The sequence below is a fragment of the Congregibacter sp. genome, assembly GCF_047617445.1.
Lineage (GTDB): Bacteria > Pseudomonadota > Gammaproteobacteria > Pseudomonadales > Halieaceae > Congregibacter.
In genome coordinates this window covers 1-56833 of sequence record NZ_JBLGBE010000007.1, presented here as the reverse complement: position 1 = coordinate 56833, position 56833 = coordinate 1, and the positions used below count along the sequence as shown (strand labels likewise).

The following is a 56833-nucleotide window of genomic DNA, read 5'->3' as shown; positions in this document are numbered from 1 at the left end:
CAAAAATGGTAGTTTACGCCATCAGTTTCACCGGGCCGAATAGGCCGGGTGGTGTGCGAGACGGATACTTGCAGACTCGGTTCGGCGTCTACCAGCGCTCTGACCAGGCTGGTTTTGCCGGCGCCGGAGGGGGCGGAAATAGTAAACAGTGTGCCTGATTGTTGTTGCATGCTGATGTCGGTCCCCAGGTTGGGTCTGGCTGCGGCAGGACGCAGATTACGGTAGCGCGGGAGTTTTTGCGACTGAATTACGCCGCGCTTACTCGATGTTTTGAACTTGTTCGCGCATTTGCTCGATGAGAACTTTCAGTTCAACGGCACTTTGCGTAGTACTGCTCGTTGTCGCTTTAGACGATAGCGTATTGGCCTCGCGGTTTAGCTCCTGCATCAGAAAGTCCAGACGTCGCCCGCAGGGACCGCCCTTATCCAGGATTCTTGTGGTCTCTTTGATATGGGCTTCCAGGCGATCAAGCTCCTCGTCTACATCGGCTTTGTGCAGGAGCATTACCAGTTCCTGCTCGATGCGGCCTGCGTCTAGAGGTTGCTCGAGTTCTTCGAGGCGCCGACGCAGCCTTTCTTCCTGACGGGTTCGTAGCGCAGGGAGGGCCTGTCGGAGTGTTGCCACCTCATCACCAATCCCCTTCAGGCGGCGACGCAGAAACTCTTCTAGATGTGCGCCTTCTCGCGCTCGAGTCTCCTGAAGAGTTTGCAGTGCAGATTCAAAGAGCTGCCAGGCCGCGCTTTGCACACTCGATTCCTCGAGTTCTTCGCTGTGGCACACACCGGGAAATTGCAGCAGCGCCAAAGCATCCGGTGAGCTTGCATCGCTGCATTGCGCACGCACGCCAGCAAGTGCAGTCAGTAGCGCCGCGAGACGCTCCTGGTTGACCTCCAGGGTGTCTTTAGTCGCGCTGTCGACCACGCGAATCTGGCAATCCACCTTGCCTCGCTTTAATGCTTTGGCAAGCCCATCACGAAGCTTGGGCTCCAAGGCCCGAAGACTGTCCGGGAGCTTGAAGTGGTAGTCGAGATAGCGATGATTGACGCTTCGCAGCTCTACTACCAGCGTGGTGGGTGCTGAGGCGGCCTCGCGAGCGAAAGCCGTCATGCTGTGCAGAGTCATCAAGCGGATCCTTAGTAAAAATTGAGCGTATTGGCGGCCTGACTTACCTCAGCCCGCGCCTTGTCAGCGTATACTGCGCGCTTTGATGTAAACAAGGAACTTCCCTAATGCCAAGACCCAGTGGCCGGGCCACCGACCAACTGCGCGACATTTCCATCGAGCGCCAATTTACCTGTCATGCCGAGGGTTCGGTTCTGGTGAGCTTCGGTAACACCCGTGTGATTTGTACTGCGAGTGTTGAAGACAGTGTTCCCCGGTTTTTGCGTGGCAAAAATTCGGGTTGGATTACTGCAGAATATGGAATGCTGCCCCGCTCTACCGGCTCGCGCATGGGTCGCGAGGCTGCTCGAGGCAAGCAAGGTGGTCGCACGCAGGAGATTCAGCGGCTTATCGGTCGCTCTCTTCGAGCCGCCGTGGATTTGTCCAAGCTGGGTGAGCACACGATAACCCTTGATTGCGACGTGATTCAGGCAGATGGCGGCACTCGTACCGCGTCTATTACCGGCGCCTTTGTAGCCCTGGTTGATGCTATTAATGGCCTTCAGCGCGACAAAAAGATCAGCACCGACCCGCTGCGTCACTTCGTTGCATCCGTGTCCGTGGGTGTGTATCGAGGAGAGGCGGTACTTGACCTTGATTATCTGGAAGACTCCAACGCTGACACGGATCTGAACGTTGTCATGGCTGAACAGGGAGAGTTTATCGAAGTGCAGGGAACCGCCGAAGCGGCGCCCTTCTCGCGCACCGAACTTGATCAGATGCTGGATCTGGCAAGCGGTGGCATTTCTACGCTCATCGAGCGTCAGCGCGAGGCGCTGGCCACAGGTTGAGTCTCTGATTCGACGTCGGGTTAGTCTTAGATGTCGATATCGTAATCTATGATCACGGGCGCATGGCGAGAAAAGCTATCGCCCGTGTAGATAGCGGCATGCTCCACACTGTATTGCAGCTCTTCAGAGATGATTTGCAGATCGACACGCCAACCGTCTTCACCGCGTTCTTCAGGCCAATAGCTGTAGGCATCGCTGTCGGTACATACCTGCCGAAACGCATCGCGATAGCCGTTATTGAGTAACTCGTCTATCCACTGACGTTCTTCCGGAAGAAATCCAGAGCGATTGCTGTTTTCCGCACTGTTCTGCATGTCCGCGGCGGTGTGGGCCACGTGCCAGTTTCCGCAGATCACAAATTTGCGGCGTTTATTGCGGACCTTTTCAAGGTGAGCGCCTAGCAACGAGAAAAACGCGTTCTTGTTGGCCTGCTCATCAGTTGCGCCATCATTGGCCACAGGCGCAAGAAGACAGCCAATGGAAAGTTCGCCGTAATCCGCCTGAATATAGCGCCCCTGCATATCAAAATCGGCGAAGCCCAGACCGGTCATAATAGCTTTGGGCAGCGTACGGCAATAGATCGCAACGCCGTTATCCTTGCCGTTAACGTCGTCAAAAAAGTAAGCGTTGTAGTCGCTGGGGAAGAAGATGTCATCTTTTAAGTCGTATTCAGAACAGCGGATATCCTGAATACAGATGAAATCGGCGTCCTGGCGGGAGAGCCAGTCATAAAAACCCCGTTTGGCGGCTTCATGCAACCCATCTGCGCTGAAGCTGATGATTCTCATCGCGAACCCCTAATGTTTCGAGGCGCTATGATACAGAAACGACCGATGACAGAATACACTGTCAGAGTAACTTTCCCCTTTATTGTCTGGACTCTTCATGCAAGCCTACCAACGCGATTTTATTGACCTGGCAAGACGTTGCGACGTTTTGCGTTTTGGTGATTTCACACTGAAATCTGGTCGTCAGAGCCCCTATTTCTTTAACGCAGGTGCATTTGATAGCGGGGGCGCCCTTGCTGCCCTAGGCCGCTATTACGCGCAATGCATCGTGGATTCCGGTATCGCCTTCGACGTGCTGTTGGGTCCGGCTTACAAGGGTATTCCTCTGGCAACCACTACCGCTGTGGCGTTGGCGGACCAGCATGGGCGCGATGTCCCTTTTGCCTACAATCGAAAAGAAGCCAAGAGTCATGGTGAGGGTGGGATTTTGGTGGGCGCAGCACTTCGAGGACGGGTCCTGGTGATCGATGATGTGATTACTGCCGGTACGGCGGTCGCGGAGGTTATCGATATGATCACTGTCGCGGGTGCGGAACTTGCGGGAGTAGTTATAGGTCTTAATCGTCAGGAACGCGGTCAGGGAGAGCTCTCTGCCATTCAGGAAATCGAACAGCGTTGGAAGGTGCCGGTGTACAGCATTATCGCCATGCAGGACCTCATTGCGTATTTGGAAGACGATACGACAAGCGGTAGCAACGTTGCTGCGGGGGCGTTGTCTGCCCTGAGAGCGTACCGTGAGCATTATGGTGTCTGACTTGTGGTGCATCTCCTGCAAGCATATATTAGCGAAATGAAGCTTTTTCGCAGCATATACCCCATCGCTGGGCCGATCCCCGTGGGTGCTTTGGCAATTGCCGTCGCTCTGGCAGCGGTGGTCACTCTGGCGGCCCCCCAGGCGTCGGCGCAAAGTCGTCAGATGTATCGATACACGAATGCTGAGGGCCACGCGGTGGTCGGTTATCAGGTGCCGCCAGAGTATGTAGCTAACGGCTACGATATCCTCAGCGCCATGGGTGCATTGGTGGCCGTTGTCCCAAGAACCCTGGACGCGGGAGAGCGTGATGGGCTCAATAGCGAAGCTCGCCTTGAGCGCGAAGCAGTCGAAGATCGCGAGCGACTACGCCGTTGGGACGAGTCACTGCTACTGCGCTACAGCACTATTGAAGACATAGAAGCTGCCCGGGACAGGGAGCTTAGAGACCTGCGTATTCGCGTCAGTATTTTAAAAGGCAAATTGCGCTCATTGAAGCAGCAGGTAGAGAACTATCAAGCCTTGGCGGCCGACCAGGAGCGCCAAGGTAATGCTGTGAGTGTTGAGCATCTTTCTGCGATTGATGATCTTCAGGCTGACATCGCGGCTACGGAACGAGCCGTGAGTGACCGTCAGATGGAGATTGCGACGGTAGAAGCTAATTATCAAAAAGACATTGAACGCTTTACCACGCTCTTGGACGTCGTCAAAATGCGCAAGTCGATGTCGGCCGGAGAGGGCTAAAGACTTCCGCCAGCGCTGGTACTCTTGATGCCAGAGGACAATCCAGTGTCTGATTCTTGTGGGCTAGTCTCCTGCTGTTGTTGGCTCACCTTAGACTGTTTTCGGCTCAAAGAAGGTACTTCCCGAAAAAAGCCCTCCATCACATAACTGAATTGCTGTTCCCAGCCCGCACTTGGGCTGCGTTTGAACTCGCTGCGCACGAATTGGGTAATCCGTCCTTCGGCGCAGGCAAGCAGCAGGTTAGCCGCCTCTGGTAGCGGCAGCATTGGACGCAAACTCTCGCGTAATTCAGCTTCTCGTAGCACCTGACGAATTTGTGTTTCTACGCGATCAAGTACTTGATTTACTCGATGGCGCAGGCGCTGGGTTTCTCCCGTTAATGCCTCTCCTGTCAGCACCCGACTGATGCCGGGGTTACGCTCGGCGAAGGTAATCAGTAGGTACAGGATGTGATTGCAGCGGGCTGAGACACCCTCCTCGTCCTGCAAAATTAGCGCAATACGCTGAAACAGCGTGTCCTCGATGAACTCGATGAGTTCCTCGAACATTTTGGCTTTACTGGGGAAGTGTCGATACAGCGCTGCTTCTGAGACTCCGACTTTGGCCGCCAGACGCGCTGTGGTAATGCGGTCGCCAGGGTTGTCTTCCAGCATTTGCGCCAGGGCCTCAAGTATCTGCTGACGACGCTGGACATTTCTCGGCATAGGGCGCTCATAAATTGGCTAGAACAGGCATCGTAGCGATTGCCCCGCATCGGGGCAACACACTACCGAAAAAGGGATGTGTTTATGGGCTTAATCTTCTCCGCGACGAGTGATCTTTGTTCCCATACCCTCATCTGTGAATATCTCCAATAGCACCGCGTGTGGGACGCGGCCGTCGACAATGTGCGCCGAGGCAACGCCGGACTTCACGGCATCCAATGCGCAGCCAATTTTTGGCAGCATTCCACCGTAGACCGTGCCATCGGCAATCAACTCATCCACTCTCGCGGTCGATAATCCTGTGAGTACAGAGCCAGACGCGTCCAGCAGGCCCGCTACGTTGGTCAGGAGCATCAGTTTTTCTGCCTGCATGACCTGAGCAATTTTACCGGCTACCAGGTCCGCGTTAATGTTGTATGTGTTCCCCTCATCATCCGCCCCTATGGGTGCGATAACAGGGATGAAATTACTATCGAGGATGACATCGAGAATCTCCCGATCGATCTGACGTACTTCGCCGACCTGACCGATATCAATGATCTCCGCAGCGTCTAAGCCCGGAGAGTGGCGGGTGACCTGCATTCGTTGGGCACGTATTAGCCGGCCATCTTTTCCAGAGACACCGATGGCCTTACCGCCATTGCGGCTGATTGAGGAGACAATTGCTTTGTTGACGCTGCCTCCCAGGACCATTTCGACAACGTCCATGGTCTGAGAATCGGTAACCCGCATGCCGTCGACAAATTCACTTTTGATACTGAGTTTCTTAAGCAGCTCGCCAATCTGTGGCCCTCCGCCGTGCACGATGACTGGGTTCATTCCCACCAGTTTCATGAGCACGATGTCCCGGGCGAAGCTCTCTTGCAGCGCCGGGTCAACCATAGCGTTCCCACCGAATTTCACAACGATGGTGCGACCGGTGAAGCGTTGAATGTAGGGTAGGGCTTCGGTGAGAACGCGGGCAGCGTTCATGGCGGAGTCCGGTGTGAGCGACATGTTGTGTCCTTGAGTGGAGGCGTCCTGAGGGCGCTTCTAGAAGGGTATTGTTAAATCCGGTGCGACTGCGGCCAGCTGTTCCCGAAACAACCCCCGAATTCTTTCGAGTCCCGCTTCATCACCTGCTTCGAAACGTGCCGTGAGCGCCGGACCGGTGTTGGAGGCACGGAGTAAGCCCCAGCCATCCTGAAAATCCACCCGAAGACCATCGAGGTTGTTGGGTTTGCCATCAGCGAAGCGGGCCGATTCAATAAACTTCTGCATCAGCGAGAACTTTTCATTGTCCGATACCGGAATCAAAATTTCTGGTGTGCTCATGGCAACCGGCAGATCGGCAATCAAGTCATCGAGATTCTGATCCTGAGATGACAGTATTTCGGCCAAACGGCCCGTGGCGTACATGCCGTCGTCGAATCCATACCAGCGTTCGCCAAAGAAAACATGTCCCGAAAACTCCCCACCCAGCAAGGCCCCGGTTTCTACCATCTTCTCTTTCATCAATGCGTGGCCGGTCTTCCATAGTACGGGACGACCTCCAAGCCCTGTAATCAGCTGGGCCAGATTGCGGCTGCATTTCACGTCGTAGACGACGTCTGCGCCAGGGTTTCGGGTGACAACGTCTCGAGCAAAAATCATCATGAGCGTGTCGCTGCGGATGATCTTGCCGGTGCCGGTGACTACCACCAGACGGTCGCCATCGCCATCGTAGGCTACGCCAAAATCGGCGTCGTTAGAGATTACCTCGCGCACCAACGCGCTTAGGTTGTCTTCGTTGCCGGTATCCGGGGAGCGGTTAGGGAAGCGTCCGTCTACTTCGCAAAAAAGCGGGATGACTTCGCAGCCAAGCTCCTCAAGAAGTGCGGGCGCAATGTGACCTGTAGCGCCATTTCCGGCGTCGACCACAATCTTGAGAGGTACAGCGATAGCGATATCGCTCACGACTTCGTCCAGGTACTCACTCACTACATCACGCTGAATCAGGTGCCCAGTGCCCTTACTAAATCGACCGGTCTGAGCGATATTGCGAATCTTTTCGATGGTACCTTCGGCGACCGTCTGCCCTTTCAGCACGATCTTCATGCCGTTGTACTCGGCAGGGTTATGACTGCCAGTAATCATGACGCCAGACTTTGCTTCCAATAGCGAGGTTGCAAAGTACAGCAGTGGCGTAGGTACCAGACCGATATCGATAACGTCTCTGCCGGCCTGCAATATGGCTTTTTCCAGTACGCCTTTGATACGACTGCTGCTGGCTCGACCGTCATAACCAATACACAGCGTTTGTTCACCGAGTTCGCCGGCGATTGTGGCAATGGCACTGCCAATGCGAAAGACCGTTTCATCATCGAGATCGGTATCCGCGATTCCGCGGATGTCATAAGCGCGGAAGATATTTGGCGGCAGACCGTGAGTAGACGGACCGTCTACGGAGGTCATTGCGGTATTGCTGGATGCGGCCGTATGAGTGTCCACAGCAGGAACGATATTTCTGGTATTGCCCATGCGGGCCCGACGCAAGGTCAGCTTCCGGAGGTTTTTGGCCAGAGGCACCAATTCCGGGATGTGCACGTCCAGCGCAGTACGATGCTCAGCACCATCAACGATGCGCGCGATTTCTCCCTCTAGCGCCTTACTGCCGCGCTGCAGCGCAAGGAAAAACCCGGCTAAGCAGCAGGCAACAAGTAAGGTCAGAATGCCGTAAGGCGGACTGACACGATTGCTCGCTTCGTCTATGAGTGCTGCCGATGGTGCAAAAAGAACGCGCCAGGGTGTGTCTTCGACGTCCGCATGCCTGGCTTCCACATCGGCACCCGAGCCCTGATGGGCAATGCGTATATCGCGATCAACGCCTTCACTGTAGACCCGTTGCTCAAGAACGAACTCACCGACCATGCCTTTTGGATAGCTCAACATCGCTTCAAGAGTGCTCGTATCGACGGTTAACAGCACAACAGCCCGCCGGGAAGGCATGCGTGGGTGCGTGGTCACTTGTGCAAGAGATGCCAGCCACTGGCCTTCGAACTGATAGGCCTCGGGTTCTGCTGGCTCGTTGTTACTGACGCGTCTGACCAGGTCAACTTCGATGTGGTTGCGCAGCCCCTGGAAGCCCCCCGCTAGATCCGCCGTCCCCATATCGCTCAAGGGTAGTAAGCGAAGGCTTACAGCCTCAGGGAAATAATCCAGCATGGCTTGTTCGACGAGACGTATGTCCGCCGGGTTTTGTTCGGCAATGGCCTGTAGTGCCAGGGGCGAGCGAACGGCTGACTCAACCCTTGCGCGAAGTGCTGCGATGCTGTCGCCGATATAGCGGGCTTGTTGTGCTGCATAGTTATCGGAAACTTGTTCGATGAGTGCGGATTTTTGTGCCGGGGCGTGTAGCAATGCCAGATACGCTGTGGACAGGAGCAGCGGTACCAGAACTACAGCAAAGCCTGTTAACAATGAGGCACGGAGCATGTTGCCTTGCGCATTAACCCCGTGGGTGCTGCGCTGCTCCTCCATCGAGGCTTTGCCCGGTTGCGGTTTCTTTTTCCCGGGAAGTGTAAGCTTCATCTACGAGGTCCCTAGCGTCTGCCGAGCAGGGCGCATTTATTGTGTGCCGTTATCATAGACTCTCGGGCGCCGAACTGGAATCGGGGCCTGGTATCAATGACACCGACCTAAGCCCGCCTAAGATGCGCGATCTTCGAAATAATGATACCCGCAAGAACGTCCTTAGAGCACTGCTCGACATTGAGCTCTCCGTTACCCTCAGCCTCTCGCCAAAGTAACAAAGCCGCGTTGTTTTCACTGTTGAAGCCAATGCTGCTGTCGCTGACATCGTTGGCGACAATCATGTTCAGGCCCTTACGCTCAAGCTTGCCTAGCGCATGCTCTCGTAGGTTCTCTGTCTCAGCCGCAAAGCCTACGCTAAAGGGTTTAGCTATGTGGCTGGTAACACTGGCGAGAATGTCCGGATTGCGGGTGAGTTGTAAGGACATTTCTTGGCTGGATTTTTTGATCTTTTGCTCACAAGCGCTCAGGGGTCGGTAATCGGCTACGGCGGCGCAGCCGATAAAAATGTCGCAGTCTTCTAGCAGCGTCATACAGACGTCCAGCATCTCCTGCGCGGTGCCCACTGAGTGGCAATTCACACGGTCGGGTACGGCAAGGGCTACCGGTCCGGAAACAAGCTGAACACTGGCGCCGGCATCAATCGCAGCTCGGGCAAGGGCGTAACCCATCTTGCCGGAGGAGTGATTGGAGATGTATCGCACAGGGTCCAGTGGTTCCCGTGTTGGCCCTGCGGTGATCACCACGCGCTGGCCTGCCAATGCGCCACTTTTAAACAATGATGCAGCACTTTCCGCAATGGCAACGGGGTCCAGCATTCGCCCGGGTCCGATATCACCGCAGGCCTGCTCGCCACTGTCCGGCCCCGCAAAATGCATGCCCCGTTCAACCAGGGTCGCGAGGTTGGCCTGTGTTGCCAGATCTTTCCACATTTGTTGGTTCATCGCCGGTGCCAGCAACATCGGTGCTGACGTAGCAAGGGCAACCGTGGTCAATAGATCATCCGCCCGCCCTGCGGCAAGGCGAGCCATGCAATCCGCCGTGGCCGGCGCAATCAGCATAAGGTCTGCCCAGCGAGCGAGTTCAATATGCCCCATCCCTCGCTCGGCCTCCTCATCGAGAAGGCTGTGATGCACCGTGTTGCCCGAGAGTGCTTGGAGGGTCAGGGGCGTGATGAACTCCTGGGCGCCGCGCGTCATGATTACCCGCACTTCGGCCCCCGAATCCTGGAGTTTGCGCACAAGTTCAGCGGATTTGTACGCGGCGATTCCGCCGCAAACCGCCAGAAGTACCCGGCGATTGTTTAGATGTCCCATTAGCTTGCATACCTTGGGAAAATAAAACCCATAGGACGATAACATTTGCGCCTGTGGATGGCACGGGCTGCGCAGTGACCAGGCGCTCAAGGAGTAGTTGGCCATGTCATATTGTGAGGCAGTGCGTGACGAGTCAGCGCGGACCAAGTTGCTGGATCGGGGTCCTGATGCACTCTCCGATGCAGAGCTGTTAGCGCTGCTTCTACCCCGGGGCAACGCAGGAAAATGCCCGACTCAGCATGCTGCCTTGCTACTGAGACGCTCGGATGGTCTTGCCGGCTTGTTCACTGCTAATCAACAGCAGCTCCTGGCTGAACCAGGGCTAGGGCCGGCTACTGTGTCGCGTTTGTTGGCGGCCTTGGAGCTTGCAAGGCGTTGCGCAAAACAACCGTTAACCCAGCGAGATGTGATGACAAGTCCCGAGCGGACCCGTTTATTTTTGCAGCATCATTTGGGCACCCGGGCCCGAGAGGTCTTTTGCTGTTTGTTTCTAGATTCCCAGCATCGACTGCTCTACTGCGATGATGTTTTTTTGGGTACTTTAGATGGCGCAGCTGTGTACCCAAGAGAGGTAGTGGTCCGCGCACTGCAGTATCGTGCGGCAGCGGTAATTCTTGCGCATAATCATCCCTCTGGACTCACTCAGCCATCCAGCGCTGACCGCAGGATTACTCAGCGTTTGCGCGATGCCTTAGCCTTGGTAGATGTACCCGTGCTGGACCACGTGATTGTCGGTAGAGGGAGCTGTTATTCGTTTGCAGAAGCCGGTTTGATTTAGCGGCAGATCACCTCATTGCTTAATTTTCTGCTCCACCTTTGCTTGCCCGCAGGGGGTGCTTCTGGTATAAAGTCGCGCTCCGCGAGCTGGGGAGCCACTCCCAAAACGCGTAACTTATTGAAATTTAGTGCTTTTGCCTGAGCAAGCAACCATACAATGGTGCTTAGCCGCTTGGGTCCAGCGAGGAAATCATGGCCAGAGTCTGTCAGGTCACCGGTAAGCGACCGGTAACCGGTAACAACGTATCCCACGCCAAGAACCGCACACGTCGCAGGTTCTTGCCTAATTTGCACCAGCATCGTTTCTGGGTTGAGTCCGAAAAGCGCTTTGTGCGTTTGCGCGTCTCTAGCAAAGGTATGCGCATCATCGACAAAAAAGGTATCGATACCGTTCTTGGCGAATTGCGCGCACGTGGCGAAAAAGTCTGAGTACGCAACGCGTCTCACTGTAAAAGATTAGAAGAGGTAGCATCATGAGAGAAAAAGTTCGCATGAACTCCAGCGCGGGTACCGGGCATTTTTACACCACGGACAAGAACAAGCGCACGACTCCAGACAAGCTGGAGATGAAAAAATACGACCCCGTGGTTCGTAAGCACGTGATGTATAAGGAAGGCAAAATCAAGTAAGGTTTTGTTCTTCTGCTGGTGTCTGGGAATCAGGCGCAGCATCTATAGAAACCCTGGCAATTGCCGGGGTTTTTTGTACCTAAAGCTTTTTATACCTAAACGTAAGTCAGGGAGTCGCGCTCATGCCTGAACTACCTGAGGTCGAGACGACCCGTCGCGGTCTCCGTGCTCACAGTGAGGGTCGCCGGGTTGTCGCAGTGACGCTCCGGGATACTCGTTTGCGCTGGCCCGTGCCTTCGTCATTGCCAGAGACTCTTCGAGACCAGTCAATTTTGCGGCTTGAGCGTCGCGCTAAATACCTGTTGTTTTGCATGGATCGCGGCACATTATTGGTGCACCTGGGCATGTCTGGCTCCCTGCGGATACTCCTGGAGCCTCAGGCGACCGCTAAGCACGATCACATTGATATTGAGCTCGATAGCGGCGCCGTGCTGCGATACAACGATCCTCGACGCTTTGGGAGTTTCCAGTGGTTTGCTACCGGTGAGCCCCTCGTACCTTTGGCCAAACTGGGCCCTGAGCCCCTGTCCGAGGACTTCGACGGCAGCCGACTCTTTGATCTCTCCAGAGGGCGTAAACTCGCGATTAAGCCCTTCATCATGGATGGGGCCACCGTCGTAGGTGTCGGTAATATTTACGCTAGCGAAGCGCTGTACCTCGCGGGGATACGTCCAGATCGTGCTGCGAAGCGTGTGTCTCGAGCCCGCTACGAGCTTCTTACAGGCCATATAAAGCAAGTGCTTACTAACGCCATAGAGCAAGGCGGAACTACGCTGCGCGACTTCGTGGGGGGTGATGGGAAGCCCGGTTACTTCGCCCAACAGCTGTATGTTTATGGCCGCTCGGGAAAGCCCTGCAAGGCCTGTGGGACGGTTCTTCGGGACAAAGTTATTGGACAGCGCGCGAGTGTTTATTGCGTAGCCTGTCAGCGCTGATCTGCGTACACTTGGAGCGAGCTCAGCCAGCCCCTATTGCGGAGGAAACAACGTGTTAGCTCAAATATTGCAAGTAAAACGTCAGATTGGCCTGGTCCTTGTCGCCCTAATGTTGGCGCCATCGGTGTTTGCCCAGAGTTCTATCGATGAAAAACCTAATGCTTTCGCCATGGCCGGGGATCTCGTTGTTGCGCGCCCCATCGGTCTTGTTATGACGGCTGTGGGCGGTGCTGCTTTTATTGTCTCTTTGCCGTTCACCGCATTGGCGGGTTCTGTATCTGAGTCAGCCGAAAGCTTGGTACTGGGCCCAGGAAGGGAAACTTTCGTACGGTGTTTAGGTTGTCGGGTTTCTGGCTATAGCTACAAGGATGTCGAACGTCGGCGCGCTCGCAAAGCGGAAGAAACCGAGCAGGCAGCTGCCGAACTAGAGCAATAAGCTCTGCTGCGCAACGCTTGCGCGGCTCATCGAGTCCCTGGGAGCTAGCTCGGAAATTTTCGAGCTAGCGCGTCACTGACGTTACTGGGCACGAATGGTGTGATGTCTCCCTGCAAGGCCGCGATCTCGCGCACCAGCGACGAAGATATGTAAGACAGATGCTCGCTGGGAGTCAGAAAGATACTCTCGAACTCCGGGTAAAGCGCTCGATTCATGTTCGCCAGCTGAAACTCATATTCAAAATCCGCCACCGCGCGCAGTCCGCGCAAGACGCAGCGTGCGTTCTCGCTGATCGTAAAGTCGGTGAGCAGATTACTAAAGCCTTTCACCTCCACGTTCTCTATCCCTGTGAGTGCATCGGCACAGAGCGCGACCCGTTCATCGAGATCAAACAATGGCGTCTTTTTCTCGCTAAACGCAATAGCGACGACGACGCGGTCAAATAATTTTGCCGCGCGCTCCACCAGATCTACGTGTCCGTTGGTGATGGGATCAAAAGTCCCGGGATAAATAACTGTTCGGTTGTCCACGGCGCGTATCCGGATAAGGAAGAGCAGGGATACTAAACAATCGCCATCGCCCTCTCAATCAGGGTGTTTTGTTGCGGTATAACTCGTAGATCACTCCGGCGCTCTTTTTGCTTCGATATTGTTCCCAGCCAACTGGCGTAATCGGGTTTTGGCCGGGCGCATACTCCAGATAGATCAGAGCATTCTCGCTGAGCAAGGGACTGTCTGTGAGTTGTTCCAAGACGGCATCTAACAGATTGCTGGCAAAGGGCGGGTCGAGGAACAGCAGATCAAACTGCTCGTCGCCTGCTCTGTGTAAAAACTTGTTTGCGTCTTCCTGTTGTACTTCACCTCGCGGGCCCGCTCCTAGCGCCACCAGTGCTTGCCTGAGTACGCCCGCGGCCTGTCCCTGCTGCTCTACGAATTGGCAGTGTGCCGCCCCTCGGGATAGTGCCTCAAGGCCCAGAGCACCGCTGCCGGCGAACAGATCCAGACAGCGCATGCCGACAATCTCAGGGGCGAGCCAGTTAAACAGCGTTTCACGAACGCGATCAGCGGACGGGCGCAGGCCGGTGAGATCGGCAATGGGTAGCTTTCGACCCCGCCACTGACCGGCAATAATCCGCAGCTGTCCCTTCCCTTTGTTTGCCTTCAAAAAAATACTCCCATCGCAGCTTGAATCCCCGCGATGATACGATAGAGACCCGATGACAACACACGCCTGAGTCGAACGTTTTTCGTGATGAAGTTTTTCAGTTCCAAGCCCGATGACCCCAAAGAAAATATTTCTGTGGACGTTACACGGGATCCAGCACCTGCTGTTTCTGAACGGCCCGAGAACAGCAGTGACCCTGCCGGACAGGGGCTTTTTGGTCGTTTGAAGCGGGGCCTGGGTCGCACAAGCGATAGTTTGGCCGCCGGGTTTGGCAATTTGTTTCTGGGCCGCAAAACCATCGATGCTGATTTACTCGAGGAGCTGGAGTCGCAGCTCCTCATGGCCGATGTGGGCATTGAGGCGACCAGCGAGATTATTACGCATCTCACAGATCGGGTTTCGCGCAAGGAGCTGTCTGATCCTGAGGCACTGATGCAGGGTCTACGGGACGAGTTGCAGGGCATTTTGCAGCCCTGCGAAAAGAGCCTTGATGTGACTGTGGGGTCGCCCTTTGTCATTCTCATGGTGGGTGTGAATGGTGTAGGTAAAACCACAACGATCGGCAAGTTGGCGCGACGCTTTCAGGAAGAGGGCCGCTCGGTCATGTTGGCTGCCGGCGATACCTTTCGCGCTGCGGCGGTGGAGCAGTTGCAGCATTGGGGTGAGCGACACGACGTGCCGGTGATTGCGCAGCACAGCGGCGCAGACAGTGCCTCGGTGATTTATGACGCGCTGCAGGCGGCGACGGCGCGAGGCGTAGACGTCCTGATTGCCGATACAGCCGGCCGCCTTTCCAACAAGAGCCACCTTATGGACGAGCTAAGCAAGGTCGTGCGCGTGATGGGCAAGTTAAATCCTGATGCTCCTCATGAGGTGATGCTCGTACTTGATGCGGGTACTGGACAGAACGCTATCTCACAGGCTTCTCAGTTTCGGGATGCCGTAGGGGTAACCGGACTGACGCTCACCAAGCTGGATGGCACGGCGAAAGGCGGTGTGATTTTTGCGATCGCGCGGCGTCTTGGCCTCCCGATTCGTTTTATTGGTGTTGGAGAATCTGCTCTGGACCTTCGGCCCTTTGTTGCCGAAGAGTTTATTCAGGCTCTGTTTGATCGCGATTGAGTGAGCCATGATCAGCTTCGAGCGCGTCAGTAAACGCTACGACAACAGCCACGATGCGCTGCGCGAAGTCAGTTTCTCCATAGATCAGGAGGAATTGGTATTCCTTACGGGGCATTCTGGTGCCGGAAAAAGCACCTTACTTCGACTGATTATGCTCATGGAGCGACCCAGTCGTGGTCGTGTTGTTGTCGCTGGCGCCGACCTGGGCAAGCTTCGCCGAGGGAGCATACCCCGGCATCGGCAATCCATTGGCGTGGTGTTTCAAAACCATAAACTGCTCATGGACCGCCCTGTTTTTGACAACGTGGCGCTGCCGTTGCAGATCGCAGGTTTTGAGTACCGCGATATTGATCGCCGGGTGAACGCGGCTCTAGACAAGGTGGGCTTACTGGATCGGGTTCAAGCCATGCCCATGAGTCTCTCTGGCGGTGAACAGCAGCGAGTGGGTATTGCCCGGGCGGTCGTTGCTCGTCCGTCTATCCTTCTGGCAGACGAGCCTACCGGCAACCTTGACCCCGAGCTGTCTGCGGAGATTATGCAGCTGTTTGTGGACTTTAGCCGGGTCGGAGTGACGGTACTCATTGCCAGCCACGACCTGGCCTTGATTTCGCGTTTGCGACACCGGACCCTCACTCTAAAGGGTGGTCGTCTGGTGTCTCCGGAGATCACCATTGATGGCGCGTAAGGCCGCTAAATCCTCCGCGGGCAACGCGCGCCCCCGACGTATTCGCTGGGCTGAACGCTGGCGCGGTTGGCGTCGGCACCACAGTCAGTCCGCCGCAGACAGTCTGGCCAAGGTGTTGCAGCAACCGATTTCAAGTTGCATGACCTGGCTGGTGATCGGTATTGCCATTGCTCTGCCCAGCGGTTTGTGGGTGGTCCTGGATAATGTTGCGCAGCTTGGAGAACAGTTGGACCGACCGGCGCAGTTGTCGGTTTTTTTGCAAATGGATGCGCAGTTAGACGACGCTCGGAGTCTGGCTCTGACGCTGGCGCAACGCGATGACATTAAAAGCGCGACGTTCGTCGACCGTGATCAGGCGCTTGCGGAGTTTGTGGAGCGTTCGGGTATGGGCGAGCTTGCACAGAGCCTTCCAGAAAACCCCCTGCCCCATCTGCTCCTCATAGATCCGGTAGTTGCATCGCCGGAAGCTCTGGGCGTTTTACGCGCCGAATTGGAGTCACTTCCGGCGGTACAGGAAGCGCTTTTGGACACGCTTTGGCTGCAACGTTTGCAGTCCTTGATGACGCTTGGACGGCGCGCCGTTCAGTTGCTCGCCGCCTTGCTGCTGGCAGCCGTGGTTTTGGTGCTGGGAAATACCATACGGCTGGCTATTGAGAGCCGTCGTGACGAGATTGTGATCGTCAAATTAGTGGGTGGCACCGATGCTTTTGTGCGTCGTCCGCTGCTGTACACAGGACTATGGTTTGGCCTGGGAGGCGGGGTGGTAGCCGCTATTCTAGTCACTTTGGGTACGCTGATACTTGCGTCGCCGGTGAATGCTCTGGCTGCTGCCTACCAGAGTAGCTTTGTACTTCAGGGTCTGGGGCTCGTGAACAGTCTGCAATTAGTATTGCTTGGGGCGTCGCTGGGTCTTATCGGCGCATGGCTTGCTGTGACACGACACCTTAAAGCTATAGAACCCCGGTGATATAACAAAACAGAATAAGAGGTGCAATAATGGGAACTTTTATGGATTTAGCACTCTAATACTGGGAGTGCTAGAATCCGTTCCCCGTTTTGGAGTAGGCCGTGACAGGACTAATGACCACACCAATGACAGCTACAGCTTTTGACAATGCCTTCGGTGCTGAGGACCTTTCATCCGCGTCGGTGCCCGGCACACAAATGTTGGCCGTTGACCAAATGGTCCCCGGTGCGAACCTCGCTGCTTATGTGCAGGCGGTCGGCCGCGTTCCTGTGCTCAGCGCAGAGCGGGAGCACATGCTTGCGGAGAAACTCTTTTACGATGGCGACGTGCAGGCAGCGCGAGAGCTGGTCATGTCGCACTTACGCTTTGTCGCCCATATTGCCCGCAGTTACCGCGGTTACGGGCTCGCGGAAGCGGATCTTATTCAGGAAGGTAATGTGGGTTTGATGAAAGCGGTTAAGCGCTTTGATCCGACCAAGGGTGTACGTCTCGTGTCCTTTGCCGTGCACTGGATCAAGGCGGAAATCCACGAATACATCTTGCGCAACTGGCGCATTGTTAAAGTCGCGACTACCAAAGCGCAGCGCAAATTGTTTTTTAATCTTCGCGGCGCGAAGAAGTCCCTTGCGTGGCTGAGCGCCGACGAAGCAAAAGCGGTGGCGAATGACCTTGGCGTTGATGTCCAGGAAGTTCACCGTATGGAGGGTCGTCTGAGTAGTCATGACGTGGCCTTTGATGCTCCCGCTGGCACTGACGATGACGAAGGCTGGCAAGCGCCGCAGTACTTTCTCGAAGATCGTACGGCAGATCCCGCTATTGATGTTGAAGACAGCGAGTGGAAGGCAGGCAGTCAGGCTCAGTTGCATGCTGCGATTGCAGATCTTGATGAGCGTAGTCGCAACATTCTTGCGCAGCGATGGCTCACCGATGATAAGGCGACGCTGCATGAATTGGCTGCAGAGTACGGCGTGTCAGCGGAGCGCATTCGTCAGCTCGAGCAAGCTGCGATGAAAAAAATTCGTCAGGTATTGGTCGCCTAATCGCCTCCTACAACGCTTAGGCGCCCGGACTACAGATGGCACAGCTTGGATTTTTCTTGGGGGCGCTCGGCGGTTTACTGGCGGTAGCCTTTGGCGCCTTTGGTGCCCACGCACTTCGTGATCGTTTCGACACTTACTCTCTTGGCGTTTACGAGACGGCAGTCCAGTACCAGTTTTACCACAGCTTCGCGCTGCTCGTGGCCGGGCTGTTGCTGCTGCAGTTCCCTTCCTCGATGCTCCTTAAGTCCAGCGTATTTCTGTTTGTCCTGGGCATTCTGTTGTTTTCTGGCAGCCTCTATATATTGAGTTTTTCCGGTCTCCGTTGGCTGGGCGCGGTTACCCCGCTTGGCGGATTGGCCTTCATTGCTGGCTGGGCATGTCTTGCCGCCGCAGGCTGGCAGCTACTGGGCCACTGATTCTGTGACTGATATTTCGCAGGGTCCTGAGTGGCGCATCAAGAGCTTTGTATTACGTGCTGGACGGATGACTGACGCTCAGCAGCGCGGCTTTGACGAGGGCTGGCCTCTCTGGGGCATAGACTATCGGCCGGAGTTACTCGATTTTGACGAGTTGTTTGGCGAAGTCGGAGAGCGCGTTCTGGAGATTGGCTTTGGCATGGGCCAGTCCTTGGTCGATATGGCCGCAGCACGACCTGCGACGCAGTATCTTGGTGTTGAAGTGCATCGTCCGGGGGTAGGGAGGCTGCTTCATGGTGCTCTGGATCGCGAACTGAGCAACATCAGGGTGATGTGCCACGATGCGGTGGAGGTGCTCGAGAACTGTATTGCAGCTGCGTCTTTACAGCGGGTACAGATTTTTTTCCCAGACCCCTGGCATAAGAAGCGCCATAACAAGCGACGTTTGATTCGGCCAGAATTTACCGAGCTACTAGTGTCGCGTCTGAGCCCCGGTGGCCTAATACACCTTGCGACAGACTGGGAGCCTTATGCCGAGCAAATGCTTGAGGTACTCAATGACTGCCCGTCTCTTCAGAATTGCGCGAGTGATGGCCGCTATGTACCGCGGCCCGAAGAACGCCCGCTCACCAAATTCGAGCTTCGAGGGCAGCGTTTGGGGCATGGCGTTTGGGACCTGCTCTATCGCAGATCGTCTGCACCTTAAGACTCAGCGAAAAACGCCGCTACAACGTCGTCCAAAAAGCGGCGTCCAAGATCAGTGGTGCTTATCCGGTCTTGATTTTGATTGAGCAGCCCCTGATCTATGAGCTTGGTAACTGTGAGGCTTATTCGTCGAACATCCAGTCCCGTGCGTGCCTCGAATAGATCCAGACTAAAGCCCTCTGAAAGTCGCAGGGCATTGAGCATGAACTCCCCCTGTCGGTCCGTCTCATCGAGCAAGCGCAATCCTCGGCGATCAATGCCTCCGGCCGAGAGATAGTCTTCAGGCTGTCGGGTCTTGCTGTACCGAAAGACTTCACCGTTTTCAGTACTAAGCTTGCCGTGGGCTCCGGCACCGATGGCCAGATAATCACCGAAGCGCCAGTAGTTGAGGTTGTGCTGACACTCCTGCCCTGGCAGGGCCCAGGCCGATACTTCATAGCGCTGATAGCCTGCCGCGCTGAGCAAGCGCGCACCTTCGTCCTCGAGATTGCCAAGAATAGACTCCGCCGGAAGTCGCGGTGGATTGGAATAGAAGCGCGTGTTCGGCTCGATAGTCAGTTGGTACCAGGAAATATGCGGAGGGCTCAGGGCGAGGGCAGTGCGTATGTCGTCGAGTCCCAGTTCCAAGCTTTGCTGAGGTAAGCCGTGCATTAGATCAATGTTGCAGCTGAGCGCTCCGGATGTCTTGGCCGCGGCAGCAGCGCGGTGCGCCATCTGGCTATCGTGAATGCGTCCCAAAGATTGCAGGCAGCCGTCATTGAAGCTCTGTATTCCCAAAGAGAATCGTGTGACTCCAGCCCGCGCGTATCCCTGTAGGCGCTCGGTTTCGACACTGCCGGGATTGGCTTCCATGGTTACTTCTGCGCCTTCGGCTAATCCAGAGCTGCGCACGGCATCCATGAGCCTGCTGATGGCGTCCACGCTGAACAGGCTGGGCGTGCCTCCACCAATAAAAACGGTCTCTATCTTGCGGCGCTGGGCCTGCGTTTCCTGCAGTAAGTCGTCAATGAGCGCTTGTGTGTAAGCGACCTCGGGAATTTCCAGGGCCTCGTGAGAATTGAAATCGCAATAGGGACACTTACGCTCACACCAGGGAATATGAATGTAGAGTCCGAGCTGAGGTGCTTCCATTGAGCTAGCTATTCTCGGCGCTGGCCGAGCAGTGCGAGCATGTCAGCGGCGGCAAGACCGCGATGGCTGATGGCATTCTTCTGAGCAGGATCAAGTTCAGCGGCACTCAGGCCATGACTGGGTACAAAAAAGAGCGGGTCGTAGCCAAAACCGCCATTGCCCTGCGGCTCTCTGAGAATGATTCCTTCCCAGCGTCCCTGGGCGATGAGCGGCACCGGGTCGTTGGGGTGTCTCAGAAGTACAAGCACGCAATGAAACCGCGCCTGACGAGCGCCGTCGGGGACGTTTGCCATGGTCTCCAGCAGTTTGTCTTTATTGGCTTCATCGTCACCATCACTGCCCTGGGCATATCGCGCAGATCGCACTCCGGGTGCCCCGAGCAAGGCATCCACTTCCAGCCCTGAATCATCTGCAAGCGCGGGGAGTCCTGTTTGTGCTGCAACCGCCCGAGCTTTGAGAATCGCATTCTCCACGAAAGTCAGTCCGGTCTCTTCTGCGGCTATAACGTTGAATTCCGACTGAGGGCGCAGATTCACAGGAAGTTGCGCCAGCAAGCGTGCCAGCTCTGCGACTTTCCCCTGATTGCCTGTGGCGACAACGATGTCACCGGACAGGTTTAACGAGGGCGGCACTACGATAGCGTCAGTCATTGATGTACATCTGCTGCTTGAACTCAAAGCTTAGTGTTTCTTCGGAACCCTCCGGAGAAAAGTTAAACTCAAAAAAGCGCCATTCCCTGTTGATGAACTTGAATTCGCCGATGTAGTAAATGGCGGGCCCTTCGCGTACTTCAATAAAATCAAAGTTCACTTGCGACTGAGTGAGATCCCAGCTGCGGCCTTTTAGTGACATTTCCCGTGCGACGGTACTGCCATCATCCAGATGCTCTCGCAAAGACAGGTTGATGATGGCTCGGCGGCTACCCCTGGCGAGTCCGTACTGCGCAGCTACCGCAGGTTCTAAAAACGTCGTATTTACTATGCTGTAGTGCAGTTCGTACTCACCAAAAACTTCTGATCGTTGCGCTTGCGCCGATCCACAGAACAATAACGAAAGCAGCATCAATGGCCCCAGCCACCTTCTCGGCCAAAAAAGGTCCGGGGACGGGGCTTTATTAATCTTTGTAACAGTCATCGTATTCACCGGCTGATGTGGTAGATCGCTGTTGTTGCAAAAAGGTTGGGCCAGCGACGCGCCAAGCTGGTAGAGCCGTTATCCCCGCCGATCATGTCTCGACCGAGGATGCGTATCCCGCGTTGATGGCATAGCGTTTCGAAGTCGCGTACCGTACAGAAGTGGATGTTTGGCGTGTCGTACCAGTTGTAAGGCATAAACCTTGAGACGGGCATGCGTCCCCGTGTTGCAAGATACACACGACTTCGCCACTGACCGAAGTTTGGAAAGGTAACAACACACTCCCGGCCTACTCTAAGCATTTCTTCCAGCACTTGATCCGGGTACTGCACTGCCTGAAGTGCATGCGCCATGACTACCATGTCAAAGCTTTGGTCGGGGAAATTGCTGAGGCTATCATCGAGGTTTTGTTCGATGATATTGAGGCCCCTACCCAAGGCAGCAGTGATCGCCTCGGGATCGATTTCGATACCCATTACCCGCGCATGACACTCTTTCTGAATGAGCGCCAAGAACTCACCGTCGCCACAACCCAGGTCCAGAACGCTGGCGCCAGATTTTATCCAACGGAGGATGTGGGTCAGGTCTTGGCGCATCAGATGTCTACCCTTTTCAGGTAAGCATCCAGCACGGCCAGATAGCGAGGGATGGGCAGCAAAAAGGCATCGTGACCTTCATCAGCCTCAATTTCTGCATAACTCACGGGGCATTCCGCAGCCAGTAATGCATCGACGATTTCCCGAGACCGGGTTGGCGAGAATCGCCAGTCCGTGGAAAACGACAGCACGAGATAGCCACAGCTCGATTGCGAAAATGCCGCAATCGCATCGCCACGGTAGGCTACAGCCAAGTCGAAGTGGTCCAGCGCGCGGGTCATGAGCACATAGGTATTAGCGTCGAATACCGATGAGAACTGGTCGCCCTGATAGCGCAGATAACTCTCAATCTGAAACTGCGGCGCATCGGAGTCTTCGTCATCCGGGTTACTCGGCTGGAGTTCCCTACCAAATCTTGAGGCCATGGCATCGTCTGAGAGATAGGTGATGTGGCCCACCATTCTTGCCAGAGCGAGACCCTGTGTGGGCTGCGTTCCGTCCCGGAGATAGTGTCCGTCCGCAAAACCTGGATCAGACATAATGGCTCGACGTGCGATCTCGTTAAAGGCGATGTTCTGGGCACTGAGTTTCATGGCTGCCGCGATCACGACGCAATGACGCAAACGATCGGGGTAACGTAAGGACCAGGCCATGGCCTGCATACCACCGAGACTGCCGCCCACGACTGCTGCCCAGCAGACAATACCGAGTCGATCCGCCAGACGTGCCTGAGCATCTACCCAATCATCAACTTGTGGCTGCGGGAAACCCGGCCCAAAAGCTTGGCCGGTCTCCGGGTTCTCTGTTGTGGGACCGGTGGAGCCGTGACAGCCACCGAGGTTGTTTAAAGATACGACAAAAAAGCGCTGTGTATCGATGGGCTTGCCGGGTCCGATACAGGAGTCCCACCAACCTGGCTTACGCTCGTCTTCACTGTGATAGCCGGCCGCATGATGATGCCCTGACAGTGCGTGACAGATCAGGATGGCGTTGCTGGCATCAGGGTTAAGCTCGCCGTAGGTTTCAAAAACCAGGTCATAGGCCGGCAAGCTGCGTCCACAGACGAACATGAGCGGCTCATCAAAGTGCTCAATGCGGGGACTAACAATGCCAACGGAGTGTTCTTGCACGGGGCATCCCTGGCCTTAGATACCCATCACCAGAGCCGGATGAAGGCCCAGGCCTGCGGCAAAATTCCGCAGCGCGATTTGCACAATATTAATAATGATGAAAACCAGGATAGGTGAAAAATCCATGCCCCCCATGGAGGGGAGCATTCGCCGGAACGGTGCCATGGCCGGCTCGGTAATTTGAAACATAAGATACGCAGCTGGATTTGAGGTGCCCGGCGCTATCCAGCTCAGGATGATCATGCCCAAGAGCGCGAAAAAATAGATTTTTACCAGAAGACCGATTACGCCGATTACCGACCATGCCAAGAGCAAGCCTATCGGCGGCAAGCCCACGCCATTTAGCAGGAGCATTGCGACAATTCCCAGTAGCTGTATCACGACCGCAAGCAGTAGCGATGCGAAATCAAGTCGGCCCCGGGCAGGGATGAGACGCCGCGCAGGTATTACTATCGGGTTTGTTGCGCGCACCAGGAATTGGCAGATCGGATTGTAAAAGTCCGCAAGTGATAGCTGCAGAATAAAGCGCATAAGCATGATCAGCAGATAAAGACCGAGAACAGTCTGAATCAGGTATACGATGATTTCGTTAATTGCGTTCATGGTTCTCCGCTGTTGTGCTGCAGTTGCTTATGGATTTCTGGACTTAGGATAATTCCCGGCCCATTTCTACGGAGCGTGCATAACAGTCCTGCATCGCTTTGCTCACTATTTTTTCCAGACCTGCAGCGCTGAAAGCGGCTACCGCCCGTTCTGTTGTGCCATTCGGGCTGCATACTCGCCGGCGAAGTTCGCTAGCATCAACATCCCCTTTTGCGACCATGCGGCCGGCGCCGATGCAGGTTTGAGCGCATAGTGTACGCGCGGTTTCTTCGTCCAGACCCATACGCTGCGCCTCGGCAATCATTGCTTCCATGAACTGGAAGAAGTAGGCGGGTGCCGACCCTGCCACGGCAGTGACTGCATGCAGTAAGGCCTCGTCTTCTACCCAGCGGACCAGTCCCACGGCGCGCATGACGTCGTCTGCGCGCTGACGATTTGCCGCGCTGACCGAGTCTCGTGCAAATAGACCGCTAGCGCCGGCGCCCAATTGCGAGGGCGTGTTGGGTATGCAGCGAACGACCTCGGCTCGAGCTCCAATCCAGTGATGCAGGCTGTCCGCGGCGACCCCGGCTGCGACGGAAACCACGAGTTGCTCCTCGTTGATCACCGGAGCGAGTTCTTCGCAGACGCTTTGCATGAGTTTTGGCTTTACCGCAAGGACTAGCACGTCAGCTGTTTCGGCGACGCTGAGATTGCTTTGCGATAGGTGCACGAGACCCAGTTTTCGAAGCTCATCGAGGGGGCCTTCGCTGGGATTGCTGGCACGGATGGAGCCGGCGTCAAAGCCGTTCGCTATCAAGCCGCTAATAATGCTCCGTGACATATTGCCGGCGCCGACAAATGCCGTAGTAAATTCGCTCACGGGATCGCCCTGACTACTGTGAATTAAGGCGCGCTAGTATACATCGTCGTTACCAGGCGCTTCACCTTTGTCGCGCACCGAAGATTGCCGTGCCGATGCGCAGCATATTGCTGCCAGCAGCCACCGCCGCCTCCAGGTCCGCGGACATCCCCATCGATAAGGTATCCATCGAGGGATAGGCGGACTGCACGTTGCGAAACAGTTCTGCCATAAGGTCACAGGCCTGCTTTTGGGTGGCAAAATCGTCAGACGGCGCCGGAATCGCCATCAAGCCTCGCAGGCTAAGATTAGGTAGCTCTGCGGCAAGGGTCAGTAGCGGGGCCAGGTCCTTGGGTGCGACGCCTGATTTACTGGTTTCGTGCGATACGTTCACCTGAATACAGACATTCAACGGTGCCAGGCTCGGATCGCGTTGCTCGCTGAGCCTGCGCAGAACTTTCTCCCGGTCGACGCTATGCACCCAATCAAAGCTCGCGGCTATGGGGCGAGTCTTGTTGGATTGGATCGGCCCAATAAAATGCCAGGTAAGTCCGAGGTCTGAGCAGGCGGTAATTTTATCCAATGCATCCTGGAGGTAATTCTCACCAAAGTCCCTAAGCCCCGCATTTGCGGCAGCCCGAACGGCTTCGGCGGGCTGGGTCTTACTCACAGCCATGACACGAACACTCTCAGGGTGGCGATGGTATTTTTCCACCGCACTACTTACCTGTTGGAGCACCTTTGCTATATTGGCGGGAATAGAATCGTTGTTCATGATGCTATGTTAGCCGAGCTAGCCTGAAGCGGCACTATCGTAACGGGCAAACAACGAAACGTTTGGCGTTTTTTTGGACAACGTGCCTGAAAGATCAACCAAGGAGTGTACGGGCGGCTTATGGATATTACTGAACTGCTGGCGTTTAGCGCCAAACAGGGGGCGTCGGATTTACACCTCTCCGCGGGCCTGCCGCCAATGATTCGTGTTGATGGCGATGTACGCCGTATTAACCTGCCCCCGCTTGAGCACAAGCAGGTGCATGATCTGATCTACGACATCATGAACGATAAGCAGCGCAAGGACTTCGAGGAATTTCTGGAGACGGACTTTTCTTTTGAAGTGCCTGGTGTCGCGCGCTTTCGGGTAAACGCATTCAATCAGAACCGCGGCGCCGGTGGCGTATTCCGGACGATTCCTTCCAAGGTGCTCAGCATGGAAGACCTGGGTATGGGGCAGGTGTTTCGGGATATCAGCATGATGCCGCGCGGCCTGGTGTTGGTGACTGGTCCGACGGGTTCAGGAAAGTCCACGACACTTGCCGCAATGGTCGACTTTATTAACGATAACAAGTACGAGCACATTCTTACTATTGAGGACCCCATCGAATTTGTCCACGAGAGCCGCAAGTGTCTCGTGAACCAACGAGAGGTTCATCGAGACACTCTGGGATTTGCTGAAGCACTGCGTAGTGCACTTCGAGAAGACCCGGATATTATTCTGGTGGGAGAAATGCGGGACCTGGAGACCATCCGCCTCGCACTCACCGCCGCAGAAACCGGACACCTTGTATTTGGAACCCTACACACCACATCAGCGGCCAAGACTATCGACCGTGTGATTGATGTATTTCCCGCCGCAGAAAAATCCATGGTCCGCTCGATGCTATCTGAGTCCTTGCAGGCTGTGGTTTCGCAGACATTGATGAAACGCACCTCCGGCGGCCGTGTGGCAGCGCACGAGATTATGCGAGCGACCTCCGCGATTAGAAACCTCATTCGTGAGGATAAGGTGGCGCAGATGTATTCCGCCATCCAGACAGGTCAGGCTGTGGGAATGCAGACCATGGATCAATGTCTCAAGGAGATGGTCGACAAGCGAATTATCTCCCGAGACGTGGCACGCGAGAAAGCTCGTATGCCGGAAAATTTCTAAAAAGCGGCGAGCCCCAATGGCCTTTCCCCTTACCAAGCTTTGGAGCGTTGCTCGTGAAAATTGAAGAACTGTTGGGCAAGATTGTGGAGGCCGGCGCCTCTGATGGCTTTGTAACGGCTCGAGCCGCTCCTTCCATCAAGGTTGATGGAGAAATTCATGCGCTTAGCAAAGAGAGCCTCAGCGAAGAGCAGGCCCGGGCACTGGTGTTGGAGACAATGTCTCCCTCGCAGCAGACTGACTTTTTGCGTCACCAGGAATGTAACTATGCCGTGTACTCTGAGAATCACGGACGTTTTCGGGCCAGTGCATTTGTGCAGCGCGGACAGTTCGGCATCGTTTTACGGCGCATAAAAAACGAAATTCCGAAGTTTGCTGAGCTGGGCTTGCCGCCGATTGTCGCCGAGCTTGCTATGGCCAAGCGCGGGCTGGTGATTTTTGTTGGCGGTACGGGAACCGGCAAGTCCACCTCGCTTGCGGCGATGGTAGGGCATCGTAATCGTAATAGCCGCGGCCATATTCTGTCGATTGAGGATCCCATCGAGTTTGTTCATGATCACGCCGGTTGCCTGGTTACCCAGCGCGAGGTGGGCATTGACACCGATTCCTTTGAAACGGGTCTGCAAAATGCCCTGCGCCAGGCTCCGGATGTCATTCTCATCGGCGAGGTGCGCTCGGCAGAGACCATGGCCCAGGCGATGACCTTTGCTGAAACCGGGCATCTTTGTTTGTGCACCTTGCATGCTAACAATGCCAACCAGGCCATCGATAGAATTTTGAGCTTCTTTCCTGTGGCGCTGCACGACCGGGTACTGATGGACCTGTCTTTGAATATGAACGCCATGATCGCGCAGCAGCTGCTGCCCAGAGCCGAGGGCGGGGGGCGTGTGCCGGTGCTGGAGGTGCTACTCAATTCACCCCTCATCGCCGATCACATCCGCAATGGTCAGGTGCATTTGGTTAAAGAAGTCATGGCCAGGTCGACGGAACTGGGCATGCAAACTCTCGACCAGTCCTTGCTAGCCAAATATTGTGACGGTGAGATCACGGCCGACGAAGCGATACGCTGTGCTGACTCTGCAAACGAAGTACGCCTGGGTATCAAGATGTTTGATAAGCGCAATAGCAGCTATTCAGGTGGCGTTAACCTGCAGGTAGATCGCTAAGCTACGTTATTGTTGCCGTAACCAGTCCTGCAAAATAAGCTCTGCGGCGAGGTCATCGACGGGCTGCTCCCGGTAATCACCTCGGTGCCCGGCTTCTTTTTGCTGCTGCTTTACTTCGAAGCTGCTTAGGCGCTCATCAACCATTTCGATGGCAACACCAAAACGACCTTCCAGACGGCGCGCGAATTTACGCGCCCGTAGCGCAAACTCGCTCACTGTCCCGTCCATGTTCAGAGGATCACCCACCAGGAGAAGGTCGGGTTGCCACTCCTTACACAGTGCGCCTACCTCGTCCCAGTTTGGCTGGCCGTCCCTGGCCCGAAGGATAGACAGTGGCTGGGTAGTACCCAGGCCTGAATTGCCCACGGCCACACCAATTTGGCTCAGGCCATAGTCGAAGGCGAGTACTCGCTTTGACGAAGCATTAAGTGTCACCTCAGGCGTGACCGGCCTGCGTGCTCATGAGGTTCATGTCGATACCCAGGGCTGCGGCGGCTGCGGCTACCCGGTCCTCGATCGCAGTATGAAAAATAATGTGCTTTTCTGCGGGTAAGGTGAGCCAGCTATTATTGGCGATTTCTTCTTCGAGCTGTCCTGCAGACCATCCGGCGTAACCCAGAGCAATGGCGTATTCTTCTGGGCCTTTTCCGCAGGCTATGGCCTTGAGCACATCCCGAGACGTCGTCATCTGTATCTCGGCTGTCACCCGCAGGGAAGAATCCCAGCGCTTTTCGCCGCGAGGATGGAGTACGAATCCATGATCAATTTGCACGGGTCCGCCGGCGAGCACCGCTTGGTCGCTAAATTTTTCATCGGCAGAAATATCCAGATGATCGAAGATCTCACCGAGGGACAAATCCAGTGGCTGATTGATGATGATGCCCATGGCACCGGCTTCGCCGTGTTCACAAATATAGGTGATGCTGCCGCTGAAAAGGCCTGAGTTCAGCCCGGGCATGGCCAGTAGAAAGTGGTCTCGTAGGCAGTCGCTACTCGATACTTTCAACGTGTTGTCTCCCGAGGTGTCCGTGGTGCCAAGCTGACCTGGCTCATCAAGTAATGAACGCAACATAAGCCTAATTTGAGCTTAGCGGGTTTTGTTCGAATTGCCATGTGCGCACAATTTCGAGTTTGTCGGTCGTGACCCGCAGCTCTTCTGGAAAGGGCGAATACGGCGCGGCCAGGCGTACGATACGCATTGCCGCCTCGTCCAGCACGGCGTACCCCGATGATTGAAGAATCTGAATGTCCTCAAGGCTCCCATCGCTGCGTACCGTAACCAGCATCTCAAGACTCCCGTAGATGCCGTAGCGTAAGGACGCCTCCGGATAGTATTGATTGCCCACACTTTCTACACGAGACCGCCAATCCGCAAGATAGGCGGCGTCCACAGCTGCGCGCGCCGACACGGCGGTTAAGCGCCTTACTCGAGGCTGATTGGAGTACTGCTGGCGCTGCGCATTAAGGTCAGCCTGAAGCTGTGCGAGTTTTTGGCTCAGCCGCGCCAGCTCTTGCTCGGCTTCGGGCAGATCTTCAAGATTCTCTTGTTCCCCACTGCGATCGACGATCTTACGTTGAGCATTGGTAGCGGTCACAGCCGGTGCTGCCAATCGCTCACGCCCGGAGTTTGCTGTGGTTTGACCTTGGGCGCTTTCGGCCATGGGCTCGGGCAATGCGCTCTGGGCTCCGGATGCTCGATCCCGCAGTGCTTCACTACCACTGCCGCTTTGATCTGCCTGCGCTATGTGGTCTGCGGTAACGGGCCTTCGCCCGGGCGTTTGCACCAAGGTCACTTCGACCTGATGACGCGCTTTTTGGCCTCGCCAAACGTCAAAGCTCACACCAAAAATGAGTAGCACATGCAGCGTGCTGGCGATCAATACAGCCAGCATTAATCGATCGTTGCTGTCGGCTACCGCAGCGGTCATTCCCTAGGAGCGACTTGAAAGACGAGAATCGATGGCCGTCATCAGCTGGCCGGCAATGTCTGTGTCGTAGGCGGCGTCAATCTCTCGAATGCAGGTCGGGCTGGTGACGTTGATCTCTGTAAGGTAATCGCCGATCACATCCAGGCCTACAAACATTAGACCTCGCTCCAAAAGAGAAGGACCCACTTGTGCGGCAATCCAATGATCGCGTTCTGATAGCGGCTGCGCACGGCCCGTGCCCCCCGCGGCTAGGTTGCCTCGGGTTTCACCCTGCGAGGGAAGTCGCGCCAGACCATAGGGAATGGGCTTGCCTTCGATCATCAGGATACGCTTGTCTCCCTCGCTGATCTCGGGCAAGTAGCGCTGGGCCATGATGGTTTGTTTCCCGAACTCCGTGAGTGTTTCGAGAATCACACTGAGATTAGGGTCGTCCTCCTTCACGCGAAAGATCGAAGTGCCACCCATGCCATCCAAGGGCTTAAAAATGACGTCACCATGGGTTTTGTGGAAAGCCTTTAGTTGGGCGGTATCGCCGCTTACCAATACTGGGGGGCAGCAGTCGGGAAATTGAGTGGCGAACACCTTTTCATTACAGTCCCGCAATGACTGACATCGATTGACAATGAGTGTGCCGAGTCGCTCGGCAGCCTCAAGGATGTATGTGGCGTATACGTACTCATTGTCGAAAGGCGGATCCTTACGCATCAGGATCACATCCAAATCCGCCAAGGAGCGATGACTAGCCTCGCCAAGGCTATACCACTGTTCAGGGTCTCGAAACACCTGCAACTCGGCCATACGACCCAGAGGCGCACCCTGGTCGAGGGAGAGATCCCCGGGTTCCATGTAAAACAGGGACCACCCACGGTCGGCGGCGGCCCAAAGCATGGCCATGGTGCTGTCTTTCTTGTAGCTGATCGCGGAGATGGGATCCATCACCACACCTAGTTTAAAGCTCATGCACTTGTCTCTATATTTAAAGGGCCACCCTACGAAATGCCTTCGATGGCCGCAAGCATCACGTGCTCAAATCACCCCAGCGGGCCTGCGCTACGGCCAGCCCAGCCAAAGGAGCGGTTTCGGTGCGAAGAATTCGCGGCCCGAGCTGAAAAGCCATAAACCCGGCATCGCTCGCGCTCGTAACTTCTGCGTCGCTGAATCCGCCTTCAGGCCCCACCAGCAGTATTAGCGACAGACACTGTTCTGGTAGTGGGCTGTTGTTGCCCATAGGGTGCAAAATCAGGCGCAGTGCCGCATCGTGTTGCGCGGCTTTATTCAGGGTGTCCGCATAAGCTGCTGGTGCTGCAATTAATGGTAGCCGGTTTCGACCGCACTGCTCACAGGCGCTGATGGCGACTCGTTCCCAGTGATCACGTTTTTTTGCCAACCGGTCTGCGTCAAGGCGGACGCCCGTGCGCTCGCTGATCATGGGCCAAATTTCACGGACGCCAAGCTCCGTGGCTTTTTGCACTATGGTGTCCATGCGATCGCCCCGGGACAGGGCAATAACAAGAACGGTGTACAGAGGGGACTCCCGGGGCGGTTCGGATACATCTCGCACGTCCACCGACACACGGTCTTTGTCGATGGCTGTAATTCGGGCATGGGCTTCAACTCCGCTTCCGTCAAACAGGCACAAGGAGTCCTCTACGCGCATTCGCAGTGCTTTTGCGATATGCCGTGAGGGCTCTTTTTCCAGCACGATGCTGGCGCCCTCGTTCAGCGCTTGCGCGGTAAAAAAACGCGGACGCAGCATCGTCGAAACCGCTTAAAGGCCGAGATTTCTGCAGATCTGCAGAGTCGGCTGAGTTTGGTTCATGGTGTAAAAATGAATGCCCGGTGCTCCGCTTTCGAGAAGGGTTTGACACAACTGTGTAACCACATCAATACCGAATGCCCTAATACTCTCCTGATCGTCTGCAAATCCTTCCAGACGCTTGCTGATCCAGCGGGGAATCTCTGCACCGCAGTTGCGTGAAAACCTTGCCAGATTGGCGTAGTTGGTTATGGGCATGATGCCGGCGTAAATGGGCTTATCGATGCCTAGCGCTGCGCAGCGATCGAGAAAGTAAAAGTATGCCTCTACATTATAGAAGTACTGGGTGATGGCGCTATCTGCTCCGGCATCGAACTTGCCCTTGAGGTATTGAATGTCACTTTCGTAGCTCTCTGCCTGGGGATGAATCTCCGGATAGGCAGCAACCTCGATATGAAAGTGATCTCCGCTGCGCTCTCGAATAAACGCGACTAATTCATTGGCATAAACCAAACGAGCGCCGCCTCCGGCTCCCGATGGTAAGTCACCCCGCAAAGCGACCAGACGATTGATCCCGGCAGCTTTGTAGCCCTCAAGCAGCGCTGCGATAGTGGCCTCGTCATCGAGGCCAAAGCTAAGGTGTGGCGCTACCGACAAGCCCTGTGCGTTAAGGCCTTCAACGATACCCCGGGTGTTATCCCGGGTTGAGCCCCCGGCCCCATAGGTCACCGAGAAAAACTCGGGACCTATGGCCTGTAACTCCGGGGTGGTGACGTTTAACAGCTTTTCGCGTCCCGCATCGGTCTTGGTCGGGAAGTATTCAAAGCTGATTGCAGCGGACTTGCTCATGCTGACCTCAGTACTTGTAGTCTTGACCTTTGAACGGTCCTTCTACTGCTACATGGATGTAGTCAGCCTGCTCTTTGGTGAGTTGGGTAACTACGCCGCCGAATCCCGCCACCATGTGTGCTGCAACTTCTTCGTCAAGCTTCTTGGGCAGTACTTCAACGGTGATTGCTCCGGGCTTCATATTGTCTTCAAGATCGGCAAAACGACGTTCGAAGAGATAGATCTGAGCCAGTACCTGGTTGGCAAAAGAGCCATCCATGATGCGCGAGGGGTGACCGGTGGCATTACCTAGGTTAACCAGTCGACCTTCCGAGAGGAGGATCAGGTGATCGTTCGCAGCCTGATCGCGGTAAACCTTGTGCACCTGTGGCTTGATCTCTTCCCAGTGCCACTCGCGACGCATATACGCGGTGTCGATCTCGTTGTCGAAGTGGCCGATGTTACAAACCAGCGCCGCGCTCTTTAGAGCACCCAACATACGTGCATTGCAGACGTTGTAGTTACCGGTGGTGGTCACCAGCAGATCAGTCCTCTGGAGAAGATCGCGATCGATGCAGGCATCCGTGCCATCGTCGATACCGTCGATGTAAGGCGATACCACTTCGTAGCCATCCATGCAGGCCTGCATGGCGCAGATAGGGTCGATTTCGGTAACGCGTACGATCATGCCTTCTTGACGCAGCGATTGTGCAGAGCCTTTGCCTACATCGCCATAGCCGATAACCAGTGCACGCTTGCCCGCCAACAAATGGTCTGTAGCGCGCTTGATGGCGTCATTCAGGCTGTGGCGACAGCCGTACTTGTTGTCATTCTTGGATTTGGTGACCGAGTCGTTAACGTTAACGCAAGGTACTTTGAGCGTGCCAGCTTCGAGCATCTCGTAAAGGCGATGCACGCCAGTGGTGGTTTCTTCGGTGATGCCGTTGATGTTTGCGAGCATCTTGGGGTACTTGTCATGCAGGATCGCGGTGAGGTCACCGCCATCGTCCAATACCATGTTGGCGTCCCAAGGCTGACCGTCTTTCAGGATGGTCTGCTCGATGCACCACTCATACTCTTCTTCGGTCTCGCCCTTCCAAGCAAACACCGGTACGCCTGAGGCAGCAATCGCTGCTGCAGCGTGATCCTGAGTAGAGAAGATGTTACATGAAGACCAGCGAACTTCAGCGCCGAGGTGGTTGAGGGTTTCGATCAACACGCCCGTCTGGATGGTCATGTGGATACAGCCCAGAATTTTGGCGCCCGCCAGTGGCTTGCTGTCGCCGTATTGCTCACGCAGAGCCATCAAAGCGGGCATTTCGCCTTCGGCGATTTCCAGTTCCCGGCGACCCCAGTCAGCGAGGCTGATGTCGGCCACGCGATAGTCGGGGGTGTTGTCTAGCTTGGTTACGGTGCTCATGTGGTGCTCCCAGTTGTTTCTCTTAACAGCGACTAAAAATATGTATGAATTCGTGAATACGGTTCGTTGGGGCCTGCTTAGACAGCAGCTCTTAAGGTGTCGGCCTTATCAGTACGCTCCCAGGTAAAGTTCGGCTCTTCTCGGCCAAAGTGCCCATAGGCCGCTGTAGCAAGATAGATGGGCCGTTTAAGGTCCAGCATGTCGATGAGGCCTTTGGGCCGCAGATCAAAGTGCTCACGTACCAGCTCAACAATCTGTGTGTCACTGATACGGCCGGTACCAAAGCTGTTCACGGAGATTGAGGTGGGCTCAGCAACACCGATGGCGTAGGAGATCTGAATTTCACAGCGGTCCGCGAGACCCGCAGCAACGATATTTTTGGCAACGTAGCGTCCGGCGTAGGCCGCCGAACGATCCACCTTGGAGGGGTCTTTACCAGAGAAAGCACCGCCGCCGTGACGGGCCATACCGCCGTAGGTGTCTACAATGATCTTGCGTCCTGTGAGTCCGCAATCACCCACCGGTCCGCCGATAATGAACTGGCCCGTGGGATTAATGTGGTATTGAGTGCCTGCATGCAGCCAGTCCGTTGGTAAGACTTCCTTAATGATCATTTCCATGACCGCTTCACGAATGTCGGACTGCGAGACTCCTGCATCGTGCTGGGTTGATAAGACGACAGCATCAATGGCGACCGGCTTGCCATTGTCGTAGCGAAGCGTGACCTGGCTTTTGGCGTCCGGACGCAGCCATGGCAGCGTGCCGTTCTTGCGCAACTCGGCCTGTCGTTGAACCAAGCGATGCGAGTAATAAATCGGTGCCGGCATGAGAACGTCGGTTTCGTTGCTCGCATAACCAAACATCAGGCCCTGGTCACCGGCGCCCTGCTCTTTGCTCTCATCTTCATCCACGCCCATGGCGATATCGTGGGATTGCTTGCCAATGGCATTCAGTACCGCGCAAGAAGCGCCGTCAAAGCCAACGTCCGAGCTGTTGTAGCCGATGTCCAGGACAACGTCGCGGACGATTTCTTCAAGGTCGACGTAGGTGCTTGTGGTGACTTCGCCGGCCACAATAACCATGCCGGTCTTGACCAGAGTTTCGACGGCTACGCGCGCATCAGGATCATCGCCCAGGATGTGGTCCAGGACCGCGTCGGATATCTGGTCCGCCATTTTGTCCGGGTGCCCCTCAGAGACTGACTCCGAGGTAAAGATGCCGTATTCGCTCATAGTTATTCCTTATACCAATCTAAGATGTCATTTTTGCTGCACCGAAGAGGCGCAGCTGAAGTTTGAATCCATTGCGTTGACCCAGATAACTGCTGGTCAACTCCACAAGGCCCGCAGATGCAGCCCAGTCTTGAATCATTTCTGGCGCAAAGCCCAGCCAGAGGTCACCGCAGTTTTCCCGGGTCCAGCCCTGGCTATGCTCACAAAGCTCCGTGACCAGCAGGGCGCCACCGGGTGCCAGAGCACCAGCGGCTTCGCGCAGCGTATTAGCTGGGTCCGGGGTATGGTGTAGCACCATATTGATGACGATTAAATCGGCTTGCACTGACTTCAGTGCGTTGTGGCGAGTGTCGCCAAGTAGGAATTCGACGTTGCTTAGTTCCGCTGCCGCTGCCGCTGCCTGCGCGCTCTCCAGCATTGCCGGGGCGTTGTCCAGAGCAATGACGCGTTCAAACTGCTCGCTTAGCCGTGGCAGGAGCCAACCCTCGCCTGGCCCAACTTCCAGTGCCGTGGATTGGGCGGCGATGGGGAGCGTGTCGAGTAGGCCGTTCACCGCCGCCGCATAGCGTTCGGGAGCCGCAATAAGGTCCTGTTGTTCGCGAAAACGCGACGCATTGTTGGTAAAGAAATCGAGAGAGTTTTGTTCTCGCTGGCGCTGCAGGTCGCGCCGGCGTGTCTCTTCGGCATCATCAAGGTCCAGGGTGTCAGCCGCCGCCAGCAGCGCTTGCTGCAGTGCGGCGAAGGGTTCGTCGCCGGCGAGCTCTCGACGACGATAAAAAATGTGGTTGCCGTCGCGTTGACTGCTTAGGAGGCCCGCAGCGCTCATGAGCTTCAGGTGATGGCTCAGTGCGGGCTGGCGCACGTCGAGTACTGAGCACAGCTCCGATACATCCATTGCATCGTGTCGCAGGATCCTCAGAATGCGCAGACGCAGCGTGTCTGCAGCAGCCTTGCAAAGGCCGGCGAGCACGACTTCGGCATCAGGCGCTGCGTCCAGCGACAGATCTGTAGGGGCGACAGAGTTCATAGGCGACGGATTGTAGCAGCATTAATATCTATATCAAGGAATTTTGATATAGATATTGAGGTCGTATTTAGGATCGTGTATTTGTGATTGTTTACCCCCAGCGCTGCTTGCCCGATAATGCGCGCCCCGCGATAACTCTTCAGGACGCAGCATGCCTAGCCAAACAGATCTCGCGAACGCCATTCGCGCCCTTTCCATGGACGCCGTACAGCAAGCCAATAGCGGCCACCCCGGTGCGCCCATGGGCATGGCGGATATCGCCGAAGTGCTGTGGAACGGTTTTATGCGCCACAACCCGCAGAACCCGGACTGGCCGAATCGCGATCGCTTCGTGCTCTCTAATGGGCATGGCTCCATGCTTATCTATTCTCTGCTGCATCTCACAGGTTATGACCTGCCTATGGCGGAGCTAAAGAACTTTCGTCAGCTACACAGCAAAACGCCGGGGCACCCGGAGTATGGTTACGCGCCAGGCATAGAAACGACCACGGGTCCCCTGGGCCAGGGCATCAGCAATGCGGTAGGGATGGCGATTGCCGAAAAAGCACTCGCCGCACAGTTCAACCGCGGAGAGCATGAGGTAATTGATCACTTTACCTACACTTTCGTCGGAGATGGCTGCCTGATGGAGGGGATTTCTCATGAAGTTTGCTCTCTTGCAGGCACTTTGGGTCTTGGCAAGCTGGTCGCCTACTACGATGACAACGGGATTTCTATCGACGGCGACGTGGCGGGCTGGTTTAGCGATGACACTCCCAAGCGTTTCGAAGCCTATGGCTGGCAGGTGATTTCGGGTGTAGATGGCCACGATTCGGCGGCGATCAAGGCTGCCACAGAAGCTGCGCGAGCCGATAGCTCCCGTCCCACGCTTATTTGCTGTCGCACCGTGATTGGCAAGGGCTCACCCAATAAGCAGGGCACGGCCGCTACGCACGGCGCGCCTTTGGGTGCGGACGAAATCGCGGCAACCCGGGCTGCCATTGGCTGGGCGCATCCTGCCTTCGTTGTTCCCGAGGATATTTACGCGGGATGGGATGCCAAGGCAACAGGTTCTGAGCACGAGGCCGCTTGGAGCGTGATGATGGACGCTTATCGTGAATCTTTCCCGGAGCTGGCGTCTGAATTGACTCGTCGTTTATCCGGCGAGTTGCCCGATGACTTTGCGGCCAATGCCCAGGCTTATGTTGAGCAGTGTCAGGCCGCCGGCGAGAGTATCGCGTCCCGCAAAGCCTCTCAAAATGCCATCAATGCTCTGGGCCCCATGCTGCCGGAGTTCATGGGCGGCTCGGCAGACCTGGCGGGTTCCAATTTGACTCTTTGGTCTGGATCTAAAGGTTTGAGTGCCGATGATGCGACAGGCAACTACATTTATTACGGCGTTCGTGAATTTGGCATGTCTGCGATCATGAACGGCATCGCTTTGCATGGGGGCTTCATACCCTATGGCGCGACTTTCCTCATCTTCATGGAGTACGCTCGAAATGCGGTACGCATGGCGGCGCTTATGCGCCAGCGCTGCATCTTTGTGTACACCCACGATTCTATCGGTCTTGGCGAAGATGGCCCCACCCATCAGCCGGTGGAGCAATTGACCGCGCTGCGTGCGACCCCGGGTCTCCACACTTGGCGGCCTTGCGATGCGGTGGAGTCAGCGGTGTGTTGGAAATCGGCTATCGAGCGATCCGACGGGCCCTCTGCGCTGGTGTTCTCACGGCAGGGCTTGCCTCACCAGGAGCGAAGCTCAGAGCAGCTCGCTAATGTGGCACGCGGAGCCTATGTATTGCTTGACTGCGCCGGTGCTCCGGACGCGATTATTATTGCCACAGGTTCCGAGGTTGGTTTGGCGATGCAGGCCGCCGAGGCGTTATCTGATCGCGCTATCCGGGTGGTATCTATGCCCTGCCCCGAGATTTTCGAGCAACAGGATGCGGGATATCGCGAGTCGGTGCTTCCCAGTGATTGCTTGGCCCGAGTCGCCGTAGAAGCTGCACATGTTGATTACTGGCACAAATACGTCGGACTCGATGGACGCATTGTTGGCATGAGCACCTTCGGTGAGTCGGCGCCGGCCAATGCGCTGTTTGAGCAGTTCGGGTTTACGGTAGATAACGTCGTCGCCGTGGTTTCTGAGGTTATGGAAGCCATATAAGCCCATGCTGCGAGTCGCTATCAATGGCTATGGACGTATCGGTCGAACCTTGTTGCGCGCGCTGCAAGAGAGTCCGCATCGCGATGCCGTGCAGGTCGTGGCAATCAATGAACTGGCGGATGCCACAACCGTTGCTCACCTTACGCGCTACGACTCGACCCACGGACGGTTTCCCGGGACGGTAGAGTTACAAGACGACAAGCTGCTTGTTAACGGTCACAGAAAGATCCTGCTGCGTGAGCCAGATGTTGCCCGTATTGACTGGGCCGATATTGGCGTGGACATGCTTCTTGAATGTTCGGGTACTTTCTCGGACCGCCTTACCGCCGAAAAGCATCTGAGTGCCGGTGCCCGGCGGGTGCTGTTTTCTCAGCCTGCGGAGCCGGATGTGGATGCGACCGTTGTTTACGGCGTAAACCATGACAGTTTGCGCGCTGAGCACCGCATTGTTTCGGCGGCTTCGTGCACCACCAACGGGATCGTCCCGGTTATTGCCGCCTTGGACGCCGCTTTTGGCATCGATTACGGCACGATCACGACGATTCACTCTGCCATGAACGATCAGCCCGTGCTGGATGCTTACCACAACACGGATCTGAGAAAGACTCGCGCTGCGGGGCAGTCCATCATTCCTGTGGATACCGGTCTTGCACGGGGTGTTGAGCGCATTTTGCCTGCTTTAGCGGGACGCTTTACCGCTCAGGCACTGCGCGTGCCCACGCTCAACGTATCGGCTATGGATCTTACGCTGGTGACCCGACAGGACGTGACCGTTAGCGATGTTAACCGCGCTTTATCTGCGGCTGCTGCCAGCAGTTTTGAAGGTGTGTTGGGTTACACTGAAGAGCCGCTCGCTTCCTGTGATTTTAACCGTGACAGTCGCTCCAGTATTATCGATGCCTGCCAGACCCGCGTTAGCGGTAAACGACTGATTAAGGTACTTACCTGGTTTGACAACGAATGGGGTTACGCCAATCGTATGTTGGATGTGGCCCATTACTGGTCGGACCTTTCTGCCGAGGAGACAAACACATGAGTCTTTCAGTCCAGCGTATGGCTGATCTCGCGCTTGAGGGAAAGCGCGTTCTTATTCGCGAAGACCTGAACGTTCCATTAAAGAATGGTGTAGTGGCCTCGGACGCCCGTATCCGTGCGGCCCTGCCGACTATTCGACAAGCTTTGGCGGCCGGTGGACGCGTGATACTCATGTCGCACCTCGGGCGACCCGAAGAGGGCGAGTTTGATGCGCAGTTCTCTCTTGAGCCGGTTGCCCGGCACCTAAGCACACTGCTCGAGTTGCCTGTGCGCCTGGTGGCCGACTGGCACAGCGGTGTCACGGTCAATGATGGCGAGGTGGTGCTGCTTGAGAATGTTCGGTTTAACGTCGGCGAGAAGAAAAACGCCGATGCTCTGGCCCAGGCGTACGCATCCCTGTGCGACGTGTTTGTCATGGATGCCTTTGGCACTGCGCACCGGGCACAGGCCTCAACCCATGGCGTTGCACGCTTCGCTAAGCAAGCCTGCGCGGGCCCACTCCTGGCCGGCGAACTGGAGGCGCTGGAGCTTGCCCTCGCTAATCCTGCGCGACCCATGGTCGCCATTGTGGGAGGCTCCAAAGTCTCTACCAAACTCGAGGTGTTGGATTCTTTGTCAGACAAGGTGGATCAGCTGATTGTCGGCGGCGGTATTGCCAACACTTTTCTTGCTGCTGCCGGTTATCCGGTAGGCAAGTCACTGTGCGAGCACGAGCTCCTTGATGAAGCTCGCCGTATCAGCGCCAAGACTCACATTCCCCTTCCAAGCGATGTAGTTACCGCCACTGAGTTTGCTGAAGATGCTCCCGCGCGGACCTGCGCTGTGGATGATGTGGGTGATGAGGATATGATTCTGGATATCGGCCCTGAGTCTGCTGCAGCGATGGCAGCTTTGCTCAAAGACGCGGGAACGATTCTCTGGAACGGTCCCGTGGGTGTGTTTGAATTCGATAGCTTTGCCGGGGGCACCGAGGCTTTGGCTCAGGCAATTGCGGACAGCGTCGCATTTTCTCTCGCTGGTGGTGGCGATACCCTTGCAGCCATTGATAAGTTTGCTATTACCGATAAGGTTTCCTATATATCTACCGGTGGTGGCGCCTTTCTTGAGTATGTTGAGGGGAAGGTACTTCCGGCGGTGGCAGTGCTCGAAGAGCGCGCTAGAGAAGGATGAATGGCGACGAAGGCGATTTAAGGCCACTGTCGAGCCTGGCACCTAGTGTTACTAACGTTTTGAATAATCAGGGAGAGCACATATGGCTTTGATCAGTCTGCGCCAACTGCTGGATCACGCCGCCGAGCACGATTACGGCGTACCGGCCTTTAACGTGAATAATCTTGAGCAGACCCGGGCCATCATGGAGGCTGCCGATGCCACGGACTCTCCCGTGATCATGCAGGCCAGTGCCGGAGCCCGTAAATACGCAGGTGCGCCATTCCTGCGAGCGCTCATGGAGGCCGCAATGCGCGAGTTTCCGCATATTCCCGTGGTGGTGCATCAGGACCACGGCATGTCTCCCGCTATTTGTCAGCGCTCCATTGCCCTGGGCTTCAGCTCGGTGATGATGGATGGCTCTTTGGGCGAGGACGGAAAGACGCCCATGGATTTCGATTACAACGTTAATGTGACGCGCACCTCGGTTGCTATGGCACATGCCTGTGGCGTATCGGTCGAAGGAGAGCTCGGTTGTTTGGGGTCTCTTGAAACCGGTGAGGCAGGCGAAGAGGATGGTTCCGGCGCGGCCGGAAAGCTCACTCACGACCAGATGCTTACCGACCCTGAAGAAGCCGCTGCCTTTGTAAAGGCCACGGAGGTGGACGCACTGGCGATTGCCTGTGGCACAAGCCACGGGGCTTACAAGTTTAGCCGTCCACCCACCGGCGATATTCTGGCCATTGATCGGATTAAAGAAATCAATGCTCGTATTCCGGGTACGCATCTGGTGATGCATGGCTCGTCATCTGTACCTCAGGAGTGGCTGAAGATCATTAATGAGTATGGTGGCGAAATTCCGGAGACCTACGGCGTGCCTGTCGAGCAGATACAAGAGGGTATCCGCCACGGGGTGCGTAAAATAAACGTTGATACCGACCTCCGCCTTGCGTCTACCGGTGCGATTCGTCGGTTTCTCGCTCACAACCCTGCGGAGTTTGATCCACGTAAGTACCTTAAAGAAACTCAGGTCGCGATGCGGGACATCTGCATCGCGCGTTACGAGGCTTTTGGCACCGCGGGTAAGGCCAGCAAGATCAAGGTCCTGTCTCTGGATGCCATGCAGCAGCGCTATGACGCGCGGGAACTGGTGCCTCAGGTCAACTAGCGCCCTTTGGGTCGTCGGCCGGTGTGCAAGTGCTTCGGCGGCTGATCCTGGGCGCTGCAGTTCAGTATCTATATACAGTGGTACATCCGCGCGCTTGTGCGATGCGCCTATAGATGTAGTGAGGTCGATACGCCCTCAAAAAACATCTGCACGGCGATAATCACCAGAATCATCCCCATTAAACGCTCCATGGCCATCAATCCACGGCTGCCCAGCGCTTTGAGCAGTAAGGGCGAGGTCATCAAAATACAGGCAGACACCGCCCAGGCTCCCACCAGGGCAATGGTCCAATCCAGCATGCGTGTGGGATCGGTGTTGACCATGAGCATCGCGATAGCCAGCGATGAGGGGCCGGCAACGGCCGGTATCGCCAGGGGCACAATGAAGGGCTCGCCATCGGGTGTGTCCCCCAGGAGGCCGTAGGGGGACGGGAATATCATACGGATGGCGATCAAGAAGAGAATAATGGCACCACCAATGCTGATCGACTCCTGGCGCAGCCCCATGGCTTCCAAGGCCGCGCTGCCGCCGTAGAGGAATAAGAGCAACACCCCCAGCGCAATGAGTAGCTCCCGAAAAATCACCCAGTAACGTCGTCGCCCCTCCACGTCCTTGAGTACCGAGAGAAAGATCGGCACATTGCCCAGTGGGTCCATGACCAGCACAAGAGTAATAAAGGCGCTTAAAACGGTGTCCACGGCGGTGTTTCCAGGTTGGTGACAAAAGGTTGGCGACAAAAAAGCGGGAGCCGTAACTTACGACGCATGACTGCGGGCGCGGGAGTATAAAGATCGGTGGTAATAGTCGCTACCGGCGAGTCTCCGGCGTAGGCCTGCTTTTGCTAGACTCGCTTCTTCCATGCACAGATAACCAGCAGGCTCGCTATGTCTTTTACCCACCCTACCACCGCGGGCGCCCTTTTCGGCGTCTTCCTTCTTATGTCTGCGTCCTTCGTCGGGGCCGCTAATGACGACTTTCCAGGCTTCGAAAAGCTCATGAGTGATCAAGAGTTTGTCGAGACTGGCCTGGGCAAGCTCAACGCCAAGGAGCTGGAAGCTTTGAATCAGTGGCTGATCCGTTACACCGCCGGCGACGCCGTCGTTCTGCAGGCGACCAATGAAGCGGTACGCGAAGCAGAAAAGAGCTACGAGGTCGAAAGTAGCATCACGGGCGAATTTAGTGGATGGACCGGTAAAACGGTGTTTCGTCTCGAGAATGGGCAGGTATGGGAACAGCGTCTTTCGGGGCGCTACCCCTATCGCGGGCCAGCCAACCCCAAGGTGGTCATCAGTAAAAACTTTATGGGCTTTTACAAGATGACGCTGGTTGATGTTGATCGCAGTATTGGGGTGAGTCGCGTTCGCTGATGCGACGAATGCCTATTTTTAACGTAGCCAAAGGCATGAGTTAAGCGCGCTAAGTGCAGGAATGTTGTCGGCTCTTTGCCCCATTCGTGTGAATTTTTCACAGTTCACCGCCTTTCAGAGTGTGTAGTATCTGGCGCAGTTGGTAAAGCCGCGCCGTCAGTTGCACGGGCATGGCCAACATCTCACTTCACAGGGGAATTACATATGTTTGATAAAAAACCGCTAACGATGGCGGTCAGCGCCGCCGTCGGCGCAGCGTTCGCGATGGGAATGGCTCCTGCCAATGCCCAGGAAGAGCAGTTGGTAGAAGAAGTAGTCGTAACCGGTTCGCGTATTCAGCGCGCCAACCTCGTCTCTTCAAGCCCAGTTACTCAGCTTGACGCCGAACAGCTTCGCTTTACTGGCCTGACTCGTGTCGAGGACGCACTCGCCGCGATTCCAGCTATCTCACTGGACCAGTCATCAGGTCAGGCTATTGAAGCAACGGGTACTGCTACCCTTCAGCTTCGTAACCTCGGCTCTCAGCGTACGCTGGTGCTGATGAATGGTCGCCGTTTGCCAGCTAACTCACCGAACAGCCCTTCAAACGCTGCCGACATCAACCTGATCCCAGGTCAGTTGATTGAGCGCGTTGAAGTACTGACCGGTGGTGCATCATCGACCTACGGTGCAGACGCCGTGGCAGGTGTTGTTAACTTCATCATGATGGACGACTTCGAAGGCGTCAGGATTGACTTCCAAGGTGGCCAGTACCGCGCCGACAACGATGGCGGTCTTGTTGCTGGAGCAGCAGAGCGTGCAGGCCAGCCCTTCGCGACCGGTACTGCTACTGACGGTGACCAGTACGACATCACCGCTATTATGGGCGGCAACTTCGACAACGGTCGTGGTAATGCTACTGCGTTCCTTACCTATCGTGACATCGAAGGCGTAACACAGCTCAACCGTGATACATCTGCTTGTCCCGTACGAAACAGCGGCGAGTGCCTGGGTTCGGGTACTAACCAATCCGGTTCATGGATCGTTGGTGGCGAAAACTACCGTACCGAAGGCACTGAATGGCTTGAAGGTCGTGGTCCTGGCTTTAACTTTGCCGCACCCTCGTTCTTCCAGCGTCCAGATCGTCGTACTACCATGGGCACATTTGCTCACTATGACGTCAACGAGCACGTAGAAGCCTATACAGAACTGATGTTCATGGACACCAAGTCCGATACGCAGTTTGGTCCTTCTGGTGTGTTCTTCCAAACCTTTGACGACCTCAACTGTAACAACCCACTGCTGTCTGCTCAGCAACTGGGTGTAACCGGCTGTACATCGCCTGACGATCGATACAGCGCGACACTGGGTCGTCGTAACGTAGAGGGTGGCCCACGTAAGGGTTCTCTGCGCCACACCACTTACCGCGGTGTATTCGGTCTGCGTGGCGACATCAATGACACGTGGCGCTATGACGTGTCTTATCAGTACGCTGAAGTGAACATGACTAACCGCAACACCAACTACGTTGACCTGATTCGTATTGAAGAGGCTCTTAATGCTGTTCAGCTGGATGACGGCTCAATCGGCTGTGAGTCTGGTAACGGTGCATGTGTGCCTTACAACGTATTTCAGACCGGTGGTGTGACTGACGAGGCGACGGCTTACTTCAGCCAGTCAGTCTACGAGAACGGCCGTACCACTCAGGAAGTCATGATGGGTTACGTTCAGGGTAGCCTGGGCGACTACGGTATCGTGTCACCGTTTGCTGAGAATGGCATCGAGGTTGTTGCTGGTGCTGAGTACCGCGAAGAGAGTCTGACCTACAACCTGTCTGACAACGCTGCTCGCGGTGATGCTGGTGGTTTCGGTGTTCCTGTACCGGTTGATGGTCGCTATGACGTGAGCGAGATCTACTTCGAGGCCAGCGTGCCTGTTCTTGAAGATGCGCCGTTTGTGCAAGCTTTGGTTCTGGATCTTGGTTACCGCTATTCTGACTACAGCACGGGTACCACTACAAACACGTACAAGATTGCTGCCAGCTGGGATATCAATGACGATATAAAAGTTCGCGGTAGCTATCAGCGTGCTGTTCGTGCACCAAACATTGTTGACCTGTTTGAGCCAGAAAGCGCAGGCCTGTTCGCAATGGATCGTGACCCCTGTCTGAAGGCCAGCGATGGTGCGAACGTCAGCTTGAGCGGTTATAGCTTTGAGCAGTGCGCGCGTTCTGGTGTGTCTCAGGCTATCTGGGATCGTGGTGGTCCCGAGAACAGCCCCGCAGCACAGTACAACTCAACCGGTGGTGGCTCAACCACGCTGGACCCGGAAGAGGCTGATACTTACAGCTTTGGAGCGATCTGGCAGCCTAGCTTCGTAGAAGGTTTGCAGCTGAGCGTGGATTACTACGAGATCGAAATCACTGGGGCTATCCAGGGTATTCAGGAAGAAACAACCCTGCTGCAGTGTATCGAAACGGGTGATGCTACGTTCTGTGATCAAATCAATCGTGGTCAGCTCGACACCTTGTGGTTGGGTCAGTCAAGTCCTACTAACGGCATTAACGCTGCAAGCACCAACATTGGCTTCCTCCGGGTAGAGGGTGTCGACGTTGAGATCAACTACAACTTCGATATTGGTGATATGGGTACGGTTAGTATCGCTAACATCGCTGGTTTTGTGTTGGCTTTCGATCAGGAAGAGTATCCTGGTGCGGGCGTGGTCAACTGTGAAGGTACTTACGGTGGTTCTTGTCAGATTCCTACACCGGACCTGAAGAACCGTTTCCAGGCTACCTGGGCGACACCTTGGAACGTTAACGCGAACCTTATCTGGCGTCACGTAGCTGGTTCTACGCAAGAGTTCACAGACGCTCCGAACGATATCGACGATGTCAACTACTTCGATATTGCGGCGACTTGGGCTGTTACTGATAGCGCGACACTGCGTTTCGGTATCAACAACGTCTTGGACGAAGATCCTCCCTTTGTGTACCAGGGTGTAACCGCTCGTGAGAACGGTAACACTTACCCGGGAATCTATGATCCCCTGGGCCAGTACTGGTTCCTTGGTGGAACACTGCAGTTCTGATTACTTGGGCGGGGGTTACCCCGCCCAACAGAATGCAAAGGGCCGACTATGTCGGCCCTTTTTTTGGCCTGCCTTTTGTTGGTTCATCGAGGATTTCAGGGGTCGCCTTTTCCAGCAGTGGACTTTCTAGCCGGCGTAGGCAGCCCGTCCCCGCTTTACTCGAGCTGCTCGCGCACCTCTATCGGCACTTACGTATTAAACAGCACGCTCGACGTACGCTCGAGCAAAGCGGCGCCGTCCGCCATCCGCCGTCAGCGCTTGCACAGCCGTGACAACGCCTCGATGTAGCACTGACGGAGGTGAGGCAGACGGCGGTCCTTTGAGCGTCCGTCGAGCGCGTCCAACAATGCCGATGCGTTGCTCGAGATGCGCGAGCAGCTCAAAGGATTGCCGTCTGTCTCGCCGCCTTCAAGACTCAATGAGCGCTTTTTTCAGGTCTGCCCTTTTTTCTGGTCCATCAGTAAGGTCTAATCACGACCAGCGTTCACACGCATCAGGAGTTGTAGGAACCCAAGTGAATCCAAATTATCGCCAGTCACTGCAAACGGCGAATCAGTTGCTGCGCTCAGGGCGAGGCGCTGATTGCGCCCGTTTATGTCAGCAGCTGCTGCAGCAAATGCCGGGTGAGGCCAACGCCCTGCAACTGTTGGCACTGGGCCAACAACAGGCAGGAGACTTTGAAGCCGCCGAGGACAGCTTTAGAGCAGCGCTGCATGCTGCGCCTAAGATCCCTCAACCTTTACTTGCCTATGCTGCATTTTTGCGACAGCGCGAACGTTTTGTTGAAGCGCAAGAGACGCTGCTCGAGGCTCTCAAACTGGCACCGGAGCTGGTCGACGTCTCGAATGCTCTGGCGCGACTGCATTATCAGCAAGAGCATTGGCCACAGGCTATGCGCTACGTGCTCAAGGCGGCGGATTTGGCGCCGGCTGCGCCACCTCTGTGGGAGTTGGCCGCCGCTATTGCGCAGAAACAGAACGATGTACCGCATGCTTTGGAGCTGTGTCGGCGCGGTCTGAAACACAATCCCGAGGCGCCTCGCCTGCAGTATTCTTTGGCGCAGTTGTTGCGTCAGGAATGCGATTTTGCAGAGTCCGCGGAGGCCTATGAGCGGGCCCGGCAATTGGGGTTTGAGCAGCCTGATCTCTATCGAAACCGTGCCGAAGCCTTATTGGACTCGGGTGACATCGAGGCCGCCGTGGTCTGCGCGAATGCCGGAGTAGAGCGCTTTCCTGAGCACCCTCTGCTTCAGCAAACAGCAGCTCAGATGAGCTATAGCTCCGGCGCCAAGCGTGATCATTTGGAGAAATTGCGTTTAGCCGTGCGTGAGCGACCAAGCAACCCTGCGCTGTGGCAAACCTTGATTGAACTGATGAAGCGACTGGGTGAGGAAGAGGGTGTAGAGCAGGTTTTGCTGGAATCCCTGCGCCTAGGCTGTCCGGCAACGCCGAATATGCAGGTCTTGGCCGCTTTGGATCTCGCGCAGCGGGGGCAGGAGGCGCAGGCGCTGGAGCAGCTGCAGCGGCTCAGTGATGAAAGCCCGGATAGTAGTTATGTGAGCCACAATTTTGCAATGCAGTTGTTGTGCGCCACAGAAGCAGAGCGCGCCGAAGAGTTGTCCGGGCGTTGGCTTAAAACAGCACCCTATGATCAGACTATGCTCGCTTATCGCGGGACCGCGCTGCAATTACTAGGCGACCCCAGGGAAAGCGAACTTGTGGATTATGCGCGGATGGTGATGCCCGTAGAGGTTCCAGCGCCCCCGGAGTTCTCCACGCGCGCGGAGTACTTCGCTGAATTGACGCAGATTCTTGAGGGCCTGCATCACAGCAATGCCCAGCCTATCGAGCAAAGCGTACGCGGTGGCACTCAGACCAATGGTTTTTTGTTCCGCTTAAAAGAGCCGCTATTGCTGGGTTTGGAGCAGCAACTCCAGCTCGCCATTGCCGGGGCTGTGCAAGAGATGCCTACGGACGCGGATCACCCCTTCTGGGGGCGAAATACGCGGCCTAAGGTAGCGAGCGATTTACGTATGTCTGGCGCCTGGTCTGTGCGCCTGAGAGATCAGGGCTACCATGCAAACCACATTCATCCTGAAGGATGGGTGAGTTCGGCGCTGTATATCTCGCTCCCCGATGAAGTCCAGCAGGGGCAGGGTACGCAGGGACATATTCAGTTTGGCAGACCTATGAAGGAACTGGGTCTCGATCTGGAGCCGCGTCGAACCGTGAAACCCGTTGTTGGCACTCTGGTTTTGTTTCCATCGTACATGTGGCACGGCACACTACCCTTCCATTCTGATCAGCCGCGAATCACTGTCGCGTTTGACTTACTTCCTGGAGCTCGTTGAGCCCCATAGTTGAGGAATTTCATGAGCAGCACCCCTGGCACGACCCCTATCGATTCCAGCAAGCCAACTTTGCAAGATTTGCTCAACGAGGGATCCCAGCTGATACAGGCTCGACGTCTGCAGGATGCCGAGACTTTGGCCAATGCGTTACTGAGCGAGTTTGCTGACAGCTTGGAGGTCCGCTTTTTCGCTTCGGATGTCGAGAGTTTGCGAGGCGACGCACCCGCCGCCTTGCAGCATCTCGATGCCCTCGAGGAGTCCCTCGGCAACACCCCCCGCCTACTGCTTCGCAAAGCGCAGCTATGCCTTTTTGATGGCCAGTGGAAGCGCGCACTTAGCTGTGCGCGAGAGGTCGATTTACTGGCGGCTAAGGAGCAAGAACTAGCCGCTTTATCACAAGTATTTATCGAGCTTGCTCAGTTAAAGGAAGCGCGTAACTGCCTGTTGATTGCGCGAGACAAGAATCCCGAGAGCGTGCAGCTCCTCTATCTTCTCGCCGTGTCAGAGGCGCAGCTGGACTTGATCGACGACGCCGAGAAGCATTTGGCCCAAGTGCTAGAGTTGTCTCCTACTGACGCCGGATCCCTGCACCTGCGAGCGCAGCTGCGCAGCTGGTCGGCCAAAGATAACCATGTAGCGGAGCTGCGCGATGTTCTGGCAAAAAATAGTGAGCCCCAACTTACTGCGATAGCCAGTTATTCTTTAGGAAAAGAGCTCGAAGACCTAGCTTCTTATGAGGAATCCTACACTGCCTACAGCGCCGGAGCCGAAGCCTACAGAAAGCTGATCAACTACGATCCCGCCACAGAGCTTGGTGCTCAGCAGGATATTCGCGAGACCTTTACGCTAGCGCGCGTGGCTGAGCTGGCGCGCGGCGAAGACCTGCCCGGGCCAATATTTATAGTGGGTATGCCGCGATCAGGGATTCGTTTAGCAGAGCGAGTGCTCGCAAGCCACAGTGCCGTCACGGGGGCTGGTGAGCTGGGTGAGTTCCGACGAGTGCTGGGGCTTATGGCACGCGACGCGGCCCCGGCGGACGTGTCCGATGCCGAGGCTACTCTTGCAGTAGATTTTGCAGAGCTCGGTCCGCGCTATACCGCCGCTGCTCGAGAACGAGCAGGTGATGGCGCCCGCTTTGTGGACTGTACGTCCTATAACTTTTTGTACTGCGGGCACATCCTGGCTGCTATGCCCGGTGCGCGCATCATTCATATGCATCGAGGTCCCCTCGATACCTGCTATTCAGTGTTCAAATCGTTGATTTTTGGCGCCCACAGTTACTCCTACAATCTGGAGGAGCTGGCGGATTACTACCTGAGCTATCGTGCGCAGATGAAGCATTGGCAAGACCTATATCCGCAGCAGATTCTTGATGTCAGCTATGAGGCGCTTGTGCGGGATCCCGATACCGAAGCGCGACGGATGCTGAGCTTTTGCGATCTGGAGTTTGAGGAAGGCATGCTGGATACCGACGCGACGATCGCGGTCAACACGGTGATCAGCGCCTCGAAGGTGTTGCCACTGCTGCACACCCGGTCCATTGGTGCAGCGACGCGTGCCGGCTCAGGCCTTGATGCCTTGCGGTCGCGCTTGCAGGGTGCGGGCATGCTCGGCTAAGGCTAAGGCTAAAACTAGGGATAAAGGCTCACTGAGGAGTAATAGGACTCCCGTTGCATCGAGCCACCGCTATTTCCCAGACTCCGCCAGCCAGTCCCGGTGCGTGCCCAGCAGCGCCGAGATCATGCTGCGCTCGGCGGCGCTCAGCAGCGGGTTCCAGATATCAAAGATCATGATCACGCGTGTCTGGTCGGCGTCATTCCAGGCTTCGTGCTCGATCGTGTCATCAAAGGCCCAGGCCTCGCCGATGCGCCACTCACGCACCTCATTGCCCACACGAAACCCAGCGGGTCCCGGCAGCACCAAGGGCAGATGCACGAGTAGACGTGTGTTGGTGGAGCCCGTGTGGGGCGGAATTTTCATGTGTGGCGCCAGCGCGGAAAACAATGCGGTAGGTGCGAAATCCGGTTGATCGGCCAGCGGAAGCTGTGCCAGTATCGCAGTGGTTTTAGGGCAGCGGGCCATGGCCTCCTGTTGTGGTTTGCCGTCTTTCCAGAGCCACAATGAGCTCCAGTTGTCGGAGTGGTTTAGGGGCTTGAACTGATTTTCGGGAGTCCCCGGAGCGTACTGTATATAAGGTTTGAAGCCCGGCAGGCCTTCGTTCATGAGCGTCTGAAGCTCTCCCTGAATAGTCTCAGTCGCAGCTTCGAGTGTTTCAAACCAGGGAAAATAGCTGCGATCGAAAAACGGGATTGCCGGCAGGCGCGGGTAGTGCACCTGCACGGGCTCGGCGTTGTAAACCCGCTTTACCCCGGCTACCACGTCCATGCATTCTTCAAAGCGTGTCAGCGATTCGCCGCCATACTCTTTCATCAGCGGTCCGAGAGCAGCGCGAAAGTGCTCTGCCATTGCAGCGGACTGTTGATCAACGACTTCCTGCGCGCGCTGCATCGGGGGGGCCAGCGACGCGGGTCTTTCTGACTCTGGCGGTGCGATGCGTAGCACATCTTTGTAAACCTCGGCAGCCTTCCGCAGTTCGCCCATTTGCTCAAGGATTGCGCCTTTGGACAGCATAGCCATGAAGGCATAGGGGTCGATAGCCAGTGCACTGTTGAGTGCCTTAATGGCGGCAGGCAAGTCTCCCAAGGCACGCTGGGCAATCGCCACATTCATGTGGAAGTCCACGTGACCGCTTAGTTGCGGCGCCGCGTTTTGCAAAAAGCTCAGTGCGCCGCGGGCGTCACCTTGGCGAACCATGGCTTGCGATTCGACGAATATTTTTTTCGGTTCAGCCCCAACGGACATGATTCAGTACCTTATCTTGTAAGTGCGATGCATATCGCTTGCCGCCACAACCCGTCCTTCTTCGAGCCTTGGTCGAAAGCGCACGCTGCGCAGGTATCGATAGCCACGATTGATTGCGGACTTCGCGTTTTCGCCCGTCGCATCTGTCGCAATGCTGATATCGACGGCTTCGCCGTGACGGGATACTGCGAAATCAATATCGACTTCTGCAAGGTTTGTCGTCCCAAGCGGAACAGCACCGGGATTAAATACGGTTTCTACGGGCAGCTCCAGAGGTTCCTCGAAGGTCTTGGTCAACCACGCCTCAGCGCCGCCTTCTGCCGTTCGCATAGCCCAGGTTTCTTTATAGATGCGCACGGCAGGCGCGTAACGTCGATGCCATTGGTGCCAATCGGCGATGGCCAGGCGTGCGCTGGCTCGATCATCGGCCGTGGCGTTGGGTTGTGCCGTGACGACTTTTTCCTTGTGGGCGAGTGCCTGCAGGCCATACCGGAAGTTATGCTCCTGCAGTCTCCAGAATCTCAATTGTGCTTCGCTTGCCACATCAAAGCCCGCCATCTGACCCATGCCCGCACGGAAACCGGTCTCCTGTTCGCCGGGGTATACCGATACCAGATAGGACAGTTCAATTTTGCCCTGTAAGTAGGGCAGTAATTCGAGGCTCTTATCCCCCTGCGCTGTGATGACATCGTCTATGGCCTGGTCATAAAGGTCGCTGATGCCCACGAGTCGCGGAAATCGCTGGTAGTCGATGTCACCCAGGTAAACGCCACGCATCCAATCAGCGTAGCGCAGCGTTGCTTCGCGCAGCTCGTCGTTGCCCGCATGCTGTTGGCCGCGGCTCTTGATGCGGTAGAGATAGGCCTGCTGCTTGTCCGCGGCGGCGTAGTCACCGCGACGAACATGGGTGGCAATGAGTTGCTCCAGCATGGAAATTTGAGTGGGTGTATTCAGGCCGCCGTTTACGCGGGCAAGATGAATGCCTCGGCTGAAGGCCCGAATTGCCAGATTTATGCGGTCTTCTGCCAAATAAGCCGCGCCCAAATACCCCAGGGTTGTTGCAAGGCCCGGAGACATCGGGCCTTCCTCCAGCTCTTGGTCTTCAAGGGTTTCTAGTAGAACTTTTGAGGAAGCGGGAGGATCGAGAGGTTCGGCAATGAGAAATTTTGCGGCCGCTCTAGGGTCGTCCTCTCGGAACATGCTGGCGCCATAGTAGGTTGGCGCAGAAGCCTGGGGCGTTATCGAGGAGCAGCACTCTGTGTGGTCACCATCAACAAATTGTGCCGAGCAAAAAGGCGCGAACGCCATTGCAGCCAGCGCGATTAGCGTCGTGCTGCATTTTGTGACCTTGTGCGTCTTTAAAACAATACTCGACACCGCAACGTAGTTTCCAGCGCCGTCAGTTTTTCGAGGGCGACTTCTGAGTATTCAGCGTCAATATCGATGACCACGTAACCTACATGCTCATTGGTTTGTAGGTACTGCGCAGCAATGTTGACGCCAATTTCTGAAAAAATGTTGTTAATTGCACCCATCACGCCAGGAACATTCCTGTGTATGTGAAGTAAACGGTGACAGCCATCATGCTCGGGCAGCGCTACCTCAGGCATATTAACCGAACTTATGGTCGTGCCGTTGTCTGAATATCGTGACAGCTTCTCGGCAACTTCAGCCCCAATGTTGGCCTGAGCCTCCATGGTGCTGCCACCTACATGTGGCGTCAGGAAGGCATTGTCGAAGGCCCGCAGCGGCGATATGAATTCGTCGTCGTTGGAGCGAGGCTCCACCGGGAACACATCAATCGCCGTACCTCGAATGTGTCCACTCTCCAGTGCCGTGGCGAGGGCGTCAATGTCCACCACCGTGCCCCGGGAGGCGTTGATCAATATGCTGCCTGCAGGCATCAAGGCGAGCTCTCGCTCGCCGATCATGTTGTGGGTCGCGGCAGTTTCGGGGACGTGGAGGCTGACAACATCGGAGTTGGACAGCAGCGTATCCAGACCAATGACTTGTTGGACATTGCCGATGGGCAGGCGATTGATCACATCGTGAAACTGCACGCGCATACCCAGGCCCTCAGCAATAACGCCCAACTGCATGCCGATGTTGCCGTAGCCGATGATGCCCAGGCGCTTGCCGCGAATCTCATAGGAGTGGGCGGCTGACTTCTGCCACTCGCCGCGGTGCGCGGCGGCGTTCTTGGCAGGCAAGCCACGCAAGAGAAGAATGGCTTCGGCGATGACCAACTCTGCGACGCTTCGTGTGTTGGAAAACGGCGCGTTAAACACTACGATTCCGCGACGTGTGGCTGCGTCCAGGTCCACCTGGTTAGTGCCAATACAGAAGCAGCCAATGGCAATGAGTTTGGGTGCGGCGGCGAGTATTTCTTCGCTCAGTTGAGTGCGCGAGCGGATACCCACAAAATGCGCTTTGGCGATCGCCAGCTTAAGTTCCTCTGGGGGCAAGGACTTGCTGTGATGCTCAATATTGAAGTACCCGGCGCGATTAAGAATTTCAATCGCCGAGGGGTGCACGCCCTCGAGCAACAGGATACGAATTTTGGTTTTTTCGAGGGATTTCTGCGCCATTTTTGGGTAACTCTGCAGGGTGCTTCTGAATGATATTCACGCAGCCTGAGCGCCGCGGCGGCGCATGGTAGCATACGCCGCCGCGGCGTCTGGATCCCGCTACCTGACCTCGGTATTTTCTCGGAGAGCCCCGTGCTAAGTCCTCAACAACTCGAATCACTGGCGTCGCTGGTCGATGAAAAAGGCCTGCGTACTGACGAGGAATCCTGCCTCCAGTACGGACGAGACTGGACGCGGGTACATAAGCCCAATCCGGCGGCTGTCGTTTTACCATCGTCTATAGAGCAGGTGCAGGCTATTGTGCGCTGGGCCTGCAAAGAAAATGTCGCGCTGGTGCCCTCGGGTGGTCGTAGTGGTTTATCCGCAGGCGCGGTCGCCGCCAATGGCGAACTGGTGGTCGCCCTGGATCGCATGAATGAAATGAGCGGTTTTGATGCCACGGATCGTACCGTGAGCTGTGGCGCCGGCGTTGTTACCGCACAGCTTCAGGAGTTTGCCGAAGAACAGGGGCTGTTTTATCCCGTGGACTTTGCCTCCAGTGGCTCCAGTCAGATTGGTGGCAACATCGCCACAAATGCCGGCGGCATCAAAGTTATTCGCTACGGTATGACCCGAGACTGGGTCGCGGGCCTAAAAGTGGTAACGGGTACTGGAGAGCTTTTAGACTTGAACCGAGGCTTGGTAAAAAACAACGCCGGCTATGATTTTAGGCATCTCATGATTGGGTCTGAAGGGACCTTGGGTATTATCGTCCAGGCCACAATGCGTTTAGAGGCGCAGCCTGCCGAGCGTGCTGTCATGGTGTTGGGCACTCCCGATATGGTGTCGATCATGCAGGTGCTGCGAACGTTTCGGGACCGAGTGCGTTTAGAGGCGTTTGAGTTTTTCTCTGAAGAAGCGCTCTCCAAGGTCATTGAGCATCAAGGTTTACTGCGGCCCTTCGAGACCGCGAGCCGCTACTACGCATTACTAGAATTTGAGAAGCAGGATGAGCGTGCTGAGGTTGCCGCCATGAACTGCTTTGAGCACTGTGTGGAGGCCGGCTGGGTTGAAGACGGGGTCATGAGTCAGAGTCTCGCCCAGGCCAGTGCGCTCTGGAGATTGCGCGAGGATATCTCTGAGACTATCTCGCGATGGACGCCTTACAAAAATGACATTTCGACGATCGTGTCTCGAGTGCCGTCTCTACTTGAGGAGGTTGAGGCGTTAGTAAGTGCTAACTATCCAGATTTTGAAATCATTTGGTTTGGACACATCGGCGACGGCAATGTGCACCTGAATATTCTCAAGCCTGATGCCATGCCCATGGAAGAGTTTCAGGCGCGCTGTGGGTCGGTGAGCCAGGGTGTGTTCGAGTCTGTGGCTCGTCATGGAGGTAGCATTTCGGCGGAGCACGGTGTGGGCTTATTGAAAAAACCGTATTTGGGGTACAGCCGTTCTGAGGCTGAGATTGCCCTTATGGCGCAACTCAAGCGGGTATTTGACCCGGCGGGGATTATGAATCCAGGAAAGATTTTGGACGCTTAATATCCCGTACACCTTCCGCGGTACCCAAGAGCAATCGGTCGGCCGGGCGCAATGCGAACAGGCCATTGCAGACTACACCGACAATCCCGTTTATTTTTGCCTCGGTGGCCAGGGGCTGCGCTATGGGGAAATTGTAGACATCGATAATCACATTGCCGTTGTCTGTGATCACGCCTTCGCGAAGAACAGGATCGCCGCCGAGTTTGACGATTTCCCGGGCAACGTGACTGCGGGCCATGGGGATGACCTCTATCGGTAGGGGGAACTCTCCCAACACCGGGACCCACTTGCTAGCATCGGCGATGCAGATAAATTCCTTGGCCACCGCGGCGACAATTTTTTCCCGCGTGAGTGCTGCACCGCCTCCTTTGATGAGCTCCAATGCCTCATTACATTCGTCGGCGCCATCGATGTACACCGCCACCTGGTCCACAGCGTTCAGGTCATAGACCGGAATGTTGTGACTTTTAAGTCGTTCGGTACTGGCTTGTGAGCTAGCTACTGCGCCATCGAAGCAGTGAGCCACATCGGCCAGTAGATCGATAAACATATTCGCGGTAGAGCCGGTTCCGATGCCCAATACCGTGTCGGACTCGAGCTGCGGCTTGATGATGTCGAGCGCGGCCTGCGCAACGCTCAGCTTGAGGCTGTCCTGATTCATCCGTCTCTCGTGGTGAGCCTGAGTTTGGCCCAGTGTACCCGTGCGGGGATGGAGCTGGGAGGCCGCGTTCCATAAACTTTTACCGTCTTGGTGTAGGAGTCCCCAAAACGCTGGCTGCAAGCTGCTTGCCACTGCATTAATATGCATGTTTTACCAGTTGACCCTTGTTATGCCTGAGTCCTACATCAAGCGGATTCTCGAAGCGCGCGTTTATGACGTGGCGCGGGAGACTCCTGTGGATCAAGCAATGCTGTTATCCAAAAGATTCAATAACAGTATTTGGCTGAAGCGCGAAGATCTGCAGCCCGTGTTCTCTTTTAAGATCCGTGGTGCGTACAACAAAATGACGCGCCTGAGCGCGGCGCAGCGGGAGCGTGGCGTCATTGCGGCCTCTGCGGGAAACCACGCCCAGGGTCTGGCCATGGCAGCGCAGCATCTAGGCGTTTCAGCAACGATTGTGATGCCGCGAACAACGCCGAGTATTAAGATTGATGCTGTGCGAAACCGCGGTGCCCATGTAGTTCTGTATGGAGATAACTTTGACGAGGCCTCCGTTCACGCGCAAAAGCTGCAAAAGGAGAAAGACCTCACTTATGTGCACCCCTTTGACGACCCTGATGTCATTGCGGGGCAGGGCACTGTAGGCATGGAGATTGTTCGCCAGCATCAGGAGCCTCTGGATGCGGTATTTATCCCCGTTGGCGGGGGCGGCCTATTAGCTGGAATGGCGGCTTATATTCGTTACGTTTGGCCAACAACCAAAATTATCGGCGTGGAGCCTGAAGACGCGGCCTGCCTTAAAGCGGCTCTGGAAAAGGGTCGGCGAGTAACTTTGCCAGAGGTGGGGCTGTTTGCGGATGGCTGCGCGGTAGCTCAGGTCGGCAAGGAAACCTTTCGAATTATTCGCGAAACAGTTGATGAGGTGATTACCGCGAGCACCGATGAAATGTGCGCGGCGATCAAGGACATCTTTGAGGACACCCGGGGCATTGCCGAGCCGGCTGGGGCGCTGGCCTTGGCGGGGCTCAAAAAGTATGTCGAGCGGGAAGGTGTTCAGGGGCAGCAGCTGTTGGCGGTGCTTAGCGGCGCGAATACCAACTTTGATCGGCTGCGATATATCTCAGAGCGTACCGAGATCGGTGAGAAGCGTGAGGCTGTGGTTAGCGTCACTATTCCGGAAGAGCCAGGCGCATTCCGAAAATTTTGCAGTAACCTCGGGCGCCGCAGCATCACTGAGTTTAATTACCGCTATAGCAGTGCTCAGGGTGCGCGGGTGTTTGTGGGGATGTCGGTGGAGCCAGGCGGTGATGATCTACATGCGCTTTTGACCCAGCTCACCGAGAAGGGCTATGAGTGCGAGGATCTTACTGACAACGAAATGGCCAAGCTGCATGTTCGTTATATGGTGGGTGGGCTTGCACCAGAAAGCGTTGGCCAGGAACGCGTGTATCGGGTGGAGTTTCCAGAGCGGCCAGGCGCGCTATTGAAGTTTCTGTCAGGCCTCGGGCA

The 56833-nt window shown here is 55.8% G+C and carries 57 protein-coding genes (1 of these 57 cut by a window edge); 26 read left to right on the top strand and 31 right to left on the bottom strand.

Annotated features, from left to right (window positions below; translation table 11 throughout):
- Positions 1-170, bottom strand: partial view of a guanylate kinase gene (gene gmk, locus ACI9KD_RS03450; RefSeq protein WP_414979753.1) — the beginning only. The gene continues 451 nt to the left of window position 1, outside the view; the window shows 170 of its 621 coding nt (coding positions 1-170); its start codon is at positions 168-170; the stop codon falls past the left edge of the window.
- Between the two features lie 88 nt (positions 171-258).
- Positions 259-1122, bottom strand: coding sequence for a YicC/YloC family endoribonuclease (locus ACI9KD_RS03445; RefSeq protein WP_414979752.1), 864 nt, complete (start codon positions 1120-1122; stop codon positions 259-261).
- 107 nt (positions 1123-1229) lie between these two features.
- Here ACI9KD_RS03445 and rph point away from each other — a divergent pair, with 107 nt between their 5' ends.
- Positions 1230-1952 (top strand): ribonuclease PH, encoded by a 723-nt coding sequence (gene rph, locus ACI9KD_RS03440; protein ID WP_414979751.1) that lies wholly within the window; start codon positions 1230-1232, stop codon positions 1950-1952.
- Positions 1953-1978: 26 nt separating this feature from the next.
- Here rph and ACI9KD_RS03435 read toward each other — a convergent pair whose 3' ends face one another.
- On the bottom strand, positions 1979-2740 hold the full coding sequence (locus ACI9KD_RS03435) for an exodeoxyribonuclease III (protein ID WP_414979750.1): 762 nt from the start codon (positions 2738-2740) through the stop codon (positions 1979-1981).
- A 97-nt stretch (positions 2741-2837) separates the two neighbouring features.
- Between ACI9KD_RS03435 and pyrE the strand changes: the two genes are divergently transcribed.
- Positions 2838-3494 carry an orotate phosphoribosyltransferase gene (gene pyrE, locus ACI9KD_RS03430; RefSeq protein WP_414979749.1) on the top strand — a complete coding sequence of 219 codons (657 nt, stop codon included), beginning with the start codon at positions 2838-2840 and terminating at the stop codon, positions 3492-3494.
- Between the two features lie 36 nt (positions 3495-3530).
- Positions 3531-4235, top strand: a complete 705-nt coding sequence (locus ACI9KD_RS03425) for a hypothetical protein (RefSeq protein ID WP_414979748.1) — start codon at positions 3531-3533, stop codon at positions 4233-4235.
- Here ACI9KD_RS03425 and slmA read toward each other — a convergent pair.
- From slmA to coaBC, 4 genes are all read right to left on the bottom strand, one after another.
- Positions 4232-4939, bottom strand: coding sequence for a nucleoid occlusion factor SlmA (slmA, locus tag ACI9KD_RS03420; protein ID WP_414979747.1), 708 nt, complete (start codon positions 4937-4939; stop codon positions 4232-4234). The genes ACI9KD_RS03425 and slmA overlap by 4 nt on opposite strands.
- Before the next feature lie 90 nt (positions 4940-5029).
- Entirely contained in the window at positions 5030-5935 is a 906-nt protein-coding gene (argB, locus tag ACI9KD_RS03415) for an acetylglutamate kinase (protein ID WP_414979746.1), read from the bottom strand.
- Between the two features lie 36 nt (positions 5936-5971).
- Complete coding sequence (locus tag ACI9KD_RS03410; protein WP_414979745.1) at positions 5972-8488, bottom strand: phosphomannomutase/phosphoglucomutase; 2517 nt, start codon at positions 8486-8488, stop codon at positions 5972-5974.
- Between the two features lie 107 nt (positions 8489-8595).
- Positions 8596-9804 (bottom strand): bifunctional phosphopantothenoylcysteine decarboxylase/phosphopantothenate--cysteine ligase CoaBC, encoded by a 1209-nt coding sequence (gene coaBC, locus ACI9KD_RS03405; protein WP_414979744.1) that lies wholly within the window; start codon positions 9802-9804, stop codon positions 8596-8598.
- 103 nt (positions 9805-9907) lie between these two features.
- Here coaBC and radC point away from each other — a divergent pair, with 103 nt between their 5' ends.
- The 5 genes from radC to ACI9KD_RS03380 all read left to right on the top strand — a co-directional run bounded on the left by radC (position 9908) and on the right by ACI9KD_RS03380 (position 12581).
- Positions 9908-10582: a RadC family protein gene (gene radC, locus ACI9KD_RS03400; RefSeq protein ID WP_414979743.1), complete on the top strand. Its 675-nt coding sequence runs from the start codon at positions 9908-9910 to the stop codon at positions 10580-10582.
- Between the two features lie 191 nt (positions 10583-10773).
- The gene (rpmB, locus tag ACI9KD_RS03395) at positions 10774-11010 is read left to right on the top strand and encodes a 50S ribosomal protein L28 (RefSeq protein WP_008293438.1); all 237 of its coding nucleotides are present in this window, start codon (positions 10774-10776) and stop codon (positions 11008-11010) included.
- Between the two features lie 44 nt (positions 11011-11054).
- Positions 11055-11210, top strand: coding sequence for a 50S ribosomal protein L33 (rpmG, locus tag ACI9KD_RS03390; RefSeq protein ID WP_414979742.1), 156 nt, complete (start codon positions 11055-11057; stop codon positions 11208-11210).
- A gap of 122 nt (positions 11211-11332) precedes the next feature.
- The gene (mutM, locus tag ACI9KD_RS03385; RefSeq protein ID WP_414979741.1) at positions 11333-12145 is read left to right on the top strand and encodes a bifunctional DNA-formamidopyrimidine glycosylase/DNA-(apurinic or apyrimidinic site) lyase; all 813 of its coding nucleotides are present in this window, start codon (positions 11333-11335) and stop codon (positions 12143-12145) included.
- A 52-nt stretch (positions 12146-12197) separates the two neighbouring features.
- Positions 12198-12581, top strand: coding sequence for a hypothetical protein (locus tag ACI9KD_RS03380; protein ID WP_414979740.1), 384 nt, complete (start codon positions 12198-12200; stop codon positions 12579-12581).
- Positions 12582-12625: 44 nt separating this feature from the next.
- Here ACI9KD_RS03380 and coaD read toward each other — a convergent pair whose 3' ends face one another.
- Entirely contained in the window at positions 12626-13111 is a 486-nt protein-coding gene (coaD, locus tag ACI9KD_RS03375; RefSeq protein WP_414979739.1) for a pantetheine-phosphate adenylyltransferase, read from the bottom strand.
- A 58-nt stretch (positions 13112-13169) separates the two neighbouring features.
- The gene (rsmD, locus tag ACI9KD_RS03370) at positions 13170-13745 is read right to left on the bottom strand and encodes a 16S rRNA (guanine(966)-N(2))-methyltransferase RsmD (RefSeq protein ID WP_414979738.1); all 576 of its coding nucleotides are present in this window, start codon (positions 13743-13745) and stop codon (positions 13170-13172) included.
- Positions 13746-13832: 87 nt separating this feature from the next.
- Between rsmD and ftsY the strand changes: the two genes are divergently transcribed.
- From ftsY to trmB, 6 genes are all read left to right on the top strand, one after another.
- On the top strand, positions 13833-14867 hold the full coding sequence (gene ftsY / locus ACI9KD_RS03365; RefSeq protein WP_414979737.1) for a signal recognition particle-docking protein FtsY: 1035 nt from the start codon (positions 13833-13835) through the stop codon (positions 14865-14867).
- 7 nt (positions 14868-14874) lie between these two features.
- Entirely contained in the window at positions 14875-15552 is a 678-nt protein-coding gene (gene ftsE / locus ACI9KD_RS03360) for a cell division ATP-binding protein FtsE (RefSeq protein ID WP_414979736.1), read from the top strand.
- Positions 15542-16519 carry a permease-like cell division protein FtsX gene (gene ftsX / locus ACI9KD_RS03355; RefSeq protein ID WP_414979735.1) on the top strand — a complete coding sequence of 326 codons (978 nt, stop codon included), beginning with the start codon at positions 15542-15544 and terminating at the stop codon, positions 16517-16519. The genes ftsE and ftsX overlap by 11 nt, the downstream gene beginning before the upstream one ends.
- A 197-nt stretch (positions 16520-16716) precedes the next feature.
- A complete protein-coding gene (rpoH, locus tag ACI9KD_RS03350; protein WP_414979775.1) occupies positions 16717-17559 on the top strand; it encodes an RNA polymerase sigma factor RpoH in 843 nt (280 codons plus the stop codon).
- Between the two features lie 35 nt (positions 17560-17594).
- Complete coding sequence (locus ACI9KD_RS03345; protein WP_414979734.1) at positions 17595-17975, top strand: DUF423 domain-containing protein; 381 nt, start codon at positions 17595-17597, stop codon at positions 17973-17975.
- Between the two features lie 67 nt (positions 17976-18042).
- The gene (trmB, locus tag ACI9KD_RS03340; RefSeq protein WP_414979774.1) at positions 18043-18681 is read left to right on the top strand and encodes a tRNA (guanosine(46)-N7)-methyltransferase TrmB; all 639 of its coding nucleotides are present in this window, start codon (positions 18043-18045) and stop codon (positions 18679-18681) included.
- Here the strand turns inward: trmB and hemW are convergent.
- From hemW to ACI9KD_RS03300, 8 genes are all read right to left on the bottom strand, one after another.
- Positions 18678-19811 (bottom strand): radical SAM family heme chaperone HemW, encoded by a 1134-nt coding sequence (hemW, locus tag ACI9KD_RS03335; protein ID WP_414979733.1) that lies wholly within the window; start codon positions 19809-19811, stop codon positions 18678-18680. The two genes, trmB and hemW, sit on opposite strands and share 4 nt — an antisense overlap.
- A gap of 8 nt (positions 19812-19819) precedes the next feature.
- Positions 19820-20461, bottom strand: a complete 642-nt coding sequence (gene rdgB / locus ACI9KD_RS03330) for an RdgB/HAM1 family non-canonical purine NTP pyrophosphatase (protein WP_414979732.1) — start codon at positions 20459-20461, stop codon at positions 19820-19822.
- Positions 20454-20873, bottom strand: coding sequence for a DUF4426 domain-containing protein (locus ACI9KD_RS03325; protein WP_414979731.1), 420 nt, complete (start codon positions 20871-20873; stop codon positions 20454-20456). Before ACI9KD_RS03325 ends, rdgB begins: the two co-directional genes overlap by 8 nt.
- 77 nt (positions 20874-20950) lie before the next feature.
- Complete coding sequence (metW, locus tag ACI9KD_RS03320) at positions 20951-21541, bottom strand: methionine biosynthesis protein MetW (RefSeq protein WP_414979730.1); 591 nt, start codon at positions 21539-21541, stop codon at positions 20951-20953.
- Entirely contained in the window at positions 21541-22671 is a 1131-nt protein-coding gene (metX, locus tag ACI9KD_RS03315; protein ID WP_414979729.1) for a homoserine O-succinyltransferase MetX, read from the bottom strand. The genes metW and metX overlap by 1 nt, the downstream gene beginning before the upstream one ends.
- A gap of 15 nt (positions 22672-22686) precedes the next feature.
- Positions 22687-23274: a YggT family protein gene (locus tag ACI9KD_RS03310; protein ID WP_414979728.1), complete on the bottom strand. Its 588-nt coding sequence runs from the start codon at positions 23272-23274 to the stop codon at positions 22687-22689.
- A 43-nt stretch (positions 23275-23317) separates the two neighbouring features.
- Complete coding sequence (gene proC, locus ACI9KD_RS03305) at positions 23318-24136, bottom strand: pyrroline-5-carboxylate reductase (protein ID WP_414979727.1); 819 nt, start codon at positions 24134-24136, stop codon at positions 23318-23320.
- Between the two features lie 61 nt (positions 24137-24197).
- Positions 24198-24890, bottom strand: a complete 693-nt coding sequence (locus ACI9KD_RS03300) for a YggS family pyridoxal phosphate-dependent enzyme (protein WP_414979726.1) — start codon at positions 24888-24890, stop codon at positions 24198-24200.
- A 120-nt stretch (positions 24891-25010) separates the two neighbouring features.
- Between ACI9KD_RS03300 and ACI9KD_RS03295 the strand changes: the two genes are divergently transcribed.
- The gene (locus tag ACI9KD_RS03295; protein ID WP_414979725.1) at positions 25011-26045 is read left to right on the top strand and encodes a type IV pilus twitching motility protein PilT; all 1035 of its coding nucleotides are present in this window, start codon (positions 25011-25013) and stop codon (positions 26043-26045) included.
- Positions 26046-26098: 53 nt separating this feature from the next.
- A complete protein-coding gene (locus ACI9KD_RS03290) occupies positions 26099-27208 on the top strand; it encodes a PilT/PilU family type 4a pilus ATPase (protein WP_414979724.1) in 1110 nt (369 codons plus the stop codon).
- Positions 27209-27214: 6 nt separating this feature from the next.
- On the opposite strand, the gene ruvX is transcribed toward ACI9KD_RS03290, so the two are convergent.
- The 9 genes from ruvX to ACI9KD_RS03245 form a co-directional block, all read right to left on the bottom strand.
- Complete coding sequence (ruvX, locus tag ACI9KD_RS03285) at positions 27215-27643, bottom strand: Holliday junction resolvase RuvX (RefSeq protein WP_414979723.1); 429 nt, start codon at positions 27641-27643, stop codon at positions 27215-27217.
- A 1-nt stretch (position 27644) separates the two neighbouring features.
- Positions 27645-28166, bottom strand: coding sequence for a YqgE/AlgH family protein (locus ACI9KD_RS03280; protein WP_414979773.1), 522 nt, complete (start codon positions 28164-28166; stop codon positions 27645-27647).
- 118 nt (positions 28167-28284) lie between these two features.
- Positions 28285-29136 carry an energy transducer TonB gene (locus tag ACI9KD_RS03275; protein ID WP_414979722.1) on the bottom strand — a complete coding sequence of 284 codons (852 nt, stop codon included), beginning with the start codon at positions 29134-29136 and terminating at the stop codon, positions 28285-28287.
- A gap of 3 nt (positions 29137-29139) precedes the next feature.
- The gene (gene gshB, locus ACI9KD_RS03270) at positions 29140-30096 is read right to left on the bottom strand and encodes a glutathione synthase (RefSeq protein ID WP_414979721.1); all 957 of its coding nucleotides are present in this window, start codon (positions 30094-30096) and stop codon (positions 29140-29142) included.
- Positions 30097-30154: 58 nt separating this feature from the next.
- Positions 30155-30892, bottom strand: a complete 738-nt coding sequence (locus ACI9KD_RS03265) for a 16S rRNA (uracil(1498)-N(3))-methyltransferase (RefSeq protein WP_414979720.1) — start codon at positions 30890-30892, stop codon at positions 30155-30157.
- A 12-nt stretch (positions 30893-30904) separates the two neighbouring features.
- Positions 30905-31741: a methylenetetrahydrofolate reductase [NAD(P)H] gene (gene metF / locus ACI9KD_RS03260; protein ID WP_414979719.1), complete on the bottom strand. Its 837-nt coding sequence runs from the start codon at positions 31739-31741 to the stop codon at positions 30905-30907.
- Between the two features lie 7 nt (positions 31742-31748).
- Positions 31749-33140: an adenosylhomocysteinase gene (gene ahcY / locus ACI9KD_RS03255; RefSeq protein ID WP_414979718.1), complete on the bottom strand. Its 1392-nt coding sequence runs from the start codon at positions 33138-33140 to the stop codon at positions 31749-31751.
- A gap of 77 nt (positions 33141-33217) precedes the next feature.
- Positions 33218-34372 carry a methionine adenosyltransferase gene (gene metK / locus ACI9KD_RS03250; protein WP_414979717.1) on the bottom strand — a complete coding sequence of 385 codons (1155 nt, stop codon included), beginning with the start codon at positions 34370-34372 and terminating at the stop codon, positions 33218-33220.
- Positions 34373-34391: 19 nt separating this feature from the next.
- The gene (locus ACI9KD_RS03245) at positions 34392-35399 is read right to left on the bottom strand and encodes an ArsR/SmtB family transcription factor (protein WP_414979716.1); all 1008 of its coding nucleotides are present in this window, start codon (positions 35397-35399) and stop codon (positions 34392-34394) included.
- 151 nt (positions 35400-35550) lie between these two features.
- On the opposite strand from ACI9KD_RS03245, the gene tkt reads away from it, so the two are divergent.
- From tkt to fba, 4 genes are all read left to right on the top strand, one after another.
- Complete coding sequence (tkt, locus tag ACI9KD_RS03240) at positions 35551-37548, top strand: transketolase (protein ID WP_414979715.1); 1998 nt, start codon at positions 35551-35553, stop codon at positions 37546-37548.
- Between the two features lie 4 nt (positions 37549-37552).
- On the top strand, positions 37553-38584 hold the full coding sequence (gene gap / locus ACI9KD_RS03235) for a type I glyceraldehyde-3-phosphate dehydrogenase (RefSeq protein WP_414979714.1): 1032 nt from the start codon (positions 37553-37555) through the stop codon (positions 38582-38584).
- Entirely contained in the window at positions 38581-39753 is a 1173-nt protein-coding gene (locus ACI9KD_RS03230) for a phosphoglycerate kinase (RefSeq protein ID WP_414979713.1), read from the top strand. The genes gap and ACI9KD_RS03230 overlap by 4 nt, the downstream gene beginning before the upstream one ends.
- An 82-nt stretch (positions 39754-39835) precedes the next feature.
- Entirely contained in the window at positions 39836-40900 is a 1065-nt protein-coding gene (gene fba / locus ACI9KD_RS03225; RefSeq protein ID WP_414979712.1) for a class II fructose-bisphosphate aldolase, read from the top strand.
- 107 nt (positions 40901-41007) lie between these two features.
- Here fba and ACI9KD_RS03220 read toward each other — a convergent pair whose 3' ends face one another.
- Positions 41008-41598 (bottom strand): MarC family protein, encoded by a 591-nt coding sequence (locus tag ACI9KD_RS03220; protein ID WP_414979711.1) that lies wholly within the window; start codon positions 41596-41598, stop codon positions 41008-41010.
- A gap of 186 nt (positions 41599-41784) precedes the next feature.
- Between ACI9KD_RS03220 and ACI9KD_RS03215 the strand changes: the two genes are divergently transcribed.
- From ACI9KD_RS03215 to ACI9KD_RS03200, 4 genes are all read left to right on the top strand, one after another.
- A complete protein-coding gene (locus tag ACI9KD_RS03215) occupies positions 41785-42267 on the top strand; it encodes a hypothetical protein (protein WP_414979710.1) in 483 nt (160 codons plus the stop codon).
- Between the two features lie 204 nt (positions 42268-42471).
- Positions 42472-45336: a TonB-dependent receptor domain-containing protein gene (locus tag ACI9KD_RS03210; protein ID WP_414979709.1), complete on the top strand. Its 2865-nt coding sequence runs from the start codon at positions 42472-42474 to the stop codon at positions 45334-45336.
- A 514-nt stretch (positions 45337-45850) separates the two neighbouring features.
- On the top strand, positions 45851-47686 hold the full coding sequence (locus tag ACI9KD_RS03205) for a putative 2OG-Fe(II) oxygenase (RefSeq protein WP_414979708.1): 1836 nt from the start codon (positions 45851-45853) through the stop codon (positions 47684-47686).
- Positions 47687-47707: 21 nt separating this feature from the next.
- Positions 47708-49303, top strand: coding sequence for a tetratricopeptide repeat-containing sulfotransferase family protein (locus ACI9KD_RS03200; protein ID WP_414979707.1), 1596 nt, complete (start codon positions 47708-47710; stop codon positions 49301-49303).
- Positions 49304-49372: 69 nt separating this feature from the next.
- Here ACI9KD_RS03200 and ACI9KD_RS03195 read toward each other — a convergent pair whose 3' ends face one another.
- The 3 genes from ACI9KD_RS03195 to serA all read right to left on the bottom strand — a co-directional run bounded on the left by ACI9KD_RS03195 (position 49373) and on the right by serA (position 53136).
- The gene (locus tag ACI9KD_RS03195) at positions 49373-50548 is read right to left on the bottom strand and encodes an aspartyl/asparaginyl beta-hydroxylase domain-containing protein (protein WP_414979706.1); all 1176 of its coding nucleotides are present in this window, start codon (positions 50546-50548) and stop codon (positions 49373-49375) included.
- Between the two features lie 3 nt (positions 50549-50551).
- Positions 50552-51748 carry a hypothetical protein gene (locus ACI9KD_RS03190; protein WP_414979705.1) on the bottom strand — a complete coding sequence of 399 codons (1197 nt, stop codon included), beginning with the start codon at positions 51746-51748 and terminating at the stop codon, positions 50552-50554.
- Positions 51749-51906: 158 nt separating this feature from the next.
- A complete protein-coding gene (gene serA / locus ACI9KD_RS03185; protein WP_414979704.1) occupies positions 51907-53136 on the bottom strand; it encodes a phosphoglycerate dehydrogenase in 1230 nt (409 codons plus the stop codon).
- Positions 53137-53268: 132 nt separating this feature from the next.
- On the opposite strand from serA, the gene ACI9KD_RS03180 reads away from it, so the two are divergent.
- Entirely contained in the window at positions 53269-54663 is a 1395-nt protein-coding gene (locus ACI9KD_RS03180) for an FAD-binding oxidoreductase (protein WP_414979703.1), read from the top strand.
- Here the strand turns inward: ACI9KD_RS03180 and rpiA are convergent.
- Positions 54632-55324, bottom strand: a complete 693-nt coding sequence (gene rpiA / locus ACI9KD_RS03175; RefSeq protein ID WP_414979702.1) for a ribose-5-phosphate isomerase RpiA — start codon at positions 55322-55324, stop codon at positions 54632-54634. The two genes, ACI9KD_RS03180 and rpiA, sit on opposite strands and share 32 nt — an antisense overlap.
- A 169-nt stretch (positions 55325-55493) precedes the next feature.
- Between rpiA and ilvA the strand changes: the two genes are divergently transcribed.
- On the top strand, positions 55494-56833 hold a 1340-nt coding region (gene ilvA, locus ACI9KD_RS03170), incomplete at its 3' end, for a threonine ammonia-lyase, biosynthetic (RefSeq protein ID WP_414979772.1).

Coding starts and splice junctions, on each gene's coding strand:
- ACI9KD_RS03445 (WP_414979752.1), bottom strand. CDS start 1,122: ATGACTCTGCACAGCATGACGGCTTTCGCTCGCGAGGCCGCCTCAGCA.
- rph (WP_414979751.1), top strand. CDS start 1,230: ATGCCAAGACCCAGTGGCCGGGCCACCGACCAACTGCGCGACATTTCC.
- ACI9KD_RS03435 (WP_414979750.1), bottom strand. CDS start 2,740: ATGAGAATCATCAGCTTCAGCGCAGATGGGTTGCATGAAGCCGCCAAA.
- pyrE (WP_414979749.1), top strand. CDS start 2,838: ATGCAAGCCTACCAACGCGATTTTATTGACCTGGCAAGACGTTGCGAC.
- ACI9KD_RS03425 (WP_414979748.1), top strand. CDS start 3,531: ATGAAGCTTTTTCGCAGCATATACCCCATCGCTGGGCCGATCCCCGTG.
- slmA (WP_414979747.1), bottom strand. CDS start 4,939: ATGCCGAGAAATGTCCAGCGTCGTCAGCAGATACTTGAGGCCCTGGCG.
- argB (WP_414979746.1), bottom strand. CDS start 5,935: ATGTCGCTCACACCGGACTCCGCCATGAACGCTGCCCGCGTTCTCACC.
- ACI9KD_RS03410 (WP_414979745.1), bottom strand. CDS start 8,488: ATGAAGCTTACACTTCCCGGGAAAAAGAAACCGCAACCGGGCAAAGCC.
- coaBC (WP_414979744.1), bottom strand. CDS start 9,804: ATGGGACATCTAAACAATCGCCGGGTACTTCTGGCGGTTTGCGGCGGA.
- radC (WP_414979743.1), top strand. CDS start 9,908: ATGTCATATTGTGAGGCAGTGCGTGACGAGTCAGCGCGGACCAAGTTG.
- rpmB (WP_008293438.1), top strand. CDS start 10,774: ATGGCCAGAGTCTGTCAGGTCACCGGTAAGCGACCGGTAACCGGTAAC.
- rpmG (WP_414979742.1), top strand. CDS start 11,055: ATGAGAGAAAAAGTTCGCATGAACTCCAGCGCGGGTACCGGGCATTTT.
- mutM (WP_414979741.1), top strand. CDS start 11,333: ATGCCTGAACTACCTGAGGTCGAGACGACCCGTCGCGGTCTCCGTGCT.
- ftsY (WP_414979737.1), top strand. CDS start 13,833: ATGAAGTTTTTCAGTTCCAAGCCCGATGACCCCAAAGAAAATATTTCT.
- ftsE (WP_414979736.1), top strand. CDS start 14,875: ATGATCAGCTTCGAGCGCGTCAGTAAACGCTACGACAACAGCCACGAT.
- ftsX (WP_414979735.1), top strand. CDS start 15,542: ATGGCGCGTAAGGCCGCTAAATCCTCCGCGGGCAACGCGCGCCCCCGA.
- rpoH (WP_414979775.1), top strand. CDS start 16,717: ATGTTGGCCGTTGACCAAATGGTCCCCGGTGCGAACCTCGCTGCTTAT.
- ACI9KD_RS03345 (WP_414979734.1), top strand. CDS start 17,595: ATGGCACAGCTTGGATTTTTCTTGGGGGCGCTCGGCGGTTTACTGGCG.
- trmB (WP_414979774.1), top strand. CDS start 18,043: ATGACTGACGCTCAGCAGCGCGGCTTTGACGAGGGCTGGCCTCTCTGG.
- hemW (WP_414979733.1), bottom strand. CDS start 19,811: ATGGAAGCACCTCAGCTCGGACTCTACATTCATATTCCCTGGTGTGAG.
- rdgB (WP_414979732.1), bottom strand. CDS start 20,461: ATGACTGACGCTATCGTAGTGCCGCCCTCGTTAAACCTGTCCGGTGAC.
- ACI9KD_RS03325 (WP_414979731.1), bottom strand. CDS start 20,873: ATGCTGCTTTCGTTATTGTTCTGTGGATCGGCGCAAGCGCAACGATCA.
- metW (WP_414979730.1), bottom strand. CDS start 21,541: ATGCGCCAAGACCTGACCCACATCCTCCGTTGGATAAAATCTGGCGCC.
- ACI9KD_RS03310 (WP_414979728.1), bottom strand. CDS start 23,274: ATGAACGCAATTAACGAAATCATCGTATACCTGATTCAGACTGTTCTC.
- ACI9KD_RS03300 (WP_414979726.1), bottom strand. CDS start 24,890: ATGAACAACGATTCTATTCCCGCCAATATAGCAAAGGTGCTCCAACAG.
- ACI9KD_RS03295 (WP_414979725.1), top strand. CDS start 25,011: ATGGATATTACTGAACTGCTGGCGTTTAGCGCCAAACAGGGGGCGTCG.
- ACI9KD_RS03280 (WP_414979773.1), bottom strand. CDS start 28,166: ATGCCCGGGCTGAACTCAGGCCTTTTCAGCGGCAGCATCACCTATATT.
- ACI9KD_RS03275 (WP_414979722.1), bottom strand. CDS start 29,136: ATGACCGCTGCGGTAGCCGACAGCAACGATCGATTAATGCTGGCTGTA.
- gshB (WP_414979721.1), bottom strand. CDS start 30,096: ATGAGCTTTAAACTAGGTGTGGTGATGGATCCCATCTCCGCGATCAGC.
- ACI9KD_RS03265 (WP_414979720.1), bottom strand. CDS start 30,892: ATGCTGCGTCCGCGTTTTTTTACCGCGCAAGCGCTGAACGAGGGCGCC.
- metF (WP_414979719.1), bottom strand. CDS start 31,741: ATGAGCAAGTCCGCTGCAATCAGCTTTGAATACTTCCCGACCAAGACC.
- ahcY (WP_414979718.1), bottom strand. CDS start 33,140: ATGAGCACCGTAACCAAGCTAGACAACACCCCCGACTATCGCGTGGCC.
- metK (WP_414979717.1), bottom strand. CDS start 34,372: ATGAGCGAATACGGCATCTTTACCTCGGAGTCAGTCTCTGAGGGGCAC.
- ACI9KD_RS03245 (WP_414979716.1), bottom strand. CDS start 35,399: ATGAACTCTGTCGCCCCTACAGATCTGTCGCTGGACGCAGCGCCTGAT.
- tkt (WP_414979715.1), top strand. CDS start 35,551: ATGCCTAGCCAAACAGATCTCGCGAACGCCATTCGCGCCCTTTCCATG.
- gap (WP_414979714.1), top strand. CDS start 37,553: ATGCTGCGAGTCGCTATCAATGGCTATGGACGTATCGGTCGAACCTTG.
- ACI9KD_RS03230 (WP_414979713.1), top strand. CDS start 38,581: ATGAGTCTTTCAGTCCAGCGTATGGCTGATCTCGCGCTTGAGGGAAAG.
- fba (WP_414979712.1), top strand. CDS start 39,836: ATGGCTTTGATCAGTCTGCGCCAACTGCTGGATCACGCCGCCGAGCAC.
- ACI9KD_RS03215 (WP_414979710.1), top strand. CDS start 41,785: ATGTCTTTTACCCACCCTACCACCGCGGGCGCCCTTTTCGGCGTCTTC.
- ACI9KD_RS03210 (WP_414979709.1), top strand. CDS start 42,472: ATGTTTGATAAAAAACCGCTAACGATGGCGGTCAGCGCCGCCGTCGGC.
- ACI9KD_RS03200 (WP_414979707.1), top strand. CDS start 47,708: ATGAGCAGCACCCCTGGCACGACCCCTATCGATTCCAGCAAGCCAACT.
- ACI9KD_RS03195 (WP_414979706.1), bottom strand. CDS start 50,548: ATGTCCGTTGGGGCTGAACCGAAAAAAATATTCGTCGAATCGCAAGCC.
- ACI9KD_RS03190 (WP_414979705.1), bottom strand. CDS start 51,748: ATGTTCCGAGAGGACGACCCTAGAGCGGCCGCAAAATTTCTCATTGCC.
- serA (WP_414979704.1), bottom strand. CDS start 53,136: ATGGCGCAGAAATCCCTCGAAAAAACCAAAATTCGTATCCTGTTGCTC.
- rpiA (WP_414979702.1), bottom strand. CDS start 55,324: ATGAATCAGGACAGCCTCAAGCTGAGCGTTGCGCAGGCCGCGCTCGAC.